Origin of the sequence: Streptomyces sp. NPDC052043 (genome assembly GCF_044548235.1) — a bacterium.
GTDB lineage: Bacteria > Actinomycetota > Actinomycetes > Streptomycetales > Streptomycetaceae > Streptomyces.
This window is the reverse complement of sequence record NZ_JBIUBT010000009.1, coordinates 114,531-171,400: the sequence shown is the minus strand read 5'-3', so window position 1 is coordinate 171,400 and position 56,870 is coordinate 114,531. Positions and strand designations below refer to the sequence as shown.

51 protein-coding genes and 2 tRNA genes (2 of these 53 cut by a window edge) are annotated in these 56,870 nt (G+C 72.0%); 32 read left to right on the top strand and 21 right to left on the bottom strand.

The annotated features are described in order from the left end of the window. From ACIHCX_RS23135 to ACIHCX_RS23120, 4 genes are all read left to right on the top strand, one after another. Positions 1-90, top strand: the end of a protein-coding gene (locus ACIHCX_RS23135; protein WP_400032358.1) for a molybdenum cofactor biosynthesis protein B. Its footprint begins 453 nt before the window's first position; 90 of the gene's 543 nt are visible here — the last part of the coding sequence; its start codon lies off the left edge, out of view; its stop codon occupies positions 88-90. A 20-nt stretch (positions 91-110) separates the two neighbouring features. Next, a complete protein-coding gene (locus ACIHCX_RS23130) occupies positions 111-737 on the top strand; it encodes a GNAT family N-acetyltransferase (protein ID WP_400032356.1) in 627 nt (208 codons plus the stop codon). Positions 738-932: 195 nt separating this feature from the next. After that, a complete protein-coding gene (gene glpR / locus ACIHCX_RS23125) occupies positions 933-2,204 on the top strand; it encodes a gephyrin-like molybdotransferase receptor GlpR (protein WP_400032354.1) in 1,272 nt (423 codons plus the stop codon). Positions 2,205-2,280: 76 nt separating this feature from the next. Further along, positions 2,281-2,354 (top strand) — tRNA-Ala (locus tag ACIHCX_RS23120). A gap of 53 nt (positions 2,355-2,407) precedes the next feature. Here the strand turns inward: ACIHCX_RS23120 and ACIHCX_RS23115 are convergent. Continuing rightward, positions 2,408-2,890, bottom strand: a complete 483-nt coding sequence (locus ACIHCX_RS23115; RefSeq protein ID WP_400032352.1) for a GNAT family N-acetyltransferase — start codon at positions 2,888-2,890, stop codon at positions 2,408-2,410. A 145-nt stretch (positions 2,891-3,035) separates the two neighbouring features. Between ACIHCX_RS23115 and ACIHCX_RS23110 the strand changes: the two genes are divergently transcribed. Then, the gene (locus tag ACIHCX_RS23110; protein ID WP_400032350.1) at positions 3,036-3,839 is read left to right on the top strand and encodes an exodeoxyribonuclease III; all 804 of its coding nucleotides are present in this window, start codon (positions 3,036-3,038) and stop codon (positions 3,837-3,839) included. A gap of 10 nt (positions 3,840-3,849) precedes the next feature. On the opposite strand, the gene ACIHCX_RS23105 is transcribed toward ACIHCX_RS23110, so the two are convergent. Beyond that, a complete protein-coding gene (locus tag ACIHCX_RS23105) occupies positions 3,850-4,470 on the bottom strand; it encodes a MerR family transcriptional regulator (protein WP_400032741.1) in 621 nt (206 codons plus the stop codon). Between the two features lie 207 nt (positions 4,471-4,677). On the opposite strand from ACIHCX_RS23105, the gene ACIHCX_RS23100 reads away from it, so the two are divergent. The 4 genes from ACIHCX_RS23100 to ACIHCX_RS23085 all read left to right on the top strand — a co-directional run bounded on the left by ACIHCX_RS23100 (position 4,678) and on the right by ACIHCX_RS23085 (position 8,478). Continuing rightward, a complete protein-coding gene (locus ACIHCX_RS23100) occupies positions 4,678-6,231 on the top strand; it encodes a flavin-containing monooxygenase (protein WP_400032348.1) in 1,554 nt (517 codons plus the stop codon). Next, entirely contained in the window at positions 6,228-7,295 is a 1,068-nt protein-coding gene (locus ACIHCX_RS23095) for an alpha/beta fold hydrolase (protein WP_400032346.1), read from the top strand. The genes ACIHCX_RS23100 and ACIHCX_RS23095 overlap by 4 nt, the downstream gene beginning before the upstream one ends. Further along, a complete protein-coding gene (locus ACIHCX_RS23090) occupies positions 7,292-8,185 on the top strand; it encodes an SDR family oxidoreductase (protein ID WP_400032344.1) in 894 nt (297 codons plus the stop codon). Before ACIHCX_RS23095 ends, ACIHCX_RS23090 begins: the two co-directional genes overlap by 4 nt. 95 nt (positions 8,186-8,280) lie before the next feature. Beyond that, positions 8,281-8,478 (top strand): hypothetical protein, encoded by a 198-nt coding sequence (locus ACIHCX_RS23085; RefSeq protein ID WP_400032342.1) that lies wholly within the window; start codon positions 8,281-8,283, stop codon positions 8,476-8,478. Between the two features lie 145 nt (positions 8,479-8,623). Here ACIHCX_RS23085 and ACIHCX_RS23080 read toward each other — a convergent pair whose 3' ends face one another. Then, on the bottom strand, positions 8,624-12,070 hold the full coding sequence (locus tag ACIHCX_RS23080; protein ID WP_400032340.1) for a S41 family peptidase: 3,447 nt from the start codon (positions 12,068-12,070) through the stop codon (positions 8,624-8,626). A 155-nt stretch (positions 12,071-12,225) separates the two neighbouring features. Here ACIHCX_RS23080 and ACIHCX_RS23075 point away from each other — a divergent pair, with 155 nt between their 5' ends. The 5 genes from ACIHCX_RS23075 (at position 12,226) to ACIHCX_RS23055 (ending at position 17,074) form a co-directional block, all read left to right on the top strand. Further along, on the top strand, positions 12,226-12,825 hold the full coding sequence (locus ACIHCX_RS23075) for a TetR/AcrR family transcriptional regulator (protein ID WP_400032338.1): 600 nt from the start codon (positions 12,226-12,228) through the stop codon (positions 12,823-12,825). A 136-nt stretch (positions 12,826-12,961) separates the two neighbouring features. Continuing rightward, positions 12,962-15,181 carry an MMPL family transporter gene (locus tag ACIHCX_RS23070; protein ID WP_400032336.1) on the top strand — a complete coding sequence of 740 codons (2,220 nt, stop codon included), beginning with the start codon at positions 12,962-12,964 and terminating at the stop codon, positions 15,179-15,181. A 143-nt stretch (positions 15,182-15,324) separates the two neighbouring features. Beyond that, positions 15,325-15,864: a YbaK/EbsC family protein gene (locus tag ACIHCX_RS23065; RefSeq protein ID WP_400032334.1), complete on the top strand. Its 540-nt coding sequence runs from the start codon at positions 15,325-15,327 to the stop codon at positions 15,862-15,864. Next, positions 15,861-16,706: an EamA family transporter gene (locus ACIHCX_RS23060; protein ID WP_400032332.1), complete on the top strand. Its 846-nt coding sequence runs from the start codon at positions 15,861-15,863 to the stop codon at positions 16,704-16,706. The genes ACIHCX_RS23065 and ACIHCX_RS23060 overlap by 4 nt, the downstream gene beginning before the upstream one ends. Positions 16,707-16,798: 92 nt before the next feature. Next, positions 16,799-17,074, top strand: a complete 276-nt coding sequence (locus tag ACIHCX_RS23055) for a DUF1876 domain-containing protein (protein WP_400032330.1) — start codon at positions 16,799-16,801, stop codon at positions 17,072-17,074. A 42-nt stretch (positions 17,075-17,116) separates the two neighbouring features. Here ACIHCX_RS23055 and ACIHCX_RS23050 read toward each other — a convergent pair whose 3' ends face one another. From ACIHCX_RS23050 to ACIHCX_RS23035, 4 genes are all read right to left on the bottom strand, one after another. Further along, positions 17,117-18,304 (bottom strand): serine hydrolase domain-containing protein, encoded by a 1,188-nt coding sequence (locus ACIHCX_RS23050; RefSeq protein ID WP_400032328.1) that lies wholly within the window; start codon positions 18,302-18,304, stop codon positions 17,117-17,119. Between the two features lie 158 nt (positions 18,305-18,462). Further along, entirely contained in the window at positions 18,463-19,221 is a 759-nt protein-coding gene (locus ACIHCX_RS23045) for an energy-coupling factor ABC transporter ATP-binding protein (protein WP_400032326.1), read from the bottom strand. Continuing rightward, positions 19,209-19,970: a cobalt ECF transporter T component CbiQ gene (gene cbiQ / locus ACIHCX_RS23040; protein ID WP_400032324.1), complete on the bottom strand. Its 762-nt coding sequence runs from the start codon at positions 19,968-19,970 to the stop codon at positions 19,209-19,211. The genes ACIHCX_RS23045 and cbiQ overlap by 13 nt, the downstream gene beginning before the upstream one ends. 1 nt (position 19,971) lies before the next feature. Further along, entirely contained in the window at positions 19,972-21,027 is a 1,056-nt protein-coding gene (locus ACIHCX_RS23035) for an energy-coupling factor ABC transporter permease (protein WP_400032322.1), read from the bottom strand. A gap of 166 nt (positions 21,028-21,193) precedes the next feature. Here ACIHCX_RS23035 and ACIHCX_RS23030 point away from each other — a divergent pair, with 166 nt between their 5' ends. Continuing rightward, entirely contained in the window at positions 21,194-21,553 is a 360-nt protein-coding gene (locus tag ACIHCX_RS23030) for an SsgA family sporulation/cell division regulator (protein WP_400032320.1), read from the top strand. 143 nt (positions 21,554-21,696) lie between these two features. Here ACIHCX_RS23030 and ACIHCX_RS23025 read toward each other — a convergent pair whose 3' ends face one another. The 3 genes from ACIHCX_RS23025 to ACIHCX_RS23015 all read right to left on the bottom strand — a co-directional run bounded on the left by ACIHCX_RS23025 (position 21,697) and on the right by ACIHCX_RS23015 (position 27,080). After that, entirely contained in the window at positions 21,697-23,370 is a 1,674-nt protein-coding gene (locus ACIHCX_RS23025) for a penicillin-binding transpeptidase domain-containing protein (RefSeq protein ID WP_400032318.1), read from the bottom strand. Positions 23,371-23,587: 217 nt separating this feature from the next. Further along, positions 23,588-25,225, bottom strand: coding sequence for a penicillin-binding transpeptidase domain-containing protein (locus ACIHCX_RS23020; RefSeq protein ID WP_400032316.1), 1,638 nt, complete (start codon positions 25,223-25,225; stop codon positions 23,588-23,590). Positions 25,226-25,331: 106 nt separating this feature from the next. Then, entirely contained in the window at positions 25,332-27,080 is a 1,749-nt protein-coding gene (locus ACIHCX_RS23015; protein WP_400032314.1) for a dolichyl-phosphate-mannose--protein mannosyltransferase, read from the bottom strand. Positions 27,081-27,202: 122 nt separating this feature from the next. On the opposite strand from ACIHCX_RS23015, the gene rsmI reads away from it, so the two are divergent. The 5 genes from rsmI to ACIHCX_RS22990 all read left to right on the top strand — a co-directional run bounded on the left by rsmI (position 27,203) and on the right by ACIHCX_RS22990 (position 31,535). After that, complete coding sequence (rsmI, locus tag ACIHCX_RS23010; protein WP_400032312.1) at positions 27,203-28,051, top strand: 16S rRNA (cytidine(1402)-2'-O)-methyltransferase; 849 nt, start codon at positions 27,203-27,205, stop codon at positions 28,049-28,051. A 238-nt stretch (positions 28,052-28,289) separates the two neighbouring features. Next, the gene (locus ACIHCX_RS23005) at positions 28,290-28,748 is read left to right on the top strand and encodes a hypothetical protein (protein WP_400032310.1); all 459 of its coding nucleotides are present in this window, start codon (positions 28,290-28,292) and stop codon (positions 28,746-28,748) included. Positions 28,749-28,811: 63 nt separating this feature from the next. After that, on the top strand, positions 28,812-29,690 hold the full coding sequence (locus ACIHCX_RS23000; protein ID WP_400032308.1) for a TatD family hydrolase: 879 nt from the start codon (positions 28,812-28,814) through the stop codon (positions 29,688-29,690). A 76-nt stretch (positions 29,691-29,766) separates the two neighbouring features. Continuing rightward, entirely contained in the window at positions 29,767-30,645 is an 879-nt protein-coding gene (gene rsmA, locus ACIHCX_RS22995) for a 16S rRNA (adenine(1518)-N(6)/adenine(1519)-N(6))-dimethyltransferase RsmA (RefSeq protein WP_400032306.1), read from the top strand. Beyond that, positions 30,642-31,535, top strand: coding sequence for a 4-(cytidine 5'-diphospho)-2-C-methyl-D-erythritol kinase (locus ACIHCX_RS22990; protein WP_400032304.1), 894 nt, complete (start codon positions 30,642-30,644; stop codon positions 31,533-31,535). The genes rsmA and ACIHCX_RS22990 overlap by 4 nt, the downstream gene beginning before the upstream one ends. A 14-nt stretch (positions 31,536-31,549) precedes the next feature. On the opposite strand, the gene ACIHCX_RS22985 is transcribed toward ACIHCX_RS22990, so the two are convergent. Then, positions 31,550-32,143, bottom strand: coding sequence for a Uma2 family endonuclease (locus ACIHCX_RS22985; protein WP_400032302.1), 594 nt, complete (start codon positions 32,141-32,143; stop codon positions 31,550-31,552). A gap of 158 nt (positions 32,144-32,301) precedes the next feature. Here ACIHCX_RS22985 and ACIHCX_RS22980 point away from each other — a divergent pair, with 158 nt between their 5' ends. The 7 genes from ACIHCX_RS22980 (at position 32,302) to galK (ending at position 42,578) form a co-directional block, all read left to right on the top strand. Beyond that, positions 32,302-34,116 carry an ABC-F family ATP-binding cassette domain-containing protein gene (locus ACIHCX_RS22980; RefSeq protein ID WP_400032299.1) on the top strand — a complete coding sequence of 605 codons (1,815 nt, stop codon included), beginning with the start codon at positions 32,302-32,304 and terminating at the stop codon, positions 34,114-34,116. Positions 34,117-34,386: 270 nt separating this feature from the next. Further along, positions 34,387-36,300, top strand: coding sequence for a PQQ-binding-like beta-propeller repeat protein (locus ACIHCX_RS22975; protein WP_400032297.1), 1,914 nt, complete (start codon positions 34,387-34,389; stop codon positions 36,298-36,300). 103 nt (positions 36,301-36,403) lie between these two features. Then, a complete protein-coding gene (locus tag ACIHCX_RS22970) occupies positions 36,404-38,221 on the top strand; it encodes a PQQ-binding-like beta-propeller repeat protein (RefSeq protein WP_400032295.1) in 1,818 nt (605 codons plus the stop codon). Positions 38,222-38,483: 262 nt separating this feature from the next. After that, positions 38,484-39,155 carry a LuxR C-terminal-related transcriptional regulator gene (locus ACIHCX_RS22965; protein WP_400032293.1) on the top strand — a complete coding sequence of 224 codons (672 nt, stop codon included), beginning with the start codon at positions 38,484-38,486 and terminating at the stop codon, positions 39,153-39,155. A 241-nt stretch (positions 39,156-39,396) separates the two neighbouring features. Further along, entirely contained in the window at positions 39,397-40,458 is a 1,062-nt protein-coding gene (galT, locus tag ACIHCX_RS22960; RefSeq protein ID WP_400032291.1) for a galactose-1-phosphate uridylyltransferase, read from the top strand. Beyond that, complete coding sequence (galE, locus tag ACIHCX_RS22955) at positions 40,455-41,423, top strand: UDP-glucose 4-epimerase GalE (RefSeq protein WP_400032289.1); 969 nt, start codon at positions 40,455-40,457, stop codon at positions 41,421-41,423. Before galT ends, galE begins: the two co-directional genes overlap by 4 nt. Next, the gene (gene galK, locus ACIHCX_RS22950) at positions 41,424-42,578 is read left to right on the top strand and encodes a galactokinase (RefSeq protein ID WP_400032287.1); all 1,155 of its coding nucleotides are present in this window, start codon (positions 41,424-41,426) and stop codon (positions 42,576-42,578) included. It begins immediately after the preceding gene. Positions 42,579-42,600: 22 nt separating this feature from the next. Here galK and ACIHCX_RS22945 read toward each other — a convergent pair whose 3' ends face one another. Beyond that, positions 42,601-43,044, bottom strand: a complete 444-nt coding sequence (locus ACIHCX_RS22945; RefSeq protein WP_400032285.1) for a GNAT family N-acetyltransferase — start codon at positions 43,042-43,044, stop codon at positions 42,601-42,603. Positions 43,045-43,316: 272 nt separating this feature from the next. Between ACIHCX_RS22945 and ACIHCX_RS22940 the strand changes: the two genes are divergently transcribed. Continuing rightward, a complete protein-coding gene (locus ACIHCX_RS22940; RefSeq protein ID WP_400032283.1) occupies positions 43,317-44,090 on the top strand; it encodes a LuxR C-terminal-related transcriptional regulator in 774 nt (257 codons plus the stop codon). Between the two features lie 14 nt (positions 44,091-44,104). Here ACIHCX_RS22940 and tamR read toward each other — a convergent pair whose 3' ends face one another. After that, complete coding sequence (gene tamR / locus ACIHCX_RS22935; protein WP_400032281.1) at positions 44,105-44,602, bottom strand: MarR family transcriptional regulator TamR; 498 nt, start codon at positions 44,600-44,602, stop codon at positions 44,105-44,107. Between the two features lie 128 nt (positions 44,603-44,730). Between tamR and ACIHCX_RS22930 the strand changes: the two genes are divergently transcribed. Further along, complete coding sequence (locus tag ACIHCX_RS22930) at positions 44,731-45,588, top strand: trans-aconitate 2-methyltransferase (RefSeq protein ID WP_400032739.1); 858 nt, start codon at positions 44,731-44,733, stop codon at positions 45,586-45,588. Positions 45,589-45,591: 3 nt separating this feature from the next. Continuing rightward, positions 45,592-45,996, top strand: coding sequence for a VOC family protein (locus ACIHCX_RS22925; RefSeq protein ID WP_400032279.1), 405 nt, complete (start codon positions 45,592-45,594; stop codon positions 45,994-45,996). 10 nt (positions 45,997-46,006) lie between these two features. Here the strand turns inward: ACIHCX_RS22925 and ACIHCX_RS22920 are convergent, their stop codons facing one another. Next, complete coding sequence (locus tag ACIHCX_RS22920) at positions 46,007-46,681, bottom strand: TetR family transcriptional regulator (protein WP_400032277.1); 675 nt, start codon at positions 46,679-46,681, stop codon at positions 46,007-46,009. Then, a complete protein-coding gene (locus ACIHCX_RS22915; RefSeq protein WP_400032275.1) occupies positions 46,678-47,685 on the bottom strand; it encodes an acyl-CoA desaturase in 1,008 nt (335 codons plus the stop codon). Before ACIHCX_RS22915 ends, ACIHCX_RS22920 begins: the two co-directional genes overlap by 4 nt. 290 nt (positions 47,686-47,975) lie before the next feature. Between ACIHCX_RS22915 and ppc the strand changes: the two genes are divergently transcribed. Next, positions 47,976-50,705 carry a phosphoenolpyruvate carboxylase gene (gene ppc, locus ACIHCX_RS22910; RefSeq protein ID WP_400032273.1) on the top strand — a complete coding sequence of 910 codons (2,730 nt, stop codon included), beginning with the start codon at positions 47,976-47,978 and terminating at the stop codon, positions 50,703-50,705. A gap of 71 nt (positions 50,706-50,776) precedes the next feature. On the opposite strand, the gene ACIHCX_RS22905 is transcribed toward ppc, so the two are convergent. The 6 genes from ACIHCX_RS22905 to ACIHCX_RS22880 form a co-directional block, all read right to left on the bottom strand. Further along, a complete protein-coding gene (locus tag ACIHCX_RS22905; protein WP_400032271.1) occupies positions 50,777-51,283 on the bottom strand; it encodes a hypothetical protein in 507 nt (168 codons plus the stop codon). A 52-nt stretch (positions 51,284-51,335) separates the two neighbouring features. Further along, positions 51,336-51,938, bottom strand: coding sequence for an aminoacyl-tRNA hydrolase (gene pth / locus ACIHCX_RS22900; RefSeq protein ID WP_400032269.1), 603 nt, complete (start codon positions 51,936-51,938; stop codon positions 51,336-51,338). 79 nt (positions 51,939-52,017) lie between these two features. Further along, the gene (locus ACIHCX_RS22895; RefSeq protein WP_400032267.1) at positions 52,018-52,605 is read right to left on the bottom strand and encodes a 50S ribosomal protein L25/general stress protein Ctc; all 588 of its coding nucleotides are present in this window, start codon (positions 52,603-52,605) and stop codon (positions 52,018-52,020) included. A 188-nt stretch (positions 52,606-52,793) separates the two neighbouring features. Beyond that, complete coding sequence (locus tag ACIHCX_RS22890) at positions 52,794-53,768, bottom strand: ribose-phosphate diphosphokinase (protein WP_225074797.1); 975 nt, start codon at positions 53,766-53,768, stop codon at positions 52,794-52,796. A 97-nt stretch (positions 53,769-53,865) separates the two neighbouring features. After that, positions 53,866-55,314 (bottom strand): bifunctional UDP-N-acetylglucosamine diphosphorylase/glucosamine-1-phosphate N-acetyltransferase GlmU, encoded by a 1,449-nt coding sequence (gene glmU, locus ACIHCX_RS22885; protein ID WP_400032264.1) that lies wholly within the window; start codon positions 55,312-55,314, stop codon positions 53,866-53,868. 128 nt (positions 55,315-55,442) lie between these two features. Beyond that, positions 55,443-55,515, bottom strand: a tRNA-Gln gene (locus tag ACIHCX_RS22880). 238 nt (positions 55,516-55,753) lie between these two features. Here ACIHCX_RS22880 and ACIHCX_RS22875 point away from each other — a divergent pair. Further along, a protein-coding gene (locus ACIHCX_RS22875) for a sensor histidine kinase (protein WP_400032262.1) crosses the window boundary here: on the top strand, positions 55,754-56,870 show its 5' portion. Its footprint extends 260 nt past the window's final position; 1,117 of the gene's 1,377 nt are visible here — the first part of the coding sequence; the start codon lies at positions 55,754-55,756; the stop codon falls past the right edge of the window.

Below are 56,870 nucleotides of genomic sequence, written 5' to 3'. Positions count from 1 at the left end.
GTCCTGGAACCCCTGTTGGCGCACGCCGTCGACCAGCTGCGCGGCGGCGACCACGTCAGACGCGGCACCGGTAGTGGGGGTGCGCGCTGAACAGCCCATCCTGGCCCGTCGTGCTGGCGGAGGGCGATGTCGTCCTCCGGCCGATAAAGCTGCGCGACCAGCGGGCCTGGCGCGAGGTGAACCGGCGCAACCGGGACTGGCTCAGGCCCTGGGAGGCGACCATACCGCCGCCCACGCCCAGCGGGCCCATCACGCACCGGCCGACCTACCGGCAGATGGTGCGCCACCTCAGGTCCGAGGCGCACGCGGGCCGGATGCTGCCGTTCGTCATCGAGTACCAGGGGCGGCTGGTCGGGCAGTTGACGGTCGCCGGGATCACCTGGGGCTCGATGTGCTCGGGCCACGTCGGCTACTGGGTCGACGAGTCGGTGGCCGGCCGCGGGGTGATGCCGACGGCCGTGGCGATGGTCGTGGACCACTGTTTCCGCACCGTCGGACTGCACCGCATCGAGGTCTGCATTCGGCCCGAGAACGGGCCGAGCCGGCGGGTGGTGGAGAAACTCGGATTCCGCGAGGAGGGCCTGCGGCCGCGTTATCTCCACATCGACGGCGCCTGGCGGGACCACATGGTGTTCGCGCTCACCGCGGAAGAGGTGCCCGAAGGGCTGCTGGACCGCTGGCGCCGGACCCGTGCCCTGCGGGCGCGGAAGGAGAATCCCACCTCCCCCGGAAATTGAATAAATGTTCGAAATTGATCGGCGGGTGATCCGCACCGGACCCGCTCGCGATCGCCCGGGTGGCATTGAATTCGCGTCCTTGACGTCCTGCTGATCACATCGGTCGCAAAAAAAGTTCGAAATATCAGCCAGATCGTGCGACACACCGGCGCAATTGGCAGATGGCCTCACGCAAACCCCTCTACCGTGTGAGGCGTGAGCAGCAGCGGCCTCATCTACGCAGTCATTGTCGGGGCCTGGGCCGCCTACTTGGTGCCGATGTGGCTCCGTAGGCAGGACGAGCTGAACGAGGCCCGTCCGACGGAACGCTTCAGCACCGCCATCCGGTTCCTGTCCGGACGGGCGGGGATGGAGCGCCGGTACGCCAGGGACCTCAGGTCGCGCTCCGCCGAGGAGGGGGAGCGCGCCGACGCGGCGCCGGACGTCGTCACCGACTCGGTGGACGTCCGGGCCTTCGCCATGCCCCCGAACCGGTCGCCGGAGCGTAAGCAACCGCCGGTACGGGACGAGCGGAAGCGGCCTCCGGCGCGGGACGAGGGGGAGCAACCGCCGGTACGGGACGAGCGGGAGTCGGTGCGCGGCCCCGACGAGCGCGATCGGACCGGGAAGCCGGCCGCCCGCGTCGCGTCCCCGGCAGCCACCCCCGCCGCGGCCCCGTCCGCCGAAGCGTCCGCGCGTCCGCGGGTCCCCGCGGCCCGGCGGACGCCCCGCTCGGAGGCGTCCGCGGCGCGTGCCCGGCGCACCAAGGTCCTCGCCCGCCGCAGGCGCACCACCGTCATCCTCTTCCTCGCCTTCACCCTCGGCGCGATCGTCGCCGCGGTCGGCGGGCTCACCTTCCTGTGGGCGCCCGGCGTGCCCGCCGTGCTGCTCAGCGCGTACATCGCGTACCTGCGCTCCCAGGAGCGGCACCGCTTCGCCTACCAGATGGACCGCCGCCGCGCCGAGGTCGCCGCGCAGCGGCTGCGCGAGAGCCGCCGCCAGCCGCGCCGGCGCACGCCCCTGGACCCCGCCGCGGACGAGCCGGACGCGGGGCCCGAACCGGAGACGGACCCGGGCCTCTCCGCCCTCGCCGCGGACCGGCGTGCCCTGGTCGAGCAGACCGACCACGCGGAGTGGCTCGACCAGCAGCGCGAGCGTCAGCGCCGCCCCGGCCAGGGCGACAGCTGGGACCCGGTTCCGGTGCCGCTGCCCACCTACGTCACCGCCCCGGTCGCCCCGCGGGCCACCTCCGACGTGGACCTCGGCGCGCCGGACACCTGGAGCTCGGCGCGGTCGTCCGCCGCCTTGCCGGAGCAGGAGGCGGCGGCCCCGGCCGACCCCGCGCCGGCGGCCGAGGACCGGCCCGCCGCCGACGGCCGCACCGACGCCCGCCGCGCCGCCTCGGCCCGCCGCTCCCGCGAGCGCGGCCGCACTCCGCTCTTCGACCAGTACGAGGACGGCGGCCGCCCCCGCGCGGCCAACGAGTGACCCCCACCCCCCTGACCAGCCCGGGAACGGATTACCAACCACCCGCGCGGGGATGCTAGAGTTTCACTCGTTGCAAGGGCCTGTGGCGCAGTCCGGTAGCGCACCTCGTTCGCATCGAGGGGGCCAGGGGTTCAAATCCCCTCAGGTCCACGCAGCTCAAAGCCCCGGTCGGGAAACCGACCGGGGCTTTGACGTGTCGTGCGTCAGGAGTGAAGCGGCTTCGCCAGGCAGATGCTCGAGTCGTACGCGCGGTAGTAGCCGAACTTGGTGCACGGCTCGTAGCCGCTGGAGGCGTACAGGGCGACGGCCTCCGGCTGCTGGTCGCCGGTCTCCAGGACCATGCGGAGGCGCCCGGCCGCGCGGGCGTCGTCCTCCAGGACGGCGAGGACGCGGCGGGCCAGACCACGGCCGCGCATCGACTCGATCACGTACATCCGCTTGAGTTCGGCGTCGCCGTCCTCGTTGCCCTCGGCGTTCTTGTCCTGGCTGCGCCAGCCGCCCGTGGCGACGGGGGTGCCGTCCTCGGCGTAGGCGATCAGGAACAGGCCGTTCGGGGGCCGGAAGTCGGCCGCGTCGAGGGGCGTGGCGTCGCCGCCGTCGCCGTAGCGGACGTGGTACTCGGCCTGGACCTCGTCGTTCAGCTTGACGGCGTCGGGGTGGTCGAAGGGCACGGGGCGGATGTTCATGTGGGAACCGTCTGTCGATGCGGGTGTCGGGGCAGGTGACCTCCGGAAAGGCCTCGTCCAGTGTGCCGGTAGGGTGCCCGGGTGCTGACTGTGACCTCCGTCAATGCATCCGGAGGGGGTCGTCAGTGAAGGCAAGGAGAGCGTTTTGCTGACTGTGACCTCCGTCAATGTGAATGGACTGCGCGCCGCCGCCAAGAAGGGCTTCGTGGAGTGGCTCGCGGAGACCGGGGCCGACGTGCTGTGCCTCCAGGAGGTGCGGGCCGAGCCGCACCAGTTGCCGGAGCACGTCCGCACGCCGGACGGCTGGCACGTCGTGCACGCCCCGGCCGCCGTCAAGGGCCGCGCCGGCGTCTCCCTCTACACCCGCCGTGAACCCGACCGGGTCCGGGTCGGGTTCGGGTCGGCCGAGTTCGACGGCAGCGGGCGTTACGTCGAGGCCGACCTGCCCGGTGTCACGGTCGCCAGCCTGTACCTGCCCTCCGGCGAGGTCGGCACCGAGCGGCAGGACGAGAAGGTCCGGTTCATGGACGAGTTCCTCGCCCATCTCAGGGAGTTGCGCGAACGGGCCGCCGCCGACGGGCGCGAGGTGCTCGTCTGCGGCGACTGGAACATCGCCCACCGGCAGGCGGACCTCAAGAATTGGCGCGGCAACACCAAGAACTCCGGCTTCCTCCCGGAGGAGCGGGAGTGGCTGACCCAGGTCTTCGACCCGGCGGGCGGCGGGTACGTGGACGTGGTGCGAGCCCTGCATCCGGACGTCGAGGGGCCGTACACCTGGTGGTCGTACCGCGGGCGGGCCTTCGACCACGACACGGGATGGCGGATCGACTACCACGGGGCCACGCCCGGGCTCGCTGCCAAGGCCGTCAAGGGGTACGTGGAGCGTGCGGCCACGCATGCCGAGCGGTGGTCCGACCATGCCCCGGTGACCGTCGTGTACGACGTTTAGGGGCCGGCTACTACGGCTGCTTGCGCAGCCGCCGGTCCAGGGCCATCGACACTTCCGCCTCCACCACGCTCTTCGCCAGCGGGCGCAGTCGTTTCAGGTCGTCCTCGGGGGCGTGACGCAGGATCAGGGCGGTGAAGAGTTCGGCGAGGGCGTCGGCGTGTTCGCGGACGCGGCGGGCGGCTGCGAGGACGTCGGCGAGGGGGATGCCCTCGCGGACCAGGGCGGCGGAGACGTCCAGCAGACGGCGGCTGATGTGCACGAGGTCGTCGCCGTCGGTGCCCAGGTAGCCGAGTTCCATGGCGGCGGCCAGGTTCTCGGCGGTGACCTCGCCCGCGAAGTGGTCGGCGAGTTCCGCGGGGGTCAGGCGGACCGGGGTCTCCTCGGTGGGGGCGCCGAGGCCCAGCAGGTCGCCGACGTCGCGGCCGTGGTCGAAGGCCTCGGCCAGTTCGGCGATGCCGTTCAGCGTGTGGCCGCGTTCCAGCAGCGCCGAGATCGTGCGCAGGCGGGCCAGATGGTGGTCGTCGTACCAGGCGATACGGCCCTCGCGACGCGGCGGCGGGATCAGTTTGCGCTCACGGTAGAAGCGCAGGGTGCGCACGGTGATCCCGGCCAGCCGGGCCAGCTCCTCCATGCGGTACTCGCGTCGGTCGCCGCGTGCTCCACCGTCTCCTGCCACGGGAGCAGCCTATGTTGTACCGGCGGTAACTTTTCCTCGGTCGCACCCCTACCGATCGGTACGGACCTCCTCTACCCTCCCCATTGCGCCAGTGTTCACTGGCAGAGTCGCTGAAGACTGAAACGCAGGTCGCTGTACGCGAGTTCATGGGAGGGGCGCTCAATGGCCGAGCACGAGCACGAGCATGAGCACGAGGACCGGCATGTGCGGGTGGCGGTGATCGGGTCCGGCTTCGGCGGACTGGGCGCCGCGGTGCGGCTGCGCCGGGAGGGGATCACCGACTTCGTCGTGCTGGAGCGGGCCGGCAGCGTCGGCGGCACCTGGCGCGACAACAGCTACCCGGGGTGCGCCTGCGACGTGCCCTCGCACCTGTACTCGTTCTCGTTCGCGCCCAACCCCGACTGGCCGCGCACCTTTTCCGGGCAGGAGCACATCCGCGCCTACCTGGAGCACGTCGCGGACGTCTTCGGTCTCCGCCCGCACCTGCGGTTCCACTCCGAGGTCACGAGGATGACCTGGGACGCGGACAAGCTGCGCTGGGACATCGAGACCACCGGCGGGAACCTGTCGGCCGACGTCGTGGTCAGCGCGACCGGCCCGCTGTCCGAACCGAAGGTCCCGGACATACCGGGGCTCGACTCCTTCCCCGGCAAGGTCTTCCACTCCGCCCGCTGGGACCACGACCACGACCTCGCGGGCAAGCGGGTCGCCGTGGTCGGCACCGGGGCCTCCGCGATCCAGATCGTGCCGTCCCTCCAGCCCGAGGTCGCCCGGCTCACTCTCTTCCAGCGCACCCCGCCGTGGGTGATGCCCCGCGTCGACCGCGAGATCAGCGGCGTCGAGCGCCGGATGCACCGCGCCCTGCCGCCGACCGCGCGACTGCGCCGCGGACTGCTGTGGGGCATCCGGGAGATGCAGGTCCAGGCGTTCACCAGGCATCCGGGCCAACTCGGTTTCGTGGAGCAGCTCGCCAAGCGCAACATGGCCCGCGCCATCAAGGACCCGGACCTGCGCGCCAGGCTCACCCCCGACTACCGCATCGGCTGCAAGCGGATACTGCTGTCCAGCACGTACTATCCGGCCCTCGCGCAGGACAACGTGGACGTCGTCGCCAGTGGACTGAGCGAGGTCCGCGGGTCGACCGTCGTCGCCGCCGACGGCACCGAGGCCGAGGTGGACGCGATCGTCCTCGGCACCGGCTTCCACGTCACCGACATGCCGATCGCGGAGCGGGTGGTCGGCGTGGACGGCCGTACGCTCGCCGCGAGTTGGAAGAACGGCATGGCGGCGCTGCGCGGGGCGTCCGCGGCCGGCTTCCCGAACTGGATGACGATCATCGGCCCCAACACCGGCCTCGGGAACTCCTCGATGATCCTGATGATCGAGTCCCAGCTGAACTACCTGGCCGACTACCTGCGTCAACTGCACGTCCTCGGCGGCCGGGCCGCTCTCGACGCCCGCCCCAGCGCCGTGAACGCCTGGAACCGCAAGGTGCAGGAGCGTATGAAGCGCACGGTGTGGAACACCGGCGGCTGCACCAGCTGGTACCTGGACGCGAGCGGCCGCAACACCACCGTCTGGCCCGGTACGACCACCGAGTTCCGGCAGGCCACACGGCGGGTGGATCTCGCGGAGTACCAGATACTCCGGGCGCCCGGAGCCAAGGGCGCGGCGGGTCGGACCCCGGCGCGGCGGCCCGCGGAGGTGGACGCGTGAGCCGCCCCGCGCGCCGGACGGTCCAGGGCCGCCCGGAAGACGACGCCGCCCCGGATCCGTACGCCCCTCCCGTCCCCGCCCGCGAACTCACCGCCGTCTCCGCCGACGGCGCCCGGCTGCACGTCGAGGTGCACGGGCCGGTGGACGACCCCGCTGTCCCGGCCGTCGTCCTCGCCCACGGCTGGACCTGCTCCACCGCCTTCTGGGCCGCGCAGATCCGGGACCTGGCCGCCGACCACCGCGTCATCGCCTACGACCAGCGCGGCCACGGACGCAGCCCGGCGAGCCGGAGATACGGCACCGACGCGCTCGCCGACGATCTGGAGGCCGTGCTCGCGGCGACGCTCGCGCCCGGTGAGAAGGCCGTGATCGCGGGCCACTCGATGGGCGGGATGACGGTGATGGCCGCGGCCGGCCGGCCCGGATTCCAGGAGCACGCGGCGGCCGTTCTGCTGTGCAGCACGGGCAGTTCACGGCTGGTCGCCCGGTCGACCGTCGTACCGATCCGGGCCGGCCGGCCGCGCACCTGGCTGACCCGGCGCGTCCTGGGCTCCCGGGCACCGCTCGGGCCGGTCACTCCGCTCGCCCGGCGGATCCTCAAGTACGGCACGATGGGCCCCGGTTCGACCCCGCACATGGTCGAGGCGTGTGCGCGGATCGTGCACGCCTGCCCGCGCCGGGTGCGCCACGCCTGGTCGCAGGTGCTGGACGGGCTCGATCTCGACCACCAGGTGCGGCGGTTGAGGGTACCGGTAGCGGTGGTCGCGGGCACGGCCGACCGGCTGACCCCGCCGGAGCACGCGCGGGCGCTGGCCGCCGCGCTGCCCGACTGCCTGGGCCTGACCGAGCTGCCGGGTCTCGGCCACATGACGCCGGTGGAGGCACCCGGGACGGTCACCGGGAGGATCCGGGAACTCGTGTCCGGCCGGATCACCGGCCGGAGCACCGGCGGGGTCACCGGCCAAGTCCCTGCCCAAGTCCCAAGCCGGGCCAGCGGCCAGGACGCCGGTCCGGGAAGCGCACACGAGCAACACGACGACGCACGGATCGGGGAGGGCGCGTGAGCAGGGTGAGCCTGGAGGACAAGGTCGCGGTCGTCACGGGGGCCGCGCGCGGCGTCGGTGAACTGCTCGCCCGCAAACTGTCCGCGCGGGGCGCGAAGATCGCGCTGGTCGGCCTGGAGCCGGAGCTGCTCGAACAGGTCGGCAAGCGGCTGCACGGCGAGAGCGCCCACTGGCACGCCGACGTCACCGACCACGAGGCGATGGCCCGGGTCGCGGCGGAGGTCCGGGAACGGTTCGGCAGGGTCGACATCGTGGTCGCCAACGCCGGTGTGGCGAGCGGCGGTCCGTTCGCCGACTCCGATCCCGACTCCTGGCGGCGGGTGATCGAGGTCAACCTCATCGGATCCGCGGTCACCGGGCGGGCGTTCCTGCCGGCGCTCACCGCGAGCCGTGGCTACCTGCTCCAGATCGCCTCGCTCGCCGCCATCACCCCGGCGCCGATGATGACGGCGTACTGCGCCTCCAAGTCCGGTGTGGAGGCGTACGCGCACAGCCTGCGGGCCGAAGTCGGCCACCGGGGCGTGCGGGTGGGCGTCGCCTACCTGTCGTGGACCGACACCGACATGGTGCGCGGGGCCGACCAGGACGACGTCATGCGGGAGTTGAGGCAGCGGCTGCCGTGGCCGGCCGGCCGGACCTATCCGCTGGGACCGGCGGTGGACCGGATCGTGGCCGGCATCGAGCGGCGCTCCGCCCATGTGTACGGGCAGTGGTGGCTGCGCGGGATGCAGGGCGTGCGCGGGTGGCTGCCGGGCGTCGTCGGGACCGTGGGGCAGCGGGAGGTACGGCGCTTCGCGGACCGGCTGTCGGGGGTGCGGACCGGGCTGGTCGGGGCGGGTGGGGCGGCCGACGAACGGCAGCGGTCCGGACCGGCTACGCACCGTCATTGATCGACATGCGCAGGGTCACCGCCCGTGTGAATCTGGTCGAGGCCGATCCCCTAGCCCACTTGGGGATCCCACTCACCCACACGGGAGTGAACAGCATGGGTATGAAGGACAAGTACCAGGAACCGGGCGAGCAGCGGCAGCAGCAGGGCCGGCAGCGCCCCGGCGAGCGTCCCGGCGAGGGCCGCGAGAAGGCCGGGCAGCGCGGGTCCCAGCCGCGCGAGCGTGGGCGTCACGACGCCCAGGACACGCCGGACGAGATGGAAGACCGTCTCAACCAGGACTACGACCGCTAGCCACGGCCGCTGGTCCGCGTTGTCGCTGCGCTCGGCTTCGGCCGTGACGGCGTGGGGTGCCCCGGAGTCCCGGGGCACCCCACGTCCGTGTGGTGAGGGGGTCAAGTCCTGTCGCTGCATGTCCTGTCGCACCAAGTCCCGTCGTTCAGCGGCGTGGAGGGAGCTTCGGGCGCGAACGGTCGGGGACGTCACGGTAGTCCGGCGGGGTCGCCGCCCCCTTGGCGTCCAGGAGTTCCAGGGCCAGTTCGATCGCGTCGTCCATCTCGACATGGCGGCCCTCGGCCCAGTCCAGGGGGGTGCGCAGGCTCTCCACGTCGGGGGTGACGCCGTGGTTCTCGACCGACCAGCCGTAGGCGTCGAACCAGGCCGCGTTCATCGGCACCGTGATCACCGTGCCGTCGCCGAGGCGGTGCCGGCCGGTCATGCCGACCACCCCGCCCCAGGTGCGCTGGCCGACCACGGGACCCAGCTTGAGCAGCTTGAAGGCGGCCGTGATCATGTCGCCGTCGGACGAGGTCGCCTCGTCGGCGAGGGCCACGACGGGTCCGCGGGGCGCGTCGGAGGTGTACGACACCGGCTGGGCGTTGCGGGTCAGGTCCCAGCCGAGGATGGTGCGGGTCAGCTTCTCGATGACCAACTCGCTGATGTGGCCGCCCGCGTTACCGCGGACGTCGACGATCAGCGCGGGCCGGGACACCTCCATGCGCAGGTCCCGGTTGAACTGTGCCCAGCCGGAGCCGCCCATGTCGGGGATGTGCAGGTAGCCGCACCGGCCGCCGCTCAACTCCCGTACCACGGCTCGGCGTTTGGCCACCCAGTCCTGGTAGCGCAGCGGCCGTTCGTCGATCAGCGGCACGACGGCGACCCGGCGCGGTGGTCCCTGGCCCTCCGCGGGGGAGAAGGTCAGCTCCACCGTCGTGCCGCCCGTCCCCGCGAGCAGCGGAGCGGGGCCCGTCACCGGATCCACCGGGCGCCCGTCGACATGGGTGAGGGCCGCGCCGTCGCGGATGCCCGCGCCGGCCAGCGGGGAGCGGGCCTTGGAGTCGGAGGAGTCGCCGGGCAGGATCCGTCGGACGATCCAACGGCCGTCGTGGTACGTCAGGTTGGCGCCGAGCAGGCCCTGAAGGCGCTGGTAGTGCGCGGGGCCCTCGTTGCGGCGGGCGGGGGAGACGTAGGCGTGGGAGGTGCCCAGCTCGCCCAGGACCTCGCGCAGCAGGTCGGCGAACTCGTCCGGGGACGCGACGCGTTCGACCAGCGGGCGGTACTGCGCGAGCACCGCGTCCCAGTCGATGCCGCACATGTCCGGTTCCCAGAAGTAGGCGCGGATCAGCCGGCCGGCCTCGGCGTACGCCTGGTGCCACTCCGCGGCCGGGTCGACCACGTGCAGGATCCGGCGCAGGTCGATCCAGGTCGTCGTGTCGCTGTCGCCGATCTCCGTGGACGGCACCGCGCGCAGGTCGCCCTCGTCGACGACGACCAGCCGGGTGCCGTCGCCGCTCACCGCGAACCAGTCGAGATGGCCGACGAGTTCGTACTTCTTGGCCTTGCTGATGTTGAAGTGTTCCAGTGTCGGCCGGCCCGTGGTGTCGTCCGGGTTGACGAACGTCTCGCCCAGGGCACCGGAGATCGGCCAGCGCAGCCAGACCAGGCCGCCGCCGGCGACCGGGCGCAGTGCCGAGTACTTGGAGGCGATGACCGGGAACGGGGTGACCCGGTTCGCCAGGCCCTCGACCTCCACGGTCACCGCGCCGGACTCGCCGGTCTCCTCGTCCTCGACGGGGTCCAGGCCGCCGGCCGCCGGCCGTCCCTCGGGGTTCAGCGCGAAGGGGGACGGGGTCGCGGAGGACAGCGGAACGAGGTAGGGCTTGCAGCCGAGCGGGAAGGACAGGTCGCCGGTGTGCACGTCGTACACCGGGTCGAAGCCGCGCCAGGACAGGAAGGCCAGATACCGGCCGTCCCGGGTGAACACCGGGTTCTCGTCCTCGAAGCGGCCGTTGGTGACGTCGACGATCAGCCGGTCCTGGATCCGCGCCAGCCTGATCTGCCGCAGCGAACGCCCGACCCCGGGATGCGACCAGGTCAGCCACGCCCCGTCGGGCGAGAACGCCAGATCGCGCACGGGCCCGTTCACGGACCGCACCAATTCGGTGAGACGGCCGGCGGAAGCGTCCGTCGTATCGGTTCCGGCCGTACCGGTCTCGGCGGCAGTGGTTCCGGCCGCACCGTCCGGCGCGTCCGTGGCGGCGGAGCCGTCCGGCGCACCGGGCGCGGTGGGCTCCCCGTTCGGCGAGGCGCCCGCGTCTGTGCCCGCGGCCGTGCCCACGTCCGCGCTCGCGACTGCGGCCGCCTCCGTCGCCTCCTCGCTCACGTCGCTCACGTCGAGCAGCAGCAGGCGGCCGTCGTGGGAGGCGAGGGCCAGGCGTTCGCCGGCGGGGTCGGAGGCCATCTCCAGGACGCGGCCGAGGCGGCCGGAGGCGAGCCGGCGGGGCGGGCGGGCGCCGCTGGCCCGGGGGAGGTGGGTGATCTCGACGGCGTCGTCGCCGTCCGCGTCGGTGACGTAGGCGACCTGGCCGGTCTCGCCGAGCATTTCCGGCAGCCGGATGCGCACACCCGGCGTGTCGATGAGGGTGCGGGCGGGGCCGTCGCGGTGGGTCAGCCAGTGCAGGGAGCCGCGTACGACGACCGCGCTGGCCCGGCCCGTCTCGTCGACGGAGATGCCGTCGACGTGCTGGGCGGCCGGCACCTGGTAGCGGCGGCGGCCCGCCCGCGGTCCGCTCGGCCGCACCTCGAGCCGGTGCGGGACCGAGTCCGCGGACAGGTCGTCCACGAGCCACAGGTCGCCCGCGCACTGGTACACCACCCGGGTCCCGTCGCTGGAGGCGTGCCGGGCGTAGAAGGCGTCGTGGTCGGTGTGCCGGCGCAGGTCGGAGCCGTCGGGGGCGCAGGAGTAGAGGTTGCCCACGCCCTCGTGGTCGGAGAGGAAGGCGATCCGGTCGCCGACGAACATCGGGCTGGCCAGGTGCCCACCGATGTCGGGGAGCAGCCGCTGCCCGTGCAGCCACAGGCGGCCCGTCGCGCCGCCCCGGTACCGCTTCCAGGAGGCCGGCTCGTGCGGCGGCGTCCCGGTGAGCAGCAGGGTCTTGTGGCCGCCTTCCACGTCGGCGACCTGGAGGTCGGAGACCGGTCCCCAGGGCAGCTTGCGGCCGGGGGAGCCGTCGGTGCCGACCTTGTAGGCCCAGGTGAAGTAGGAGAACGGCTCGCCGTGGGAGGCGACGGCGAGGATGTCGGTGCGGCCGTGTTCGTCGGGCGGCGCCCACCCGCACACCCGGGTGTCGGTGCTGCCCCAGTAGGTCAGCTGACGGGCCGGTCCGCCGTCCACCGCGACCAGGTGGATCTCGGGCACCAGACTGCGCCAGCTCGTGTACGCGATGTGCCGACCGTCGGGCGAGAAGCGGGGTGGGCCGACCTTGGTCCGGTCCACCGTGAGGCGCCAGGCACGGGCCGCTCCGTCGAGCGGTGCCAGCCAGAGGTCGTCCTCGGCCACGAAGCACAGCAGGTCGCCGCTGAGGTGCGGCAGGCGCAGATAGGTCACCTTCCCATGCTTTGCCCGGGTATGGACCGGAGCAACTTATGCGGAACCGACAGTCGTGACGCGGGACACGTACGAAACGGTTTCGTTTCGTTCGGGGCCTGCGTTAGAGTCCTCGTGTACGAAACGGTGTCGTTCCACGTGGGAAGGCGGCAGAGATGGGCGAGGTCGCGACCGGGCGCCGCAGCCGTATCACGCCCGAGCGCGAGGCGGAGCTGTACACCGCCGTGCTCGACCTGCTGCGCGAGGTCGGCTACGACTCCCTCACCATGGACGCCGTCGCCGCCCGCACCCGGTCCAGCAAGGCCACCCTCTACCGCCAGTGGGGCGGCAAGGCGGAGCTGGTCGTGGGCGCCATGCGGCACGGCAAGCCGGTGCGGCCCGACGGGATCGACACCGGGACGCTCCGCACCGACCTGCACGCCCTCGTCACCCGCGAGGACGACTGCGCCATGGAGCAGAACTCCGCGCTGATGCGGGCCCTGGCCATGGCGATGCACACCAACCCGGACCTCAGACAGGCCTTCCGGGAACAGCTCGTCGAACCGGAGACGGCCGAGTTCCGCGGTCTGCTGCAACGCGCCGTGGACCGGGGCGAGATCCGGGCGGACTGCCCGGCGCTGGACTTCGTGGTGCACATGCTGGTCGGCGGGTTCGCCGTCCGCGCGCTCATCGAGGGCCGGCCGCCGACCCAGGCCTTCCTCCACTCGTACATCGACGCCGTGGTCCTCCCCGCCCTCGGCGTACCCACCTCCTGACACCTCTCCCCAGCAAGCCCACCCTCTGACGTCACCTCCCCCATTGCCTCAAGGGCATGGGCGGTGCCCGCAACGTCGTCGGGCTGATCACCCCTGCCCACCTTCACCCCCACGACCTGACCGGGAGTACGTCAACGTGGCCACGTTCCTCTACAGACTCGGCCGTCTCGCCTTCAGGCGACGGCACTTCGTAGCCCTGATCTGGGTGGCGCTGCTGACCCTCGCCGGCGTCGGCGCCGCCTCCGCGCCGGCCGCCGGCAACAGCTCCTTCTCCATTCCGGGCACCGAGGCGCAGAAGGCCTTCGACCTGCTGGAACAGCGCTTCCCCGGAACGAGCGCCGACGGGGCCACCGCCCGCGTGGTGTTCAAGGCGCCGAGCGGCGAGAAGGTGACGGACGCCCGGAACAAGGCGACCGTCGAGAAGACCGTCGACAAGCTGTCCCGCGGCTTTGAGGTCGCCTCCGTGGACGACCCCTACACCACGCGGGCCGTCAGCCAGGACGGCACGATCGCCTACGCGTCGGTGCGGTACAAGGTCTCCGGCATGGAACTGGAGGACTCCTCCCGCACCGCCCTGAACGAGGCCGCGCGGCAGGCGCGGGACGCCGGGCTGACCGTGGAGGTCGGCGGCGACGCCCTCCAGACCGCGCCGCAGATCGGCGCGAGCGAGGTCATCGGCATCGCGATCGCGGCCGTCGTCCTCGTCATCACCTTCGGCTCGCTCCTCGCGGCCGGACTGCCGCTGCTGACCGCGCTCATCGGCGTCGGCATCGGCGTCTCGACGATCACCGCCCTCGCCCACACCCTGGACCTGGGCTCCACCACCTCCATCCTGGCCACGATGATCGGCCTCGCGGTCGGCATCGACTACGCCCTGTTCATCGTCTCCCGCTACCGCGCCGAACTCGCCGAGGGCCGCGAGCGCGAGGAGGCGGCCGGACGGGCCGTCGGCACGGCGGGCTCCGCGGTGGTCTTCGCCGGGCTCACGGTCGTGATCGCCCTCGTGGGCCTGTCCGTGGTCAACATCCCGATGCTGACGAAGATGGGCCTGGCGGCGGCCGGCACGGTCGTCGTCGCCGTCCTCATCGCGCTGACGATGATCCCGGCGCTGCTGGGCTACGCGGGCCGCAAGGTCAAGCCGGCCGGCGCGGCGAGCGGACTGCTCCGCCGCGGGCGCCCCGCGCGGCAGCCGGACCGCCCCAACATGGGCACCCGCTGGGCGAGCTTCGTCGTCCGCCGCCCGGTCGCCGTGCTGCTGCTCGGCGTGCTCGGCCTGGGCGCCGCCGCGATCCCGGCCGCCTCCCTCGAACTGGGCCTGCCGGACGACGGCTCCCAGCCCGTCTCCACCACCCAGCGCCGCGCCTACGACCTGCTCTCGGAGGGCTTCGGCCCCGGCTTCAACGGCCCGCTGATGGTCGTGGTCGACGCCAAGGACAGCGCCGACCCCAAGGCGTCCTTCACCAAGGTCACCGACGAGATCAAGGGCCTCAAGGACGTCGTGACGGTGACGGACGCGCGGCCCAACAAGGCCGGCGACACCGCGACCGTGACCGTCGTCCCGGACTCCAAGCCGTCCTCCACCGCCACCGAGGACCTGGTGCACGCCATCCGCGGCGCGGGCGGCGACATCGAGGCGAAGACCGACGCGAAGGTCCTGGTCACCGGCTCCACGGCGATGAACATCGACGTCTCGCAGAAGCTCAACGACGCGCTGCTGCCGTATCTGGCGCTGGTGGTCGGCCTGGCCTTCCTGCTGCTGATCGTGGTCTTCCGCTCGGTCCTGGTCCCGCTCAAGGCGGCGCTCGGCTTCCTGCTGTCGGTGCTGGCGGCGCTCGGCGCGGTGGTCGCGGTCTTCCAGTGGGGCTGGCTGTCGGGCCTGATGCACGTGGAGGAGACCGGCCCGGTGATGTCGATGATGCCGATCTTCATGGTGGGCGTCGTCTTCGGCCTCGCGATGGACTACGAGGTGTTCCTCGTCACCCGGATGCGTGAGGCGTACGTCCACGGCGAGAAGCCGGGCCAGGCCGTGGTGACCGGGTTCCGGCACGGCGCGCGGGTGGTGACGGCCGCCGCGGTCATCATGATCGCCGTCTTCTCCGGCTTCATCGGCTCCAGCGAGTCGATGGTCAAGATGATCGGCTTCGGCCTGGCGATCGCGGTGTTCTTCGACGCGTTCATCGTGCGCATGGCGATCGTGCCGGCGGTGCTGGCCCTGCTGGGCCGCAGGGCCTGGTGGCTGCCGAGGTGGCTGGACCGCGCCCTGCCCAACGTGGACGTGGAGGGCGAGGGCCTGCGCACCGAGCAGCGGCCGGAGCACGCCGACCCGGACGGCGACCGGGCGCTGGTACGGGCGTGAGCCCCCGGCTCCGGTGAGAGGACCGGCCGGTGAGGGTGCCGTGGGGACGGCGCACCCTCACCGGCCTCGGTCGTTTCGGCCGCCCCGTCCACGAGGTGGGAAATCCTTCGTGACGTGTGTAACCGGCAGCTAGCCTGCCGTTCATGACGACGACATCCGAGTCAGGAGCCCACCCCCGTTTCGCCGACGCCCTGCGCGAGCTGGGGCTCGACGAGCTGATCCCCGAGGTCCGCCGGTTCCCCGAGGCGACGAGGACGGCCGCCGAGGCCGCGGCGGCCATCGGCTGCGAGCTGAGCCAGATCTGCAAGTCGCTCATTTTTGTGGCCTGGGGGTCCCCCCTGCTCGAGCGCAGCCGAGAGCTTGGGGGAGGAGAGCCGGTGCTGGTGCTCATGGACGGTGCCTCGCGGGTGGACGTCGAGCGGGTCCGGGAGGAACTCGGCGCCGAGAAGGTCACGCGGGCCAAGGCGGACGTCGTACGGGAGGCGACCGGGTACGCCATCGGCGGCGTGCCCCCCTTCGGGCACCGGACGAAGACACGCGTGCTCGCCGACCGCTCGCTGCTCGACCACGACGTGATCTGGGCGGCGGCCGGAACCCCGTACACCGTCTTCCCGATGGCACCTGCGGCGCTGGTCGCCCAGGCCGGGGGCACCCTCGTGGACGTGCGCGAGCGCACCTCGTGACGCCGGCGGTCACCGCGGCCGTCCTGCTCGCCGCGGTCACCCACGCCAGCTGGAACGCGATCGCCCACCGGATCACCGACAAACTGACCGGGTTCACGCTCATCGCGGGCGGCGGCCTGCTGATCGGTCTCGCCATGGCGCCGTTCGTCGCGTTCCCGGCCCACGGCGCGTGGCCGTACCTGCTCTTCTCGGCCGCGATCCACGTCGTGTACTACGCCCTGCTGATGACGTCCTTTCGGCTCGGCGACTTCGGGCAGGCCTACCCGATCGCGCGCGGCACCGCCCCGCTGGTCGTCACCGTGCTCGCCGCCGTCTTCGCGCACGAGGTGCCCGACGGTTGGGCGGCCGCGGGCATCGCCGTGTCCTGTGCCGGACTGACCGGTGTCGCCCTGTGGGGCCTGCGCGGACGCCGGCCCGACTGGGCGGCGATCGGGGCCGCCCTGGCGACCGGACTGGCCATCGCGGCGTACACGGTCGTCGACGGGCTCGGGGTGCGGGCCTCCGGCTCGTCCCTCGGGTACATCGCCTGGCTGATGGCGATCCAGGGCGTGGTGATCCCGGCGTACGCGGTGTGGCACTGGCGCGGGCGCACGGTCGGTGCGCTGCGGCCGTACGCGGCGGTGGGGCTGCTCGGGGCGGCGCTGTCCGTGGCGGCGTACGCGCTGGTGCTGTGGGCGCAGACGAAGGCGGAGCTCGCGCCGATCGCCGCGCTGCGGGAGTCGTCGATCATCGTGGGCGCCGCGATCGGCGCCGTGTTCTTCAAGGAGCGCTTCGGGGCGCCGCGCATCGCGGCCGCCGGGCTGCTGGTCGTCGGCATCGGGCTGATGCTGCACACCGGTTAGCCGGGTCGGCCGGTTGGCCGGCGCCTGCTTCTTGGGTGCGCGGGCGGCGCCCCGGGCGCACCCTGGAAGCAGGTGTTCCGGAGGTGACCGTCATGTTGAAGACCACTGTGGGATGGCACGTCGAGCTGGAGTTCCAGGAGGACGGGCAGCACACCAGGGCGGCGGCGCTGGTCCGCTTGCCCGACGGCAGCGAGGTCCGGGCCCACGGCAGGGCCAGCCGCCACCACACCGACTCCGACCAGCCGCGGGTCGGTGAGGAGATCGCCGGCGCGAGGGCCCTGAACGAACTCGCCATGCAGCTTTTGACCAAGGCGCACGGCGAGATCGACCAGGCGACGGGCCGCACGTCGCAGCCCATCCACGTCTGAGCTCCCGCCCGCACGGGCACCGCAGGCGGTGCGCGGAAGACCCTAGGCCAGGGACGTGCGTACCGCGTGGACCAGGGCCTGGGCCCTCGGGTCCGCCGTCACATTGGGGTGGAAGCCGTTGGTGACGTAGGCGAAGGAGACAGCAGCGTCCGGGTCGGCGAAGGCCAGGGCACCGCCGCGGCCGGGGTGGCCGAAGGAGCCGGGGCCGAGCAGGGGGGACGCGGGGCTGTGCAGCATGTGGCCGAGGCCGAAGCGTGTGGGCGCGACCAGCACGCGGTCGGGCCCGGCGGAGTGCTCCGTGCGGGCCAGCTCCATGGTCTGCGGGGTGAACAGGCGGGTGCCGCCGTCCACGTCGCCGATCAGCGCCGCGTAGAAGCGGGCCAGACCGTCGGCCGTGGCGATGCCGTTGGACGCGGGCAGGACCGCCGCGCGGTAGGCGGGGTCGTTCTCGTCGGGCAGCGGCGTGATCACCGCGAACGCCCGCCGGGTCAGCGACTCCGGGTCCGCGTACGCCTCGGCCACGGACCGCTTGGGGCGGATGCGCAGGCCCGTCGCGGAGCGCGGGGGCTCCACCTGGCCCACCCGGCCCACCCGCCCGGCCTCGCCCGCCGGCAGCCCCACCCACAGGTCGGCCCCCACCGGGCCGGCCACCTCGCGCGCGATCCACTCGCCGATCGTCCGGCCCGTGACCCGCCGCACCAGCTCGCCGGTCAGCCAGCCGTACGTCTGCGCGTGGTAGCCGTGGTCCGTGCCCGGCTCCCAGACCGGCGCCTGCGCGGCGACCGCCTCGGCGCCCAGCACCGGGTCGACGGCCTGCTCCGGTGTCAGTGGCCGGTCGAGGACGGGGACGCCCGCGCGATGGGCCAGTAGGTCGCGGACCCGGGTCCGCTCCTTGCCCGCCGCCTTGTACTCGGGCCAGTAGGCCCCCGCCGGAGCGTCCAGGTCCAGCTCCCCGCGCTGGTGCAGCAGCAGGAGGACCGCGGCGGCGACTCCCTTGGTCGCCGAGCGCACGATCTGCGCGGTGCCGCGCTCCCAGGGCGCCGAGTCCGCCGTGCCGTCGATGCCGTCGGTGCCGTTGACGTCTCGCGTTCCCGCCCACAGGTCCACGACCCTGTGCCCGTCCCGGTACACGGCCACCGCCGCGCCCCGCTCGCCCCGCAGCGCGAAGTTCGCCGCGAACGCCTCCCTGACCGGCTCGAAGCCCTCGGCCACTGTGCCGTGCACGTCCACGTCCGCCACTCCTTCCGCTCTTCGCCTGCGACAGTGGGTGCAACCGGCAGCCCCCGCCTGCGATTCCTGGGAGTGGTCAGGTCGGCACGATCGTTACATCGACGTTGCCCACGCGTCCGCCCGTCCCGACGCGTCACACGTCCGCTCGTCCCGACGCGTCACGCGCCCATCGTCACGGACCGCGGGTCGAAGCCGAAGGGCAGCTCCAGGCGGTGGGCACGCATCAGCGCGTCGTCGGCGAGCAGCTCGCCGGTCGGGCCGTCCGCCGCGATCACGCCGTCGCTCAGGACGAGCGAGCGCGGGCACAACTCCAGCGCGTACGGCAGGTCGTGGGTGACCATGAGCACCGTCACGTCCAACGAGCGCAGGATGTCGGCCAGTTCGCGGCGTGAGGCGGGGTCCAGGTTGGACGAGGGCTCGTCCAGGACCAGGATCTCCGGCTCCATGGCGAGGACGGTCGCCACCGCGACCCGGCGGCGCTGTCCGAAGGAGAGGTGGTGCGGCGGGCGGTCGGCGAAGTCCCCCATGCCGACCTGCTCCAGGGCCGTGGCGACCCGCGCCTCCAGCTCCGGCCCCTTCATCCCGGCCGCCGCCGGCCCGAAGGCCACGTCCTCCCGCACGGTCGGCATGAACAACTGGTCGTCCGGGTCCTGGAAGACGATGCCGACCTTCTGCCGGATCTCGGCCATGTGCCTTTTGCCGACCGGCAGCCCGGCGACCGTCACCGTCCCGGCACCCCCGCTCAGGATGCCGTTCAGATGCAGCACGAGGGTGGTCTTCCCGGCACCGTTGGGACCGAGCAGGGCGACCCGTTCACCGCGCCCGATGCTGAAGTCGACGCCGAACAGGGCCTGGTGGCCGTCGGGGTAGGCGAAGGCGAGGCCGGAGACCTCCAGAGAAGCAGTCACAGCACCCATCCCAGCAGACAGACGGCGAGCGCGGCGCAGGGGAGGGTCAGGGCGTACGACCACTGCGCCCGGGAGGCGGTCACCTCGTCGATGACCGGCATGGAACCGGCGTAGCCCCGGCTCACCATGGCCAGGTGCACCCGCTCCCCGCGCTCGTAGGAGCGGATGAACAGCGCGCCCGCGGACTTGGCGAGCACGCCCCAGTGCCGGATCCCGCGCGCCTCGAACCCGCGTGACTCGCGGGCGATCCGCATCCGCCGCATCTCGTCGGTGATGACGTCGCCGTAGCGGATCATGAAGGACGCGATCTGCACCAGCAGCGGCGGCAGCTTCAGGCGTTGCAGGCCCAGCAGCAGCTCGCGCAGTTCCGTCGTGCTCGCCAGCAGTACGGACGCGGCGACGCCGAGGGTGCCCTTGGCGAGCACGTTCCAGGCGCCCCACAGGCCGTTCACGCTCAGGGACATCCCGAGGACGTCCACCCGCTCGCCCTGGGCCACGAACGGCATGAGCACCGCGAACGCGACGAACGGGACCTCGATCAGCAGCCGCTTGAGCAGGAAGCCGGCGGGCACGCGGGCCGCGGAGGCGACGCCGGCGAGCAGCACGGCGTACACGGCGAACGCCCACATCGCCTCCCGCGGGGTCGACACCACGACCACGACGAAGGCGAAGGTCGCGGCCAGCTTGGTGTGCGGGGGCAGCGCGTGCACAGCGGAGTACCCGTGCCGGTACAGCCGATGCGCGTGGCCCGCCCCCACGTCAAGCGGCCTGGGAGGAGGGAGCGGACGGCTCGGCGACCGTACGCCGCTTGCGGAGCACCCAGAAGACCGTGCTGCCCGCGACGATGGTCGCGCCGACACCGATCACGCCCGCGAGCCCACCGGACAGCCGGGCGTCGGCGATGTCCTTCACGCCGTAGTCGGCGAGCGGGGAGTCGGCGGCGGCGTGCGCCTCCTCCTTCTTGTCGATGCCCTGGTCGTGGGCGATCTTCTCCAGACCGTCGGGGCTGGCCGAGGCGTAGAAGCTGACGAACCCGGCGAGGACCAGGGAGGCGACCAGGCCGGTGGCCCACAGCTTGCGGTGGGGCCGGGCGGGGGTGGGCACGGGCGCCGGCTCGGCCGCGGGGGCGTCGACGAGTTCGCCGTTCACCCGCAGCTTCAGGCGCTGCTCCAGGCCGCGCGCGCCGTACACCAGGTCGGGGCGTACGGCGATGACGGCGCCGACGGTCAGCGCGGTGATCGCGGCCTCGCCGATGCCGATGAGGACGTGCACGCCGATCATGGCGGTGGCGACCTTGCCGATCGCCACGTCGGTGGTGCCGCCGACCGCGTAGATCAGCGTGAAGGCGACCGCGGCGGCCGGGACGGAGATCAGCGCGGCGGCGAAGGAGGCCGCGGTGACCGAGCTGCGGCGCCGCGGCAGCACCTTCACCAGTCCGCGGAAGACGGCGTAGGCGACCACCGTGGTGACGATCGCCATGTCGGTGATGTTGACGCCGAGCGCGGTCAGGCCGCCGTCGGCGAAGAGGATGCCCTGCATGAGCAGGACCACGCTGACGCACAGGACCCCGGTGAAGGGGCCCACGAGTATCGCGGCCAGTGCCCCGCCGAGGAGGTGGCCGCTGGTGCCGGCCGCGACGGGGAAGTTCAGCATCTGCACGGCGAAGATGAACGCCGCGACGAGACCGGCCAGCGGCGCGGTCCGTTCGTCGAGTTCCCGGCGGGCACCGCGCAGGCTCACGGCGACGGCGCCGGCGGCGACGACGCCGGTGGCTAGGGAGGTGGGCGCGTTGATGAATCCGTCAGGCACATGCACCGTTCGATGATAGAGGCTTGTTGCGAACCTCTTGCAAGAGCGACGGCGTCGTGGATGCGCACTGTTTCCGGGATGTTCAAGAAGCGGAATCCGGAAAATGTGCGACATTGGAGAGAAAGCGGATGCGTAACCCCCGCATAGGTCACACAGCGTAAGGGGTCGTCCGATGTCGGTAGTCGAACAGCACGCACGAGCCCACATCCTCACGGACGACGTCCCCGACGACGTCGGGGCCGTCCCGGTGGTCCTGCACTACGACTCCCTCCAGGATCCGCGCGCCGTGCGGGTCGACCTGCCCGGCGCGCACGAGTGGACCTTCCCCCGGTCGCTGCTCGAACAGGGGCTGAGCGCCCCGGCCGGCAGCGGCGACGTGCGGGTGTGGCCCTGCGGGCGGGTGCAGGCCGTGATCGAGTTCCACTCCGCGGGCGGTGTCTCGGTGGTGCAGCTCGAGACGAAGACGGTGGTCAGGTTCCTGCGGCGGACCTACCGGGCGACGGCGTCGCCGGAGCCCGTCGTCCACCGGTGACGCCGCGCGTGACGCCGCCGGGGGCGTGGGTCCGCCGGTGACGCCGGCCGCCGGAGAGGCGCCCGGCGGCCGTCAGGTCTGTGCACTGCGGCTGCCAACCCCCCTGTGCCTGGCGGCCGTCGACTCCTGTGCCCTGCGGCGGTTCAGCTTCCCGCCTTCAGCAGGGACGCCACGATCGGGCCGGCCGTGTCGCCGCCGTGGCCGCCCGCCTGGACGACGCCCGCGGCCGCGAGGTCGCCGCGGTAGGCGGTGAACCAGCCGTTGGCCTTCTTCTGGTTGTCGACCTCGGCGGAGCCCGTCTTCGCGCCGTAGTCCGGGCCGAGACCCGCCATGGCCTCGGCGGCCGTGCCGTACGCGGCGGTGTACTGCATCACCTCGCGCAGCTGGGACAGGGTGGACGCGGACATCGCCCGGGAGGCCGTGGCCAGCGTGCGGTGGTCGACGGACGGGGAGACCAGGTACGGCTGGTGGAAGACGCCCGCCTTCACCGTCGAGGCCACCGACGCCATGTTCAGCGGGTTCATGCGGACCCCGCCCTGCCCGATGAGCGAGGCGCCCATCGGGGCCGCCGTCTGCACCGGGACCGCGCCGTCGAAGGACGACACGCCGATGGCCCAGTTGTCCAACCCCAGGCCGAACACCTGCTGGGCCTGCTGGGTCAGGTCGGAGTCCTTCAGCTTCCCCGCCTGGCTGATGAAGGCCGTGTTGCAGGAGCGGGCGAAGCTCGCCTTGAACGTGCCGCCCTTGATCTCGAACTTCTTGTCGTTCTGGAACTTCCAGCCGCCGTAGGTGAAGGTCTTCGGGCAGGGGTGCGGTTTGTTCGCCGAGGCCAGGTTCTTCTCGAAGAGCAGCGACGAGGTGATGATCTTCATCGTGGAGCCGGGGGCGAGGGAACCCTGGAAGGCGGTGTTGAAGCCGTGGTTGGTGTTCGCCACCGCGAGGATCTCGCCGGTCGACGGGCGCATCACGACCACCGAGGCCCGCGCGGTCTTCGCCACCTCCTTCTCCGCCGCCGCCTGGAGGGAGGGGCTCAGCGTCGTCCTCACCGTGCCCGGCGTGCCCTTGCTCAGCTCGACGAGCGTCTTGTCGGACAGCTCGGCCTTCTTCGACTCCTTGCCGCGGACCACGCGCAGCTCCACGCCCGCGCTGCCGCCCGACGTCGTGCCGTACTTCTCGCGCAGCCCGTCCAGGACCGGGCCCAGCGACGGGTACCGGGCGGTGGTCATCTCGCCGCCGTCCCGGTCCAGCGCCTTGACCGGCGGGGCGCCGGCCTCGCCGGTGACGAGGGTGTCGCCGTCCTTCAGTTCGGGGTGGACGACGGAGGCGTGCCAGTCGACGACCGGTTCGCCGTCCGTGGCGCCCCGGACGACGGTCAGCGCGCTGTCGTACGCCAGCGGCTTGGTCAGGCCCTTGTACGACACCGTGGCCTTCACGGAGAACGGCACCTTGGCGCCGGTGGCGGTGCCCGCGGTCAGGGTGACGTCCTTCAGACGCGCGTCCTTGGTGTAGCCGGTCAGCAGGGTGGTGGCCGCGGTGGTGTCGTTGGTCGCGGCGGCCGCCTCGGCGGGCTTGCCCTGCTGCCAGGCCGTCAGGAAAGCCTTGGCCGCGGTCTGCACCTCGGCCGCCGACAGCGGGCCGGTCTTCTTCGCCTCGCTGTAGCCGGCCGACTTCTGCGCCCGGTCGTCGGCCGCCGCGCCGCCACCGCCGTACAGCGTGTAGACGCCGATGCCGGCACCGGCGACGACCACGGCGATCGCCCCGCCGACCACGGCCGGAGTCGTCTTTCGTCGCTCGGCGACACGTCTTCTCTTGCCCACTGCCTTCGGTCCTCCGCCCATCCCCCGGGGCCCCCGTTGCCCCACTGCCCCCACGTTCCTCAATGACGGCCCCACCCTAGGGCCTCCCGCACGAACCCGTCCGCGGACCGGGTTCCGTCCCACCTCGGGGGCCGGACGCGAAGGACGGCCGGTGTGTCCAAAACCGTTCGGGGCGTGCCGGTGTGCGGGCTCTCTCCCGCTCACCGGCCAGGAACGGTCAGCTCGCCGTGCGCAGGACCGCTGCCACGATCGGGCCCGCCGCGTCGCCGCCGTGGCCGCCCTCCTGGGTCATGGCGGCGGCCGCCATGTCGTTGTGGTAGCCGGTGAACCAGCTGTTGGACTTGGCCTGGCCGTCGACCTCGGCGGAGCCGGTCTTCGCGCCGATGCTGCCACCGAGCCCGGACATCGCCGGGGCAGCGGTGCCGCTGACGGCGGTGCGGTTCATCATCTGCCGCAGCTGGGTGACCGTGTCCGTCGACAGGCCCCGGGCCTGGGCGAGCGGGCGGCCGTCGAGCTTGGCGGACACGATGACGGGCTGGCGGAAGACACCGGTCATCGCGGTCGCCGTCACCGACGCCATGTTCAGCGGGCTCATCTGCACCTGGCCCTGCCCGATCAGGTTGGCGGCCGTGTCCGGGCCGCCGGAGGCGGGGACGGAGCCGTCGAAGGACTGTATACCGACCTTCCAGTTGTCCCGGCCGAGCCCGAAGCGCTCCTCGGCCTCCCTGGTCAGGGAGTCCACCTTGACCTCGTCCGCGTACTTCACGAACGCCGTGTTGCAGGACCGGGCGAAGCTCTCCGAGAGGGTGGCCTGCTCGTTGGGCGCCATGTTCTTCAGGTTGTGGAAGGTCTGGCTCTGCCACACCGCCTCGTTGGGGCAGGGCGCGGGGCCGGAGGCCTTCGTGATCCCGTTGTCGATGAGGGTGGCCGCGCTGATGATCTTCATGGTGGAGCCGGGCGCGAGCCGGCCGAGGAACGCCGCGTTGAAGGCGTCGGCCCGGTGGTTGGCGACCGCGAGCACCTCGCCGGTGGACGGCTTCACGGCGACCACGGACGACTCGGCGTACTGCCGCACGGCCTGCTCGGCCGCCGCCTGCGCACGCGCGCTGAGGGTGGTGTGCAGCTTGCCCGGCCGGCCCTTGGCGAGGGTGACCAGCGGGGTGTCGGCGGCGCCGGAGTCCTCGTGCCGGATGCTCAGCTCGACCGCCGCCTCGCCGCCCGCCGTGTCCCCGTACTTGGCCCGCAGCTCGTCCAGGATCGGCCCGAGCGAGGGGTACTTCTCCTTGGTCAGCACGACGCCGTCGCGGTCGACGGCCTCGATCGGCGGGGACACCGACCCCCCGGTGACGAGGGTGTCGCCCTTGACCAGGTCGGGGTGGACGACCGAGGGCTGCCAGTCGACCAGCGGCTGGTGGGTGGACACGCCCCGCACGATGCTCAGGCGGCTGTCGTAGGCCAGCGGCTTGGACTTCCCGTCGTACGACACGGTGGCCTTGACCGAGAAGGGCACGGTGGCCCCGGAGGCTGCCTTGGGCGTGATCTTCACCTCGGTGATGTGCGCGTCGTGACCGTAGGCCGTGAGCAACTGCTCGGCCGCCTCGGGGAAGTCCGTGTACGAAGCGGCCTCTGCCGCCTCGTTCTTCTCCCAGGCCGCGAAGAACTTCGCCGAGGTCTCCTTCACCTCGTCCCGGCTCGGCGGCCCGGTCCGCACGGGCGCCGGCCCGCTGCCGGCGACCGTGTGGGTGTTGGCGTTCCCGCTCAGCGCGGACACGAAGTTGTACGCCCCGTACCCCGCCCCGCCCACCAACGCGGCGAACACCCCGCCGACGACAGCGATCTTGGTCCCCTTGCGCATGAAAGCGCCCCCTCCCCGTTCGTGAACCCACCGCACTGTAAGTGGCAGAAGGGGAAAATGTGCGTGCTGTTTTCCGATGTTGTCCGAACAGAGATCAGCGGGCTGATCAGACCCAGGTATCCAGCCACATACGCGAACGCCATGAATCGATGGGAATTGCGGTGCCCGTGTAGAGCGGCCAGAAATAGACGAAGTTGCAGATGATCAGCAGGACCAGGGCGCCCGCGCCGATCGCGCCCGCGCCGCGGCGGGTCTCCGAGGAGCCGGGCGGACCCACGATCGCGCCGATCAGCATCGCCACCGCCAGGCAGAGGAAGGGCAGGAAGACGACGGCGTAGAAGAAGAAGATCGTGCGCTCCTGGTAAAGGAACCAGGGCAGGTAGCCGGCGGCGGCGCCGCAGGCGATGGCGCCCGCGCGCCAGTCGCGGCGGAAGAACCAGCGCCACAGCACGTACACCAGCGCGGCGCAGGCCGTCCACCACAGCATCGGCGTGCCGATGGCGAGGACCTCGCGGGCGCACTTGCCGGCGGTGTCCGCGGGGCAGCCCGCGGTGCCGGGGGAGGGCGACTCGTAGAAGTACGACACCGGGCGGCCGTCGACGATCCAGCTCCACGGGTTGGACTGGTAGTTGTGCGGCGAGGACAGGCCGACGTGGAACTTGTAGACCTCGTGCTCGTAGTGCCACAGGCTGCGCAGCCAGTCCGGCAGGAAGGTGAAGCTGCCGCCCTTGCCGTCGGTCGCGGCCCAGTCGCGGAAGTAGCCGCCGCTGCCGTCGGCGGGGGAGCGGATCCAGCCGATCCAGGAGACCAGGTAGACGGCGATCGCGACCGGGACGGTGGCCAGGAACGTGATGCCGGTGTCGCGCTTCAGCACGGCCGTGTACGGGTGCCAGGCGCCGGCCACCTTGCGGGCGCCGACGTCCCACAGCACGGCCATCACGCAGAACGCGGCCAGGATGTACAGGCCGTTCCACTTGGTGGCGAACGCCAGGCCCAGCATGAGGCCCGCCGCCCAGCGCCACGGGCGCAGGCCGAGGCGGGTCGTCTCGGCCGTGTGCGCGTCGGGCCGCACCCGTCCGTCGGCGTCGGCCGGGAGCGCCGCGGCGAGTTTTTCCCGGGTCCGGTCGCGGTCGATCAGCAGGCAGCCGAAGGCGGCCAGCACGAAGAACATCAGCACGCCGTCGAGGAGCGCGGTCCGGCTCATCACGAAGTGCAGGCCGTCCACCGCCATCAGCGCGCCCGCCAGGCAGCCGAGGAAGGTGGAGCGCATCAGACGCCGGCCGATCCGGCACAGCATCAGCACCGACAGCGTGCCGAGCAGGGCCGTCATGAAGCGCCAGCCGAACGGGTCGAACCCGAAGAGCAGCTCGCCGAGGCCGATCACGTACTTGCCGACCGGCGGGTGCACGACATAGGCCGCGTCCGAGGGGATGGGGACGTGCCCGCCGGTCTTGAGGATCAGGTCGTTGGCGTTCTTGTCCCAGTTGACCTCGAAGCCGCGGTGGACCAGCGCCCACGCGTCCTTGGCGTAGTACGTCTCGTCGAATATCACCGCCTTCGGGCTGCCCAGGTTCCAGAACCGCAGCACGCCCGCCACCAGCGTGACCAGCAGCGGACCGCCCCAGCCCGACCAGCGGACGATCCGGTCGGCGAGGGTTCGCGGGACGCCGAGGGCCGCCCACAGGCGCTCACCGGGCCGCGCATACGGCGGCACCAGACGGTCGACGACGCCGACGTCGCCGTTCGCGGGCCCCGCGGAGTAGCCGAAGCGGCGCAGGCGCTGCTGCCACGTCGGCCGCTGGTCGTGCGGGGCCGGGCCCTGTCGGGTGTCCGTGTGGGACGCGGTACTGGTCACCGCGCCATCGTAGGGAACCGTTCTGTGTGAGTCCCGCGCATGGCCGGTACCGGCCGGGACGCGTTCGTCCGTGACGGCACTCGACGCGTTCGTCCGCGACGGCACTTGAGAGGATGGGCCGCGTGACTGGAACCCTTGTTTTGGCGGGCACCCCCATCGGCGATGTCCAGGACGCGCCGCCCCGGCTCGCCGAGGAACTGGCCGGCGCGGACGTGGTCGCCGCCGAGGACACCCGGCGGCTGCGCCGACTCACCCAGGCGCTCGGCGTCACCCCCAGGGGGCGCGTCGTGTCGTACTTCGAGGGCAACGAGTCCGCCCGCACGCCGGAGCTGGTCGAGGAGCTGCTCGGCGGCGCGCGTGTGCTGCTGGTGACCGACGCGGGCATGCCGTCCGTGTCCGATCCGGGCTACCGGCTGGTCGCGGCCGCCGTGGAGCGGGACGTCCGGGTGACGGCCGTACCGGGCCCGTCCGCCGTGCTCACCGCGCTCGCGCTGTCCGGGCTGCCGGTCGACCGGTTCTGCTTCGAGGGGTTCCTGCCGCGCAAGGCGGGCGAGCGGCTGTCCCGGCTGCGGGAGGTCGCACAGGAGCGGCGCACGCTCGTCTACTTCGAGGCCCCGCACCGGCTCGACGACACGCTGGCCGCGATGGCCGAGGTGTTCGGCGCCGAGCGTCGGGCCGCCGTGTGCCGGGAGCTGACCAAGACCTACGAGGAGGTCCGGCGCGGCGGGCTCGGGGAGCTGGCCGCGTGGGCCGCCGAGGGCGTGCGCGGTGAGATCACCGTCGTGGTCGAGGGGGCGCCCGAGAAGGGGCCCGAGGAGATCGGCGCCGAGGAGCTGGTGCGCCGGGTGCGGGTGCGCGAGGAGGCCGGGGAGCGTCGCAAGGAGGCCATCGCGGCGGTCGCGGTCGAGGCCGGGGTGCCCAAGCGTGAGGTGTTCGACGCGGTGGTCGCCGCCAAGCGCGCGGGGGCGTGAGACCTCGCTCACACCCGCTCTGAGCAGGGCGCATCTCTCATGAGCGGCCGCCCCATGGGGCGGCAAAGAGCCGTCCGGGAAGGCAAAGCGACGGCGGCCGTCGGAGGGACCCTTTGGCAAGCGGGACCCAAAACGCCGCCAACACTCCCCAGGCCTTGTGCAGGACGGACGGCGGAGGAGTTCACTGGGTGGCGGGACGGCAACCGTCCCTTTTGTCCAGCGGACACGAGGAGCTGGCATGAGCGACAGCACGTGGCGGGACGGCCGCCGCGGTACGGCCACCGCCGTCGTCAACGAGTCCTACTCCTTCGCCTGCATGCGGTGCGGGCACGGGTGGGAGCAGTCGTACGAGATCGAGCACTACACGGACGGCGACGGCAACCCGTGCGTGCGGTACGTGGCGGAGGGCCGTGTCGTGCCGTCCCCGCTGAGCCGGCCGAACTGCCAGAACTGCGACGGTCACGTCGTCCGGATCATGCGGGCCGGCCGGGTGTCGTCCGCGCAGAGCCATCTGCACCGGCACGAGGAGCCGCGGCACCGTCCGTCGGCACCGGTGGCGGACCGGCTGGAGACGTCCCCGCCGGGGGAGGAGGCGGTGGACCCCGGGCAGGACGCCCACACCGGCCACACCGACGCGGACGGGCACCACTGGCATCTGTCGGACCTGCTGCACCCCTTCCACCGCAAGGCGGGCTGAGGAGCGCCGGCGAACGGCGAACGCGGCGAACGACGAGACCCGCCCTTTCCGTAGGATCGGGGCATGCCATCGAATGCCGACAAGAACGCGGCGCCCCCGCTTCCGGAGCCGCTCCGGATACCGGTCGCCGACTCCCACACCCATCTCGACATGCAGTCGGGCACGGTCGAGGAAGGCCTGGCCAAGGCCGCGTCCGTGGGTGTGACGACCGTCGTCCAGGTGGGCTGCGACCTCGACGGATCGCGGTGGGCCGCCGAGACGGCCGCGGCGTACGACAGCGTCCACGCGACGGTCGCCCTGCACCCGAACGAGGCCCCGCGCATCGTGCACGGCGACCCCGACGGGGGGTCGCGGCAGGGCGCGCGCGAGCCGCTCGGGGACGCCGGGCTGGACGAGGCCCTGGCCGAGATCGACCGGCTGGCCGCGCTGCCCCAGGTCAAGGGCGTCGGCGAGACCGGGCTCGACCACTTCCGCACCGGCCCCGAGGGCAAGGCGGCGCAGGAGCGGTCCTTCCGCGCCCACATCGAGATCGCCAAGCGGCACGGCAAGACCCTCGTCATCCACGACCGGGACGCCCACGCCGACGTCCTGCGCGTCCTCAAGGAGGAGGGCGCCCCCGAGCGGACGGTGTTCCACTGCTACTCGGGCGACGCGGAGATGGCCGAGGTGTGCGCCCGCGCCGGCTACTACATGTCCTTCGCCGGCAACGTCACCTTCAAGAACGCCCAGAACCTGCGGGACGCCCTCGCCGTCGCCCCGCTGGAGCTGGTCCTGGTGGAGACCGACGCGCCCTTCCTGACCCCGGCGCCGTACCGCGGACGACCCAACGCCCCGTACCTCGTCCCGGTCACGGTGCGTGCGATGGCCGCCGTGCGCGGCATCGACGAGGACGCCCTGGCGACGGCGCTGGCGGCCAACACGGCCCGCGCTTTCGACTACTGAGCGCATCCAGGGGCGCTCCGCCGGGTTCTGGGCGGCCGTGGCGATCGCGTCGTCCGCGCCCCCGTACCCTTGTGCCGTGAGCAGCCCCGCCCCCGACGCCCTCCTGGGCCCCGCCGACGTCCGCGAACTGGCGGCCGCGCTCGGCGTACGCCCCACCAAGCAACGCGGCCAGAACTTCGTGATCGACGCGAACACGGTCCGCCGTATCGTCCGCACCGCCGACGTCCACCCCGAGGACGTGGTCGTCGAGGTCGGCCCGGGGCTCGGCTCCCTCACCCTCGCCCTGCTGGAGGCCGCCGACCGGGTCACCGCCGTCGAGATCGACGACGTACTCGCCGCCGCGCTGCCCGCGACCGTCGCCGCCCGCATGCCGGAGCGCGCCGACCGGTTCGCGCTGGTCCACTCCGACGCGATGCACGTCACCGAGCTGCCGGGCCCCGCGCCCACTGCCCTGGTCGCGAACCTCCCCTACAACGTGGCCGTGCCCGTCCTGCTGCACATGCTCGACACCTTCCCGAGCATCGAGCGCACCCTCGTGATGGTGCAGGCGGAGGTCGCCGACCGGCTCGCCGCGGCGCCCGGCTCGAAGGTGTACGGCGTGCCGTCCGTGAAGGCCAACTGGTACGCCGAGGTCAAGCGGGCCGGGGCCATCGGCCGCAACGTCTTCTGGCCCGCGCCGAACGTCGACAGCGGACTGGTGTCCCTGGTCCGGCGCACGGAACCGATCGCGACCACCGCCACCAAGCGCGAGGTCTTCGCGGTCGTCGACGCGGCCTTCGCGCAGCGGCGCAAGACCCTGCGGGCCGCGCTCGCCGGATGGGCCGGGTCGGCCGCGGCGGCGGAGGCGGCCCTGGTCGCCGCCGGGGTCTCCCCGCAGGCGCGGGGCGAGTCCCTGACGGTGGCGGAGTTCGCGCGGATCGCCGAGCACGCCGAACACAAGGAGTCCGGTAAGTGAGCGTCACCGTACGCGTCCCGGCCAAGGTCAACGCCCAGCTCGCGGTCGGCGCCGCCCGCCCCGACGGCTTCCACGACCTGGCGAACGTCTTCCTCGCGGTCGGCCTGTACGACGAGGTCACGGTCACCGAGGCCGACGAGCTGCGGGTGACCTGCGCGGGCCCGGACGCCGGCGAGGTCCCGCTGGACCGTACGAACCTCGCCGCCCGCGCGGCCCTCGCCCTCGCCGAGCGGTACGGCCGCAGCCCCTCCGTGCACCTCCACATCGCCAAGGACATCCCGGTCGCCGGGGGCATGGCGGGCGGCAGCGCGGACGGTGCGGGCGCGCTGGTGGCCTGTGACGCGCTCTGGGGCACGAACGCCTCCCGCGACGAACTCCTCGACATCTGCGCCGAGTTGGGCAGCGATGTGCCGTTCAGTCTGGTGGGCGGGGCGGCGCTGGGCACCGGGCGCGGGGAGAAGCTGCGCCCGCTGGAGGTCGGCGGCACCTTCCACTGGGTGTTCGCGATGGCCGACGGCGGGCTGTCCACGCCTGCGGTGTTCCGCGAGTTCGACCGGCTCGCCGAGGGCACGGACATTCCGGAGCCGGTCGCCTCCGAGGACCTGCTGGCCGCGCTGGAGAAGGGGGACACCGCCGCCCTCGCCGCCGCGCTCTCCAACGACCTCCAGCCCGCGGCGCTCTCCCTGCGCCCGTCCCTCGCGGACACCCTCGCGGCGGGCCGCGCGGCGGGGGCTCTGGCGGGCCTGGTCTCGGGGTCGGGGCCGACGACGGCGTTCCTCGTGGCGGACGCGGAGTCGGCGTCCGCGGTGGCCGAGGCGCTGCGGGCGTCAGGGACATGCCGTTCGGTGCGTACGGCGTCGGCGCCCGCGCCGGGTGTGACGGTGCTTTGACGGGGCCGTGCGGCTCAGAGCCCGCCGACGGCTGCCAGGTCGATGTCGATGGCGTGGGGCTTGTCGACCTTGATCCGCTCGCGGTGAATGCCCATGTGCACGTACGCCTTCGTCATGGGGTCGAGTTCGTAGACGTGGATGACGGGTCCGCCGGTGGTCCCGTTCTGCTCGACGCGCCAGAAGTTCGGGATTCCGGCTGAGGCGTATTTCAGCGGTTTGGTCGTGCGGTCGCGGGATTCCGAGTCGGGGGAGACGACCTCCACGGCGAGCAGGACGTCCTCGGCCCGAAATCTGGTCTGGTCCAGCCCGGTGACCGCGTCGGCCCGAACCGCGCTGATATCGGGTTCGGGGCCGTTGCGGTCGTCGAGGACGACGGTCATCTCCCGCTCGACACTGAACTCCGGACCAAGAGAGCTGCGTAGGCCGTTGACCAACAGGTCGATCACGAGGAAGTGGAAGCGGCGCTGCGGACTCACGAAAACCAGGCTCCCGTCGAGCAACTCGGTGTGCGGCGGGAGATCAGGCAGCGTGAACAGGTCGTCCACGGTGTAGCCGTCCTGCGGCGGCACCGGCCAGTGGCTGTGCTGCTTCACGGACTCGGCAGTCATAGTTCCTCCCATGGACGGGATCCTGCTGTCTGCTTCTCCACCGTAGCGGCCGTATTCCGATCACGTCATCACAAAGAGTGACGGTAGGGCGACGTTCCAGCCCTTTCCACCGAGGCCCTACGCTAGAAAGCTGACCGACCCCCGCGCACAGGAGTGAAATGGCCGTCAACCTGGTCAATGTCGAGAACGTCAGCAAGGTGTACGGCACGCGCGCCCTGCTCGACGGCGTCTCGCTCGGTGTGTCCGAAGGGGACCGGATCGGGGTCGTCGGGCGCAACGGTGACGGCAAGACCACCCTGATCCGGATGCTGGCCAGGCTGGAGGAAGCCGACACCGGACGGGTCACGCACTCCGGCGGACTGCGGCTCGGGGTGCTCACCCAGCACGACTCCCTCGACCCGGCGGCCACCGTCCGCCACGAGGTCATCGGGGACATGGCCGACCACGAGTGGGCGGGCAACGCCAAGGTCAGGGACGTCCTGACCGGACTGTTCGGCGGGCTCGACCTGCCGGGCTTCCCCAAGGGCCTCGACACCGTCATCGGACCGCTGTCCGGCGGTGAGCGCCGGCGGATCGCGCTGGCCAAGCTGCTCATCGAGGCGCAGGACCTGCTGGTCCTGGACGAGCCCACCAACCACCTCGACGTCGAGGGCATCTCCTGGCTGGCCCGGCACCTGCGCGAGCGCCGCTCCGCGCTGGTGTGCGTCACCCACGACCGGTGGTTCCTCGACCAGGTCTGCACCCGGATGTGGGACGTGCAGCGCGGGGCGGTGTACGAGTACGAGGGCGGCTACTCCGACTACGTCTTCGCCCGCGCCGAGCGCGAGCGGATCGCCGCCACCGAGGAGGTCAAGCGGCAGAACCTGATCCGCAAGGAGCTGGCCTGGCTGCGGCGCGGCGCCCCCGCCCGCACCTCCAAGCCCCGCTTCCGGGTGGAGGCAGCCAACGAGCTGATCGCCGACGTGCCGCCGCCCCGCGACAGCAGCGAGCTGATGAAGTTCGCCTCCTCCCGCCTCGGCAAGACGGTCTTCGACCTGGAGGACATCACCGTCCAGGCCGGGCCGAAGGTGCTGCTCAAGCACGTCACCTGGCACCTCGGGCCGGGTGACCGGGTCGGTCTCGTCGGCGTCAACGGCTCCGGCAAGACCTCCCTGCTGCGGGCCATGGCCGACGCCGCCCGTACCGAGGGCGAGGCACAGCCCTCCGGCGGGCGGATCGCCGTCGGCAGGACCGTCAAGCTCGCCTACCTCTCCCAGGAGGTCGCCGAACTCGACCCCGACTGGCGGGTCCTGGAGGCCGTGCAGCAGGTGCGCGAGCGCGTCGACCTCGGCAAGGGGCGGGAGATGACCGCCGGGCAGCTGTGCGAGACGTTCGGCTTCGGCAAGGAGAAGCAGTGGACGCCGGTGGGCGACCTGTCCGGCGGTGAACGGCGGCGGCTGCAACTGCTGCGCCTGCTCATGGACGAGCCCAACGTGCTCTTCCTCGACGAGCCCACCAACGACCTCGACATCGAGACCCTCACCCAGCTCGAGGACCTCCTCGACGGCTGGCCGGGCTCGATGGTCGTCATCTCCCACGACCGCTTCTTCGTCGAGCGCACCACCGACACGGTGTACGCGCTCCTCGGCGACGGCACGCTGCGGATGCTGCCGCGCGGTATCGACGAGTACCTGGAGCGGCGGCAGCGGATGGAGCAGCAGGCTGCGGCCGCCGCACCGGTCCCGGCGCCCGCCGCCGAGCAGGCCGCGCCCGAGCGGAGCGCCGCCGAACTGCGCGCCGCGAAGAAGGAACTGCAGAAGATCGAGCGGCAGTTGGACCGCGTGTCCGAGAAGGAGTCCACGCTGCACGCGAGGATTGCCGAGAACGCCACCGACTTCGCGAAGGTCGCCGAACTCGACGCCGAGCTGCGCGCCTTGACCGGGGAGCGGGAGGAACTGGAGATGCGCTGGCTCGAACTCGCCGAGGACGCGTAGCGGTGCGGGCGGGCGCGTCCGGGGCGGGTGAACGCGCCGTGTGAACGAGGCGTGGCGGTTTTCTGGAGGGAAGATCCTCCGCGTCCGCCACGCATAACGGGCGCGTCACGGGCCGGTCCTCCCTTGGGAACAGGGAGCGGCGGGGGCCGGTGGCGGGCAGGTTGCGAGTGATAAGAATGAGCCGTCCGGGGACTGTCCCGGGCGGCTCTGGGTGCGTCGAGTACCTCAGGGCGTGGCTAAAAAAGCAGTGAATGAGGGGGAAGCGCGCTGATGTCTCAGCCGCCCAGCCGGCCGCCCCAGGGCGGTTTCGGAGCACCGCAGGATCAGCCGCCGCAACCGCAGGACCAGCCGCCGCAGTCGGGCGGCTTCGGGCCCCCGCAAGCCCCGCCGCCGCCACAGGGTGGTTTCGGTGCCCCGCAAGCCCCGCCGCCGCAGGGCGGATTCGGTGCCCCGCAGGACCCGCCGGCCCAGGGCGGTTTCGGTGCTCCCCAGGGCACGCCCCCGCCCCCGGCCCAGCCGCCGCAGACCCCGCCGCCCCCGCCCGCGGGACCGCCGCAGCCCCAGCCCGGCTACGGCTACCCGCAGCAGCCCGGGCCCTACGCCCAGCCCGGCCCCTACGGCGCGCCCGCCGCGCCCGGCCCGTACGGGCAGCCGCAGCAGCCGGGGCCGTACGGGCAGCAGCCCGGCTACGGCTATCCGCAGCAGCAGCCCTTCGCGGGCGCGCCCGGCACCCCGCCCTCCGGCGGCTCCGGCAGCCCGTTCAAGGGCAAGACCGCGGCCATCATCGGCGCCGCGGTCGCCGCCGTGCTCGCCGTGGGCGTCACCGTGTGGGCCGTCAGCGGCGACGACGGCAAGAAGCCGGTCGCCCACCCGAGCGGCGACGCGAAGCCCTCGAACTCCGACGCCTCCGACGCCCCGGTCAACCCCGGGGACGGCAGCGGCGACGGCAAGGGGGACGACGGCGACCTCAACGCGGGCCGCAAGTCCGGCGAGGCCAGGGTGCTCTGGTACAAGGAGGCGCCCGCCGCGCCCGGTAGCGGTGCCGACGCGCCCGGCATGTGGATCACCGACAAGGTGGCGGTCAAGGCGGCCTACAAGCAGGTCTTCGCCTTCAACGTCACTGACGGCAAGGCTCCCTGGGAACCGATCACGTTCCCGGAGAAGATCTGCGCGGTGACTCCGCAGAAGACGGCCGACGACAAGGTGGTCGTGGTCTACATGAGCGGCAGCAGCGACCGCGCCAAGTGCAACCAGATGCAGCAGCTCGACCTGAACACCGGAAAGAAGGGCTGGAGCGGCCAGATCGAGGACGGCGGACTCTTCGACAGCGCGGTCAGCGTCGTGCTGACCGTGTCGGGCAAGACCCTGGTGGTGGGCCGTTCGCAGTCGGGCACGGCGTACGACATCGACACCGGCAAGAAGCTCTACGACAAGCAGAGGTACGGCCAGGCCTGCTACCCCGACGGCTACGCCGGCGGTACCCGCCTGATCCAGGTCGCGGGCTGCGGTGCCGGCACGTCGAACGAGCACGACGAGGTCCAGGAGCTCGACCCGGCCACCGGCAAGGTCCTGTGGACCCGGCCGATCCCCAAGGACTGGGAGGTCCGGCGCGTCTTCTCCGTCGACCCGGTGGTCATCTACTCGACGGACAAGGACAAGAAGCACTGGAACATCTCGACGCTGACCACCGGCGGTTCCACCCGCTCCCAGGTCGACTCCAAGACGAACTTCAACCCCCAGTGCGACGGCTTCGACTTCTTCGTCCGTAACCTGCAGAACTGCACTGCGGTCGCGTCCGAGGGCGACACCCTCTACCTGCCCTCCGACGTCACCACCGGCGCCAACGAGATCGTCGCCATCAACCTCGCCACCGGCAAGGAGAAGTGGCGCGTGAAGTCCCCGACGGACACCTCGATGCTGCCGCTCAAGGTGGAGAACGGGCAGCTCGTCGCGTACGTCGAGCCGTCGTACGACGCGGGCGGCCAGATCGTGTCCATGGCGACGGCGGGATCGGCGCACACTCCGGTGAAGCTGCTCCAGACCCCGGAGGGCACCTCGTCGATCGAGCGAGGCTTCTTCTCGCGGGCAGTCGACTGGGTCGACGGGCGCTTCTACATCTCCACCACCCGGCTGAACGGAAAGGCCGACTCGAAGGAGAAGCTGATGCTCGCCTACGGCAAGTGAGCCGGTGCCGGCCGCGTCACGCGGCCGGCACCGCACGCCGTTGCGGCCACCCGGCCTCCCCGTCGTCCCGTCCTCCCTCCGCTTCCCCGAGGTGCACCCCGTCATGACCCAGCCGCCCCCGCCTCCCCAGCAGCCGCCGCAGCCCGGCGGTTTCGGTTCGCCCCAGGGCCAGCCGCCGCAGCCCGGACCGCCCCCGCAGACGCCGCCCGCCGGCGCTCCGGGCCTCGCCAAGTCCCCGCAGCCGGCGCCGGGTTACGGGTACCCGCAGGCACCGCAGCCGCCGCAGGGCGCCCCGCAGGCACCGCCCCCGGCCGGACCACCGCAGCAGTCCGGCTACGGCTACCCGGGAGGGCAGCCGAACTCCTACGCCCAGCCCCCCACCGCGCAGCCGAACCCGTACGGCGCCCAGCAGTCCGGGTACGGCTATCCCGCCCAGCCGCCGACCGTGCCGACGCAGCCGCAGGTCGGACAGTCCGGCGGTGGCCGGAAGGTCAGCGCGGAACTGCTGATGATCGTCTCGACCGTGATCGTGATCGCGCTGATCATCGGCTCCGGCATCTGGTACGCGAACAGGTCCGACGGCGGCAAGCAGGACACCGCGAACTCCAGCGGCGGCACCGGCGGCAAGGAAGGCGACGGGAAGTCCGCCACCGGCGGCACGGAGAAGGTGCCGTCCGACCCGGCCGCCAAGGTCCTCTACCAGGTGCCCATGCCCGAGGTGAGCGACCTGGTCACCACCAGCGGCTCCTGGCTCACCGACAAGGCGTACGTCAAGAGCGGCGTCGCCGAGGTCGTCGGCTACGACCGGGACAAGGGCACCAAGCTGTGGACGGTCAAGCTGCCCGGCCCGGTGTGCGAGGCCAGCCTGCGCACCACCTCGGACGACCGGACGGCGATCGTCTACGAGCCCGCCATGCCGACCGAGGACCAGCCCACGCACGGTTGCAGTCAGGTCGCGGCCATCGACCTCGACGCCGGCAAGAAGCTGTGGACGCAGACCGCCAAGTCCGGTGACCAGCTCATCCGGTTCGACAACGTCACCGTCAGCGGCACCACGGTCGCCGTGGGCGGCACCAGCGGCGGTGCCGCCTTCGACATCGCGGACGGCAAGGCCCTGTGGGCCCCGAAGGCGGCCGACACCTGCTACGACAACGGTTACGGCGGCGGTGCGAAGCTGGTCGCGGTGCGCAAGTGCGGCCAGTACGGGCAGCGTCAGCTGGGCATCCAGACGATCGACCCGAAGTCCGGCAAGGTGATCTCGGAGTACAAGATGTCGCAGGGCATCGAGGACGCCTCGATCGTCTCGACCGATCCGCTCGTCGTGGCCGCCGACGTCGGCCACAGCGCGGGCGACGGCAGCGGCATCTCGGACTTCTTCTCCATCGACAACCAGACCGGCAAGCTGCGCGCCCGCATCTCGGCGCCCGGTGACACTTACGCGGCCCGCTGCGACGGCATCAGCAGGGTCGAGGACTGCCGGGGTCTCGCGGTCGGCGACGACCGGCTGTACGTGCCCACCGAGGACCACGACGGCAGCGAGGAGTTCCGCAAGACCAACGAGATCGTCGCGTTCGACCTCGGCACCGGCAAGCAGACCGGTCAGCGCGCCGACGCGGGTGACGGGTACCACATCATCCCGCTGCGCATGGACGGCGCCGACGTCATCGCCTACAAGAGCCCGCCCTACGACAAGGGCGGCCAGATCGTCAGCGTCGACGGCAGCAGCTTCAAGGAGACCAAGCTGCTGGAGAACCCGGCCTCGCGGGACGTGCGCGACGCGGAGACCTCGATGCTCCCGGACCGCGCGGAGTACCTCTACTCCCAGGGCCACCTCTACATGGCGTCGGTCTACGCCCGCAAGCCGTCGTCCTCGTCCGAAGGCAAGGACTACCTGGCGCTGGCCTTCGGAACGGGCGGCTGACCCGCCGCACGGCCGGCACGAGACGGCCCCGTCCCCGCCCGGGGACGGGGCCGTCCGCGTACCGGCCGCGCGGCCCCGCATGACCCTCGAAATGACTTTTGAATGCGAGGAATGCGAAAAAGTCCGCCGATCCGGGGCACTTCTCGACGGTAGGGGCAGCGCGACGTCGAACAAGCGTGTAGCTTCCGGGGGCATGACGGGGGGCGTGCCGGGGGGCCGCCGCCCGGGCGGGCGTGGACAACCGTGGGGACTGGGGGGCTCGATGGGAGTGCGGCTCATGGTGGTCGACGACCACCGGCTACTGGCCGAGGCGCTGGCCTCGGCTCTGAAGCTGCGCGGACACCGCGTGCTCGCCGCCGCGGCGCCGGCCGCGGGCGCGGCGGACCTGGTGGTCAACCGCGCGCCGGAGGTGTGCCTGCTGGGCACGGCGACACCGGCCGAGCCCGGCACCTTCGACCCGGTGGTGAAGATCAAGCGGGAGCGTCCGCAGGTCGCCGTGGTCGTGCTCGGCCCGGTTCCGTCGCCGCGCGGCATCGCGGCCGCCTTCGCCGCGGGGGCGTCGGGGTACGTACGCCACGACGAGCGCATCGAGGGCGTCGAGCGGGCGATCATCAAGGCGAGGGCGGGCGAGGCCGCTGTCGCCCCCCAGCTCCTCCAGGGCGCCTTCGGTGAGTTGCTGAACCCCACCGCCCCGCCGGACGACGAGGGCCAGCGCCTGCTGCGGATGCTCACCCCGCGCGAGGTGGAGGTCCTGGTCCGGGTCGCCGAGGGCGAGGACACCCGCCTGATCGCGGCCGGCATGGGCATCGCCCCCAGCACGGCCCGGACCCACGTCCAGCGCGTCCTGATGAAACTCGGGGTGGGCTCGCGGCTGGAGGCGGCGGCCCTGGCGGCCCGCACCGGCCTGCTGGACCGCGCGGGCCCGCTGCCGTAACCCCGGCCCGTCCCCGGCTCTCCGCACCGGACGGGCGACCACGACCGCCACCCACCGCGGCCGACACGGCAGGAGTCCGCGCCGTCGCGTCCCGTTGCCGCGCCCTTTTGTTGATGTTCTTTGTTCGATCGTGATGTGCGAAGGGGTGGTCGGTTGTGGACTGTTATGTTTGATTGTGTTGGGTAGTTGGGTGTGGGCGGGGTGCGGGCGGCCGGCCCGGGGATAAGTAGGGAGTCCGGCAGTGAAGAAGACCTCGACCCGGCTGGCCGACGGTCGCGAGCTCATCTACTTCGATCTGCGGGACGACACCGTGCGCGACGCGGTGGACCGGCGCCCGCTGGAGCGGACCGTCACCACCTCCGAGGTCCGCCGGGACGCGCTGCTCGGCGACGCGGTCGCCGTCGCCTCCCACCGGCAGGGCCGCACCTACCACCCGCCGGCCGACGAGTGCCCCCTGTGCCCCTCCGGGGGCGACCGCCTGAGCGAGATACCCGACTCCTCCTACGACGTGGTGGTCTTCGAGAACCGCTTCCCCTCGCTGACCGGCGACGCAGGCCGCTGCGAGGTCGTCTGCTTCACCTCCGACCACGACGCCTCGTTCGCCGACCTGAGCGAGGAGCAGGCCCGGCTGGTCCTGGACGCGTGGACGGACCGCACCGCGGAGCTGTCCCGACTGCCCTGTGTGGAGCAGGTGTTCTGCTTCGAGAACCGCGGGCCCGAGATCGGCGTGACACTGGGGCACCCGCATGGGCAGATCTACGCCTATCCCTTCACCACCCCGCGCACCGCGCTGATGCTGCGCTCACTGGCGGCACACAAGGAGGCCACCGGCGGGGAGAACCTCTTCGACGCGGTCCTGGAGCGGGAGCTGGCCGGCGAACGGGTCGTCGCCGAGGGCGATCACTGGGTGGCCTTCGTGCCGTACGCGGCGCACTGGCCCTACGAGGTCCACCTCTACCCCCGGCGCCGGGTCCCCGACCTGCTCGGACTCGACGAGGCGGCGCGCGCGGAGTTCCCCGCGGTCCAGCTGGACCTGCTGAGGCGCTTCGACCGGCTCTTCGGCGAAGGCGACCCGCCGACGCCGTACATCGCGGCCTGGCACCAGGCGCCCTTTGGCGCGCTGGAGGAGTTCGACGGCGTCGCACGCGACGACTTCGCGCTCCATCTCGAGCTCTTCACCATCCGCCGTACGACCGGAAAGCTGAAGTTCCTCGCGGGATCCGAGTCCGGCATGAACGTGTTCATCAACGACGTGCCGCCGGAGCGAGCGGCCGAGCGGCTACGGGAGGTAGCGGGTCCATGAGCCGGAAGTACCTGGTCACGGGTGGCGCGGGCTACATCGGCAGCGTGGTCGCCCAGCATCTGCTGGAGGCCGGTCACGAGGTCGTCGTGCTCGACGACCTCTCCACCGGCTTCCGCGAGGGCGTGCCCGAGGGCGCCTCGTTCGTCGAGGGCGACGTCCGGGACGCCGCGAAGTGGCTGGACCCGTCCTTCGCCGCGGTGCTGCACTTCGCCGCCTTCTCGCAGGTGGGCGAGTCGGTGGTGAAGCCGGAGAAGTACTGGGCCAACAACGTCGGCGGCACGATGGCCCTGCTCACCGCGATGCGCGGGGCGGGCGTGCGCACGCTGGTCTTCTCCTCCACGGCGGCGACCTACGGCGAACCGGAGCAGGTCCCGATCGTCGAGACGGCCCCGACCCGGCCCACCAATCCCTACGGCGCCTCGAAGCTCGCCGTCGACCACATGATCGCCGGCGAGGCGGCGGCCCACGGCCTGGGCGCGGTCTCGCTGCGCTACTTCAACGTGGCCGGCGCCTACGGCGCCTGCGGCGAACGCCACGATCCGGAGTCGCACCTGATCCCGCTGGTCCTCCAGGTCGCCCAGGGCAGGCGGGACGCGATCTCCCTCCACGGCGACGACTACCCGACCCCGGACGGCACCTGCGTGCGCGACTACCTCCACGTCGCCGACCTCGCCGAGGCCCATCTGCTGGCCCTGGACGCCGCCCGGCCCGGCACACACCTGGTGTGCAACCTCGGCAACGGCAACGGCTTCTCCGTACGCGAGGTCGTCGAGACGGTCCGGCGGGTCACCGGCCACCCCGTCCCGGAGGTCGTGGCCCCGCGCCGGTCCGGCGACCCGGCGGTCCTGGTCGCCTCGGCCTCGGCCGCCCGCGAAAGGCTCGGCTGGAACCCGTCGCGCACGGATCTCGCGGGTATCGTCGCGGATGCCTGGGAGTTCGCGCAGCACATCGCAAGGGAGCGGTAAGTGGGGGTACTTGAGGTCAAGGAAGGCTTCACCGAGCTGTACGGCGCCGCGCCGGAGGGGGTCTGGGCGGCGCCGGGCCGCGTCAACCTGATCGGCGAGCACACCGACTACAACGACGGCTTCGTGATGCCCTTCGCGCTGCCGCACGTCACGACCGCCGCGGTCGCACGCCGCGACGACGGCGTACTGCGGCTGCACTCGGCCGACATGCCCGAAGGGCCCGTGGAACTGCGGGTCGGCGACCTCGCCCCCGAGTCCGACCGAAACTGGACCGCCTACGCGGCCGGCGTGGTCTGGGCCCTGCGGGAGGCGGGCCACGAGGTGACCGGCGCGGACGTCCACCTCGCCTCGACCGTCCCCACGGGCGCGGGACTGTCCTCCTCCGCGGCCCTGGAGGTCGTGGTCGCCCTGGCCCTGAACGACCTTTACGGCCTGGGCCTGAAGGGCTGGCAACTGGCCCGCCTGTGCCAGCGCGCCGAGAACGTCTACGTCGGCGCCCCCACCGGCATCATGGACCAGACCGCCTCGGCCTGCTGCGCGACGGGCCACGCCCTGTTCCTGGACACCCGCGACCTGTCCCAGCGCCAGATCCCCTTCGACCTGGCCGCCGAGGACCTGCGCCTGCTGGTCGTCGACACCCGGGTCCAGCACGCGCACAGCGACGGCGAGTACGGCAGGCGCCGCGCCGGCTGCGAGAAGGGCGCGGCCCTGCTGGGCGTGGACGCCCTGCGCGACATCGCCCACGACGGCCTGGACGCGGCGCTGGCCGACCTGGCCGGCGACGAGGAGGTGACCCGGCTGGTCCGCCACGTGGTCACCGAGAACGAGCGGGCGGAACGGGTGGTGTCCCTCCTGGAGTCGGGCGACATCAGGGCGATCGGCCCGATCCTGACCCAGGGACACGCCTCGCTGCGCGACGACTTCCGGGTCTCCTGCCCGGAACTGGACCTGGTCGTCGACACGGCCCTGGCCTCCGGCGCCCTCGGCGCCCGGATGACCGGCGGCGGCTTCGGCGGCTCGGCGATCGTCCTGACCGGCACCTCCGAAGTCCCCGCCCTCACCCAGGCGATGGAAGAGGCCTTCGCCACGGCGGGCCATCCGGCCCCACGTGTCTTCGAGGCGGTTCCCTCGGCGGGGGCGCGACGGCTGGCCTGACGTCCGCGGCCGAACCGTCGGCTCAGGGCAGGGGTTTGATCATGGTGTACTCGGTGATCCCGGGCGGATAGTCGGGGATCGCGCAGACCACCCTGTAGTCGTGTCTGCGGTAGAAGCCGGGGGCCTGGAAGTCCCAGGTCTCCAGGCGGGCGGCGGTGCAGTCGCGGTCGCGGTGGGCGATGCGTTCGGCGCGGGTCAGCAGGCGGGAGCCGAGTCCCGTGCCGCGGTGGGGGTCGTCGACCCAGAGGTGGGTCACGTGCAGCCAGGTCGCCCAGGTGTGGCCCACCAGACCGCCCGCCAGGTCGCCGGAGTCGTTCAACGCCCAGAGATGGAGGGGGACTTCTCGGGTGGTGGGGCTTCTGCGCAGGGCGGCGATGAACGGGGAGGCCGCCGTGTTCGTGTCGCGGAGGCGGGAGCGGAGCAGATCGTGACGTGCTTTGTCGACTTCTGCCTCAATACGAAACATGCGGCACACCCTAAACACGTTGGCCGGTCAGTTCTGCGAATTACCTTCCCCTCCCGGCTGTCGGCCGTACCCTGATGAGCGGCACCGGTGGGGGCCGGTGCCGGTCAGGGGGCGAGAGGGCTCGGGCAGGACACCGGGGGCGGGGCCGCGGTCCGCTGCGGCGCGTGCCGTGCGACCGTGCTCGAACCAGGGCGTCGGGCCCGTGCGCTCGGCGTTCTCCGGCGATGGGAGACTCCCCTGCTCTGCCAGGAGCGTGGGGAAGGGGGTTTTCAGTGGTTCGTGTCCGAGTCCTGGTCGTCGACGACCACCGTATCTTCGCCGAGTCGCTCGCCGCCGCCCTGGCCGCCGAGCCCGATGTGGAGGTGTCCGCGGCCGGCTCAGGCCCGGCGGCGCTGCGCTGTCTGGAGCGGGCGGCCGCCGAGGGCCGCCGCTTCGACGTCGTGCTCGTCGACGCCGACCTCGGCGGCAACGTCCCCGGGGCCCGGCCCGCCGCTCCCGTGCGGGAGGGCGACGAGGACGGCCTGGTGGACGGGATCTCCCTGGTCGCGGGGGTGCGGGGCGCCCAGCCGGGGGTGCGGACCGTCGTACTCGCCGAGAAGGACGACCCGCGCCGCGCCGCGCTGGCCCTCCAGGCCGGTGCCTGCGGCTGGGTCGCCAAGGACTGCTCCCTGTCCCGGCTGCTCGTCGTCATCCGCGGAGTCCTGCGCGACGAGACCCATCTGCCGCCCGCCCTGCTCACGGGCGTGCTGCGGGAGCTGACCGCCGCCCGCAGGCACCGCACCGAGAGCGAGCGCCTGGTGGAGTCGCTGACCCCGCGCGAGCGGGAGGTGCTGCGCTGCATGGTCGCGGGGCTGGGCCGCAAGGCCGTCGCCGAGCGGCTGTACCTGTCCCCGCACACCGTGCGCACCCATATGCAGAACGTCCTGGGCAAGCTCGGCGTGCACTCCACCCTGGCCGCCGTGGCACTGGCCCGCCGGGCCGGGGTGGGGCCGGCGGACCTGGGGCCTGCCGGGCGGATCGGGGTGGAGGAAAGCAGCAGCGCCTGACCCGGCGCCGCCGCTCAGCCGGGGATGTTGTCGAACGGGGCGGTCAGCTGGCGCAGCAGGCCGGCCAGTTCGGTGCGTTGTGTGGACGACAGCTCGGCCAGCAGTGCGCGCTCCTGGTCCAGGAGACCGGCCAGGGACCGGTCGGCGCGGTCCCGGCCCTCGTCTGTCAGGCGGACCAGCACTCCGCGCCGGTCGCTGGGGTCGGGGAGGCGCTCCACCAGGCCCTTCTTGGCCAGCCGGTCGATGCGGTTCGTCATCGTGCCCGAGGTGACCAGCGTCTGGGTCAGCAGCTGTCCGGGGGAGAGCTGATACGGCGAGCCCGCGCGCCTGAGCGCCGTCAGGACGTCGAACTCCCAGGGCTCCAGGCTGTGCTCGGAGAAGGCAAGCCGGCGTGCGCGGTCCAGGTGCCGGGCCAGTCTGCTCACCCGGCTGAGCACCTCGAGCGGTTCCACGTCGAGGTCCGGACGCTCCCGGCGCCACGCTGCGACCAGCCGATCGACCTCGTCCTCCATGACGATCAGTGTAGTGGTTGTGTCGACATGAAGTCTCTTGGCATCAAGCCTCTTGACGTCGAGATAAATCGCGGGGGAGAGTGGTGAGCGCAGCCGCCGCCGACTCCCCGCACCTCCAGGAGGCCGCCATGTCCGTCCACAGCCCCGCCTGGGACCCCGCCCAGTACCTGCGTCACGCCGGCCACCGGGCCCGCCCCTTCATCGACCTCCTCGCCCGCGTCCCCGCGCTTCCCCCAGGCTCTCGACCGCGTTCGGGCGGGGGAGGCCCCAGCGGCGGCCGGCCCCGCATCGCCGACCTCGGCTGCGGCCCCGGCAACGTCACCGCCCTGCTCGCCGACCGCTGGCCCACCGCGCACATCACCGGCTACGACAACTCCCCGGCGATGCTCGACAGGGCCGTGGTCGACCATCAGGGCCCCACTCCCGGCGGCGGGCGCCTCGACTTCACCTCCGCCGACGTCCGCACCTGGACACCCGGCGAGCCGTACGACCTGATCATCAGCAACGCCACGCTCCAGTGGGTGCCCGGACATCCGGACCGTTTCGCCGCCTGGGTGGCGGGGCTGCGCCCCGGCGGCACCTTCGCCTTCCAGGTCCCCGGCAACTTCTCCGCCCCCAGCCACCGGCTCATGCGCGAACTCGCCGGTTCCGCCCGCTGGCGCGACCGGCTCGCGGACACCCTGCGCCACGAGGACGCGGTGCTCGCCCCGGAGGCCTACCTGGAGCGGCTGATCGGCCTCGGCTGCGCGGCCGACGTCTGGGAGACCACGTACATCCACCTGCTGACCGGCGAGGACCCGGTCCTGGACTGGGTGCAGGGCACCGGGCTGCGGCCCGTCCTCACCGCCCTCGCCGACGACCCCGCGGCCCGCGAGGGGTTCCTGACCGAGTACCGCGCCGCCCTGCGGGAGGCCTACCCGGCCGGCCTGCACGGCACCCCGTTCCCCTTCCGCCGCATCTTCGCCGTCGCCACCAAGGAGGCCTGAAGCATGCTCGCCGCCCTCGACCACGTCCAGCTCGCCGCCCCGCCCGGTTCCGAGGACGCTCTGCGGGCGTACTACGTCGGTGTGCTCGGCATGACCGAGATCCCGAAGCCGCCGGTCCTTGCCGCGCGCGGCGGCTGCTGGTTCCAGGCCGGGTCCGTCCAGCTCCACCTGGGCATCGAGCGGGACTTCCGCCCCGCCAGGAAGGCCCACCCGGGGCTGCGGGTGACGGCCATCGAGGCCTTCGCCGCCCGGCTCACGGCGCACGGCGCCCAGGTCGTCTGGGACGACAACCTCCCGGGCCACCGGCGCTTCTACTCCGACGACCCGGTCGGCAACCGGCTGGAGTTCCTCGAGCCGCTCGGCGAGGACACCCCGGTCACAGCCGGGACTTCCCGGTCACAGCACTAGGGCCCCGGCGCTAGCACTTGCGGTGCCCGATCAGCCGGGGCCGCGGCTCCAGGCCGTCGAGGCCGTGCCAGGCCAGGTTCACCAGGTGGGCCGCGACCTCCGCCTTCTTCGGTCGGCGGACGTCCAGCCACCACTGGCCGGTCAGGGCGACCATGCCGACCAGGGCCTGGGCGTACAGCGGGGCCAGCTTGGGGTCGAAGCCGCGGGACTTGAACTCGCGGCCCAGGATGTCCTCCACCTGGGTGGCGATGTCGGAGATCAGGGAGGCGAAGGAACCCGTCGACTGGGGGATGGGGGAGTCGCGGACCAGGATGCGGAAGCCGTCCGTGTACTCCTCGATGTAGTCCAGCAGGGCGAAGGCCGCCTGCTCGCACAGCTCACGGGGGTGCCCGGCGGTCAGCGAGCCGGTCACCATGTCCAGCAGGCGCCGCATCTCGCGGTCCACCACCACCGCGTACAGGCCCTCCTTGCCGCCGAAGTGCTCGTACACCACGGGCTTGGAGACCCCGGCCTTGGCCGCGATCTCCTCCACCGAGGTGCCCTCGAAACCCTTCGCCGCGAACAGCGTGCGACCGATCTCCAGCAGTTGCTGGCGGCGCTCGGCACCGGTCATACGGGTACGGCGCGTGCGCCGCGGCTTGTCGTTGCTGGGGGTGCTGGAGTCGGTCGCCACGCTGTCAATCATGCCGCCTCGGCGGTCTTCCTCCGGCGGCGGGAGTCGCCCTCCCCGTCGTTGCGGCGGGAATCGATACGCGAGCGTGACGGCCAGCGCACGTCGGAGGCCCAGCCGAGCTGTTCGAACCAGCGGATGATCCGGGCCGAGGAGTCCAGCTGGCCGCGCTCCACCCCGTGCCGGGCCGAGGTCGGGTCGGCGTGGTGCAGGTTGTGCCAGGACTCGCCGCAGGACAGGATCGCCAGCCACCACACGTTGCCCGAGCGGTCCCGCGACTTGAACGGGCGCTTGCCGACCGCGTGGCAGATGGAGTTGATCGACCAGGTCACGTGGTGCAGCAGCGCCACCCTGACCAGCGAGCCCCAGAAGAACGCGGTGAACGCGCCCCACCACGACATCGTGACCAGGCCGCCGATCAGCGGCGGCAGCGCCAGGGACAGCGCCGTCCACAGGATGAACTGGCGGGAGACCGTCCGCAGGGTCCGGTCCTTGATCAGGTCCGGGGCGTACTTGTCCTGCGGCGTCTGCTCCTCGTCGAACATCCAGCCGACATGGGCCCACCACAGGCCCTTCAGCAGCGCCGGAATCGTCTCGCCGTACCGCCACGGGGAGTGCGGATCGCCCTCGTGGTCGGAGAACTTGTGGTGCCTGCGGTGGTCGGCGACCCAGCGGACCAGGGGTCCCTCGACCGCCATCGACCCCGCGATCGCCAGCGCGATCCTCAGGGGCCGCTTCGCCTTGAACGAGCCATGTGTGAAGTGCCGGTGGAAACCGATCGTGATGCCGTGGCAGCCGAGGAAGTAGAAGAAGACCAACAGGCCGAGGTCCAGCCAGCTCACCCCCCAGCCCCATGCCAGCGGCACCGCGGCGAGCAGTGCCAGGAACGGAACGGTGATGAAGAGCAGCAGCGTGATCTGCTCGATCGAACGCTTCTGCTCCCCTCCCAGGGTGGCGGAGGGAAGTGAGGTGTCGGTCGCCTTCGGGGCGTCGTCGATCACATCGGAGCTTGTGGACATGGGCGTCCCCTGTGGGGTCGAGGGTCGAGACGGGTTGTCGGGTCAGGGAACCGGTCAGCTCCCTACGGTTCCGTAACCTACGGCGTCGTAAGTATGGCAGCGCGTCGCGCCGCGGCAAGAGCCCCTAGCCTGCGCGTCCCCCGCGACACCTAGACTTGGAGGCGGTCGGACAGCGCGGTCCGCTCTGAAGAATTCCTTCCCGGACACCTGGCCCGTAAGCGGCGGCAGCCGCGCGGTACCCGTCCGGGTTCCCCTCCCAGTCGTGCTTCAACCCGCAAGGAGCCGCACCTGTGAGCAGTGCCGACGACCAGACGACGACCAGCGCCGAGCTGCGCGCCGACATCCGCCGATTGGGTGACCTCCTCGGAGAGGCCCTGGTACGGCAGGAAGGCCCCGAGCTCCTCGACCTGGTCGAGAAGGTCCGCCGCCTTACCCGAGAGGACGGTGAGGCCGCCGCCGAACTGCTGCGCGGCACCGAACTCGACACCGCGGCCAAGCTGGTCCGCGCCTTCTCCACCTACTTCCACCTGGCCAACGTCACCGAACAGGTGCACCGCGGACGCGAACTGCGCGCCCGGCGGGCCACGGAGGGCGGTCTGCTCGCCCGCACCGCCGACCGCCTCAAGGACGCCGACCCCGAACACCTGCGCGAGACCGTCCGGCACCTCAACGTCCGCCCGGTGTTCACCGCCCACCCCACCGAGGCCGCCCGCCGCTCGGTGCTCAACAAGCTCCGGCGCATCGCCACGCTCCTGGAGGCCCCGGTCGTCGAGTCCGACCGCCGCCGCCTGGACACCCGGCTGGCGGAGAACATCGACCTCGTCTGGCAGACCGACGAACTCCGCGTCGTCCGCCCCGAACCCGCCGACGAGTCCCGCAACGCCATCTACTACCTCGACGAACTCCACGCCGGCGCCGTCGGCGACGTGCTGGAGGACCTCACCGCGGAACTGGAGCGCGTCGGCGTCAGGCTGCCCGACGACACCCGCCCCCTCACCTTCGGCACCTGGATCGGCGGCGACCGCGACGGCAACCCCAACGTGACGCCCGAGGTCACCTGGGACGTGCTGATCCTCCAGCACGAGCACGGCATCAACGACGCCCTCGACACGATCGACGAGCTGCGCGGCTTCCTGTCCAACTCGATCCGCTACACCGGCGCCACCGACGAGCTGCTCCAGTCGCTCCAGGCCGACCTGGAGAACCTGCCCGAGATCAGCCCCCGCTACAAGCGGCTCAACGCCGAGGAGCCCTACCGGCTCAAGGCCACCTGCATCCGCCAGAAGCTCGTCAACACCAAGCAGCGCCTGGCCACCGGCACCCCGCACGAGATCGGCCGCGACTACCTCGGCACCGCCGAACTCCTGCGCGACCTGCGGATCATCCAGGCCTCGCTGCGCGAGAACCGCGGCGGCCTGTTCGCCGACGGCCGGCTGGGCCGCACCATCCGCACCCTGGCCGCCTTCGGCCTCCAGCTGGCCACCATGGACGTCCGCGAGCACGCCGACGCCCACCACCACGCCCTCGGCCAACTGTTCGACCGGCTCGGCGAGGAGTCCTGGCGCTACGCCGACATGCCCCGCGAGTACCGCGCCAAGCTGCTCGCCAAGGAGCTGAGGTCCAGGAGGCCGCTGGCCCCCACCCCGGCCCCCGTCGACGCGGCGGGCGCCAAGACCCTCGGGGTCTTCGAGACCGTCAAGCGGGCCCTGAGCGTCTTCGGGCCCGAGGTGATCGAGTCGTACATCATCTCCATGTGCCAGGGCGCCGACGACGTCTTCGCCGCCACCGTCCTGGCCCGCGAGGCCGGCCTCGTCGACCTGCACGCCGGCTGGGCCCGGATCGGCATCGTGCCGCTGCTGGAGACCACCGACGAGCTCAAGGCCGCCGACACCATCCTGGAGGACATGCTCTCCGACCCGTCCTACCGGCGCCTGGTCGCGCTCAGGGGCGACGTGCAGGAGGTCATGCTCGGCTACTCCGACTCCTCCAAGTTCGGCGGCATCACCACCAGCCAGTGGGAGATCCACCGCGCCCAGCGCCGCCTGCGCGACGTCGCCCACCGCTACGGCGTACGCCTGCGGCTCTTCCACGGCCGCGGCGGCACCGTGGGCCGCGGCGGCGGCCCCACCCACGACGCGATCCTCGCCCAGCCCTGGGGCACGCTGGAGGGCGAGATCAAGGTCACCGAGCAGGGCGAGGTCATCTCCGACAAGTACCTGATCCCGTCCCTGGCCCGGGAGAACCTGGAACTGACGGTCGCGGCGACCCTCCAGGCCTCCGCCCTGCACACCGCCCCGCGCCAGTCCGTGGAGGCGCTGGCCCGCTGGGACGCCGCGATGGACGTGGTGTCCAACGCCGCCCACGCCGCCTACCGCAGGCTCGTCGAGGACCCCGACCTGCCGGCGTACTTCTTCGCCTCCACCCCCGTGGACCAGCTCGCCGACCTGCACCTGGGCTCGCGCCCCTCGCGCCGCCCGGACTCCGGCGCCGGACTCGACGGACTGCGCGCCATCCCCTGGGTGTTCGGCTGGACCCAGTCCCGGCAGATCGTGCCCGGCTGGTTCGGTGTGGGCTCCGGCCTGAAGGCGCTGCGCGAGGCGGGCCTCGACAGCGTGCTCGACGAGATGCACGGACAGTGGCACTTCTTCCGCAACTTCATCTCCAACGTCGAGATGACCCTCGCCAAGACCGACCTGCGCATCGCCCAGCACTACGTCGACACCCTCGTGCCCGACGAGCTCACGCACGTCTTCGACACCATCCGGGCCGAGCACGAGCTGACCGTGCGCGAGGTGCTGCGCATCACCGGCGAGAGCGAACTCCTCGACGCCCAGCCCGTGCTCCGGCAGACCTTCGCCATCCGCGACGCCTACCTCGACCCGATCTCCTACCTCCAGGTCACCCTGCTCAAGCGGCAGCGTGACGCGGCGGCGGCCGGCCAGGACCCCGACCCGCTGCTCGCCCGGGCCCTGCTGCTCACGGTCAACGGCGTGGCAGCCGGCCTGCGCAACACCGGCTGATCCGCGCGGAGGTGCCCCCGGGGCCGTACGAAGGTCCGTACGGCCCCGGGGGCACCCTCACGCCCGGCGGCTCACAACGCCAGGAACGCCGCCGTCAGCAGCGCGATCCCCGACCCGGCCAGCACCCACGCCGCGCGGGTCTGCCGCAGCCCGCCGGCCACGACCACCGAGGCCAGCAGCAGCGCACCGCCCAGCGGGGCCCACGCGTACAGGATCCCGGCCGGGCCCGAGCGGAGCACCTCGTCCGTCCCGGGCTTCACGACGACGCTGTAGGTCTGCCCCTTGCGCACCGCCGCGGTGTGGTGGATCACCACCCGGTCGCGGGCCGTCGACCCCGTCGAGACCGGTGTGTACGGCCCGGTGCAGGTGCCGCCGTCGCATCGCGTCACCTCGACGGTGCCCTGTTCGCGTCCCTTGGTGAGCATCACGTACGGCGCGGTGGTCCAGGAGGCCCACACCCCGGCGATCAGGATCAGCACCGCGACCGTGCCCATGGCCGCGACCCGTCCGAACCGGAGTGCGACCAAGGAGGCCTGGCGGGAACGAGTGGCGGTGGCGGCAGACATGGCCGGGATCATTGGCCATGCCGCTACGACCGGTCAACTCCTGGGCGTGCGGTGGGGGGACAAGTCAGGAGTTGTACGCGCTTTGCGCCCGCTCCAGACCCTCCGCCAGCAGACACTCCACCGAGTCGGCCGCCCGGTCCACGAAGTAGTCCAGCTCCTTGCGCTCCGCGGCCGAGAAGTCCTTCAGCACGAAGTCGGCCACCTGCATACGGCCCGGCGGGCGTCCGATCCCGAACCGCACCCGGTGGTAGTCCTGACCCATCGCCTTCGTCATCGACTTCAGCCCGTTGTGGCCGTTGTCGCCACCGCCCAGCTTCAGCCGCAGCACGCCGTAGTCGATGTCCAGCTCGTCGTGCACCGCGACGATGTTCGACAGCGGCACCTTGTAGAAGTCGCGCAGCGCGTTCACCGGCCCGCCGGACAGGTTCATGAACGACATCGGCTTCACCAGGACCACCCGGCGGCTCGCCGGTCCGGGGGGACCGATCCGCCCCTCCACCACCTGCGCCTGCGCCTTGCCCGCCCGCTTGAACCGGCCCCCGATCCGGTCGGCCAGCAGATCCACCACCATGAACCCGACGTTGTGCCGGTTCATGGCGTACTCCGGTCCGGGATTGCCGAGGCCGACGATCAGCCAGGGCTCGTTCGCGGAGGTCGTCACGTCCATGTCTCCTCATTACGCGTCATACGCGCCGGCCGCCGCCCCCCGAGGGAAGCGGCGGCCGGCGCGGCGACGACGGTCGGGCTCAGGCCTGCGCGGCCTCTTCGCCTTCCTCGCCCGTGGGCTCCTCGGCCTGCGCGGCCAGCACCTGGAGCACCGCGGCGTCCTCCTCCACGGCCAGCTTCACGCCGTTGGGCAGGTTGATGTCCTTGGCGAGGATCGCGTCACCGGCGGACAGGCCGGCCACGGACACGGGCAGGGTGTCCGGGATGTGCGTGGCCTCGGCCTCGACCGGCAGCGCGGTCAGGACGTGCTCCAGCAGGTTGCCGCCCGGGGCCAGCTCGCCCTCGGCGACGACCGGGATCTCGACGACGACGCGCTCGCCGCGCTTGACCATCAGCAGGTCCACGTGGACCAGGTGGCCCCTCAGCGGGTCGCGCTGCACGGCCTTCGGGATCGCCAGCTCGTTGCTCTTGCCGTCGATGTCCAGCGACAGCAGGACGTTCGGCGTACGCAGCGCCATCAGCAGCTCGTGACCCGGCAGCGTCAGGTGGATCGGCACCATGCCGTGCTCGTACAGCACACCGGGAACCTTGTCCTCACGGCGGATACGGCGCGCGGCACCCTTGCCGAACTCGGTACGCGTCTCGGCGGCGAGCTTCACCTCGGACATGCTCTTCACTCCTCGTAGAAGTACACGGAAAACGGTCGGGGTCACCCGGCCACGAACGGCCTGCTACGAAGAGCGCGTCGATAACGGATCGCCGTACCACGAGAACGAGTACGGCCTCCCTCGCCGAGCAACTGGGGCAGTCTACTCGGACCGGGAGGCCGGACCCAAAACGATCTGGGGTCTGATCCCTACTGCTCGTCGAACAGGCTCGTCACCGAGCCGTCCTCGAACACCTCGCGCACCGCACGCGCGATCGTCGGCGCGATGGACAGCACCGTGATCTTGTCCAGTTCCAGCTCGTTCGGCGTCGGCAGTGTGTCGGTGAACACGAACTCGCTCACCTTGGAGTTCTTCAGCCGGTCCGCCGCCGGACCCGACAGCACCCCGTGCGTCGCGGTCACGATCACGTCCTCCGCGCCGTGCGCGAACAGGGCGTCCGCCGCGGCGCAGATCGTGCCACCGGTGTCGATCATGTCGTCCACCAGGACGCAGATGCGGCCCTTCACGTCGCCGACGACCTCGTGGACCGTGACCTGGTTCGCCACGTCCTTGTCACGCCGCTTGTGCACGATCGCCAGCGGCGCGCCCAGCCGGTCGCACCAGCGGTCGGCCACCCGCACGCGGCCGGCGTCCGGGGACACCACCGTCAGCTTCGAACGGTCCACCTTGTTGCCCACGTAGTCCGCCAGCAGCGGCAGCGCGAACAGGTGGTCCACCGGCCCGTCGAAGAAGCCCTGGATCTGGTCCGTGTGCAGATCCACGGTCAGGATGCGGTCGGCACCCGCGGTCTTCATCAGATCCGCGATCAGGCGCGCCGAGATCGGTTCACGTCCCCGGTGCTTCTTGTCCTGCCGCGCGTAACCGTAGAACGGCACGATGACCGTGATGGAGCGGGCCGACGCGCGCTTCAGGGCGTCGATCATGATCAGCTGCTCCATGATCCACTTGTTGATCGGAGCGGTGTGGCTCTGGATCAGGAAGCAGTCCGCGCCGCGGGCCGACTCCTGATACCGCACGTAGATCTCGCCGTTCGCGAAGTCGAACGCCTTCGTCGGGACGACCCCGACACCCAACTCGTGGGCGATTTCCTCGGCAAGCTCGGGGTGGGCGCGGCCGGAGAAGAACATCATCTTCTTCTCGCCGGTCGTCTTGATCCCGGTCACAACAGTGTCTCCTCAGCGGGTGTTCGCAGCGTGGTGGAGCGTGGTGGGGACGTGTGCACTTATCACGGTACGCCGTCTTTGGCGTGCCGGTTTCCGGTCAGGCTTCGCCCTCCGGCTGTCCGGATACCGCCTCAGCCGCCTTGGCCGCCGAGCTTCCCGGACGCTTGCGGGCCACCCAACCCTCGATATTCCGCTGCTGGCCGCGGGCCACGGCCAGCGAACCGGGCGGCACGTTCTTCGTGATCACGGACCCGGCGGCGGTGTAGGCGCCGTCCCCGATCGTGACAGGAGCCACAAACATGTTGTCCGAACCGGTCTTGCAGTGCGAGCCGACCGTCGTGTGGTGCTTGTTCTCCCCGTCGTAGTTCACGAACACGCTCGCCGCGCCGATGTTCGTGTACTCGCCGATGGTGGCGTCGCCGACGTACGACAGGTGGGGAACCTTGGTCCCCTCGCCGATCGAGGCGTTCTTCGTCTCGACGTACGTACCCACCTTGGACTTCACGCCGAGCCGCGTGCCCGGCCGCAGGTACGCGTACGGCCCCACGGAGGCCTGCGGGCCCACCACGGCGCCGTCGGACACCGTGTTGTCCACCCGCGCCCCCGCGCCGACCCGGGTGTTCGTCAGCCGGCTGTTGGGGCCCACCTCGCAGCCCTCACCGAGGCGGGTCGTCCCGTGCAGCTGCGTGCCCGGGTGCACGACGACGTCCTGCTCGAACGTCACCGTCACGTCGATCCAGGTGGTCGCGGGGTCGACGACCGTGACACCCGCGAGCATCGCGTGGGTCAGCAGACGGTCGTTGAGGATCCGCCGCGCCTCGGCCAGCTGCACCCGGTTGTTGATCCCGGCGATCTCCCGGTGGTCGCCGGCCACGCAGGCGCCGACCCGGTGCCCGGCCTCGCGCAGGATGCCGAGGACGTCCGTGAGGTACTCCTCGTGCTGGCTGTTGTTCGTCCGGACCTTCCCCAGCGCGTCGGCGAGCAGCCGCCCGTCGAACGCGAACACCCCGGAGTTGATCTCCCGGATCGCCCGCTGGGCCTCGGTGGCGTCCTTGTGCTCGACGATCGCGGTCACCGCGTCCGTACCGGCGTCGCGCACGATCCGGCCGTAACCGGTGGCGTCCGGCACCTCGGCGGTGAGCACGGTGACGGCGTTGCCGCCCTCCTGGTGCGCGGTGGCGAGTCGCTGGAGGGTCTCACCGGTGAGGAGGGGGGTGTCACCGCAGACGACGATCACGGTCCCGTCGACGGGCCCGCCGAGCTCCTCGAGCCCCATCCGGACCGCGTGCCCGGTGCCCTTCTGCTTCTCCTGCACGGCGGTGCGGACCGCGGAGTCGACCTCGGCCAGGTGCTCGGTCACCCGCTCCCGCGCGTGCCCGACCACCACGACGAGGTTCTCCGGCTGCAACTCGCGTGCGGCGGCGAGCACATGACCCACCAGTGACCGGCCGCAGATCTCATGCAGAACCTTGGGTGTGGCCGACTTCATACGGGTGCCCTCACCCGCTGCGAGAACGACGACGGCTGCCGGGCGAATGGCGCTCACGGGATGCCCTTCGGCTGTGGATGGGTGGGGGTGGACATCCGCAGGATACCGGGGTGGTTGTGGGCGACTACGAGAGCGGGTCCCGGCCCGTGGGGGCGGGACCCGGAGCAGGACCGTGTGTGCCGAAGCTCCCCCGCAAGGATTCGAACCTTGTCCTGCTGGTACCAAAAACCAGTGTGCTGCCAGTTACACCACGGGGGACAGCGCTTCAGACCTTACCGGAGACGTGTCCGGGTCCGGGCCACGATTCCGTTCCGCCGGCCCCCGCGACGAGCCCGCGATCCGGAGGGAAGGTCCGCTTCCGGGATCGAACGGGACATGGTTCAGCAGTTCGAGGGATACCGGCTGGTTCAGCTGCTATTCGATTACGGAGTGTGCTGCTGTCCGGTCCCCGGAACTCACCGGAAATGCCCGGGCCGGCGCCCGTAGGCTGGGGGCCATGACCACGACGGGGGAAGACCACGAGGCGGTCCCGACCGGGCCGCCATGGTGGTGGGCGCGCTGGCGCAGCGCGGCGCTCGACGGGGGGCTCGCGTTGGTGTCCGCCCTGGAGTGCGGGGCCGAGGGCGTGCCGTTCGCCCGGGACGCGGGGATCCCGGCGTCGCTGGGCATCGTGTTCGGCGTGCTGACCGGGTCCGTGCTGCTCGTCCGGCGGCGGTGGCCGATCGCCGTGGTGCTGGTGGCGATCGCCGTCACGCCGGCCCAGATGGGCTTCCTGATGGGCATCGTCGGGCTGTACACCCTGGCGTCGTGCGAGTTGCCGCGCCGGGTGATCGCCGCGTTGGCCGGGATGTCCCTGGTCGGGACGATGATCGTGACGTTCGTGCGGGTGCGCCAGGACATGGCGCGCGGGGATCTGACCCTCGGTAACTGGTTCGTGCCGTTCGCCGCGGTGACCACCTCGCTCGGGTTGACGGCCCCTCCTCTTCTTCTCGGCCTGTACGTCGGGGCCCGGCGGCGGCTGATGGAGAGCCTGCGGGAGCGGGCGGACAGCCTCGAGCGGGAGTTGCAGCTGCTTGCGGAGCGGGCGGAGGAGCGGGCCGAGTGGGCCCGCAACGAGGAGCGCACCCGGATCGCGCGGGAGATGCACGACGTGGTCGCGCACCGGGTGAGTCTGATGGTGGTCCATGCCGCCGCCCTGCAGGCCGTGGCCCGCAAGGATCCGGAGAAGGCGGTGAAGAACGCGGCCCTGGTGGGGGACATGGGGCGGCAGGCGCTGACCGAGCTGCGGGAGATGCTCGGCGTGCTGCGCAGCACGGAGGGGCCCGCCCAGGCCCAGGTTCAGGCCCAGGCCCGGGTGCCGTCGCAGGCGGAGGCGCCGGAGCAGGGCGCGTCCCGGGCGCCCAACGCCGTGCCGCTCGCCGCGGTGGGGGCCGCCGCGGCGGCCGCGGCCTCGCGGGCCGCGGGCGGCGCACCCGAGGGGCCGTGCCTGTCGGAGCTGGACGAACTGGTCGGGCAGTCCGCGGCCGCCGGGATGGTCGTGGACCTCTCGGTGCAGGGCACGGCCCGCTCGTACGCGGCCGAGGTCGAGCAGACGGCGTACCGCGTGGTGCAGG

Excerpts from the sequence above, each read along its gene's own strand:
- ACIHCX_RS22895 (WP_400032267.1), bottom strand. The coding sequence starts at position 52,605 with ATGTCCGAGGTGAAGCTCGCCGCCGAGACGCGTACCGAGTTCGGCAAG.
- ACIHCX_RS23055 (WP_400032330.1), top strand. The coding sequence starts at position 16,799 with ATGTTGAAGACCACTGTGGGATGGCACGTCGAGCTGGAGTTCCAGGAG.
- ACIHCX_RS22930 (WP_400032739.1), top strand. The coding sequence starts at position 44,731 with ATGTCCGTCCACAGCCCCGCCTGGGACCCCGCCCAGTACCTGCGTCAC.
- pth (WP_400032269.1), bottom strand. The coding sequence starts at position 51,938 with ATGGACGTGACGACCTCCGCGAACGAGCCCTGGCTGATCGTCGGCCTC.
- ACIHCX_RS23020 (WP_400032316.1), bottom strand. The coding sequence starts at position 25,225 with ATGCGCAAGGGGACCAAGATCGCTGTCGTCGGCGGGGTGTTCGCCGCG.
- ACIHCX_RS23005 (WP_400032310.1), top strand. The coding sequence starts at position 28,290 with ATGAGCGACAGCACGTGGCGGGACGGCCGCCGCGGTACGGCCACCGCC.
- ACIHCX_RS22965 (WP_400032293.1), top strand. The coding sequence starts at position 38,484 with ATGGGAGTGCGGCTCATGGTGGTCGACGACCACCGGCTACTGGCCGAG.
- galE (WP_400032289.1), top strand. The coding sequence starts at position 40,455 with ATGAGCCGGAAGTACCTGGTCACGGGTGGCGCGGGCTACATCGGCAGC.
- ACIHCX_RS22920 (WP_400032277.1), bottom strand. The coding sequence starts at position 46,681 with ATGATTGACAGCGTGGCGACCGACTCCAGCACCCCCAGCAACGACAAG.
- ACIHCX_RS23115 (WP_400032352.1), bottom strand. The coding sequence starts at position 2,890 with ATGAACATCCGCCCCGTGCCCTTCGACCACCCCGACGCCGTCAAGCTG.
- ACIHCX_RS22985 (WP_400032302.1), bottom strand. The coding sequence starts at position 32,143 with ATGACTGCCGAGTCCGTGAAGCAGCACAGCCACTGGCCGGTGCCGCCG.
- ACIHCX_RS23105 (WP_400032741.1), bottom strand. The coding sequence starts at position 4,470 with ATGGAGGAGCTGGCCCGGCTGGCCGGGATCACCGTGCGCACCCTGCGC.
- ACIHCX_RS22980 (WP_400032299.1), top strand. The coding sequence starts at position 32,302 with ATGGCCGTCAACCTGGTCAATGTCGAGAACGTCAGCAAGGTGTACGGC.
- ACIHCX_RS22915 (WP_400032275.1), bottom strand. The coding sequence starts at position 47,685 with ATGTCCACAAGCTCCGATGTGATCGACGACGCCCCGAAGGCGACCGAC.
- ACIHCX_RS22945 (WP_400032285.1), bottom strand. The coding sequence starts at position 43,044 with ATGTTTCGTATTGAGGCAGAAGTCGACAAAGCACGTCACGATCTGCTC.
- ACIHCX_RS23000 (WP_400032308.1), top strand. The coding sequence starts at position 28,812 with ATGCCATCGAATGCCGACAAGAACGCGGCGCCCCCGCTTCCGGAGCCG.
- ACIHCX_RS23045 (WP_400032326.1), bottom strand. The coding sequence starts at position 19,221 with ATGGGTGCTGTGACTGCTTCTCTGGAGGTCTCCGGCCTCGCCTTCGCC.
- ACIHCX_RS23065 (WP_400032334.1), top strand. The coding sequence starts at position 15,325 with ATGACGACGACATCCGAGTCAGGAGCCCACCCCCGTTTCGCCGACGCC.
- ACIHCX_RS23075 (WP_400032338.1), top strand. The coding sequence starts at position 12,226 with ATGGGCGAGGTCGCGACCGGGCGCCGCAGCCGTATCACGCCCGAGCGC.
- ACIHCX_RS22925 (WP_400032279.1), top strand. The coding sequence starts at position 45,592 with ATGCTCGCCGCCCTCGACCACGTCCAGCTCGCCGCCCCGCCCGGTTCC.
- ACIHCX_RS22970 (WP_400032295.1), top strand. The coding sequence starts at position 36,404 with ATGACCCAGCCGCCCCCGCCTCCCCAGCAGCCGCCGCAGCCCGGCGGT.
- ACIHCX_RS22905 (WP_400032271.1), bottom strand. The coding sequence starts at position 51,283 with ATGATCCCGGCCATGTCTGCCGCCACCGCCACTCGTTCCCGCCAGGCC.
- ACIHCX_RS23100 (WP_400032348.1), top strand. The coding sequence starts at position 4,678 with ATGGCCGAGCACGAGCACGAGCATGAGCACGAGGACCGGCATGTGCGG.
- ACIHCX_RS23085 (WP_400032342.1), top strand. The coding sequence starts at position 8,281 with ATGGGTATGAAGGACAAGTACCAGGAACCGGGCGAGCAGCGGCAGCAG.
- tamR (WP_400032281.1), bottom strand. The coding sequence starts at position 44,602 with ATGGAGGACGAGGTCGATCGGCTGGTCGCAGCGTGGCGCCGGGAGCGT.
- ACIHCX_RS23030 (WP_400032320.1), top strand. The coding sequence starts at position 21,194 with ATGTCGGTAGTCGAACAGCACGCACGAGCCCACATCCTCACGGACGAC.
- ACIHCX_RS22975 (WP_400032297.1), top strand. The coding sequence starts at position 34,387 with ATGTCTCAGCCGCCCAGCCGGCCGCCCCAGGGCGGTTTCGGAGCACCG.